The following is a 54,354-nucleotide window of genomic DNA, read 5'->3' as shown; positions in this document are numbered from 1 at the left end:
ACGGAGGGAGTTGCGCGGAAAAACCGAGTAACTCGGGTGCGAGGATGGCAGAACGCCCGGAATTGCCGGGCCTTCCCCAAATGTTCACAAACCGGATTGGTCGAGATGGAGCCCATCAAGTAAACTAGAGGGCGAGAGGAAGGAACGAAAGGAAGTGCCCCCGAGCGCATGAACGCCAACTCACGCAACGAATTCCCACCGGACGCCATACGAGCGGCAACGGCGCGGAAGCAGTCTCAAACCTCGCACGAGACCGAGCTCGCCGCAAAGCGGCCTCGGCCAGAGGCGCTCCATCGGCCTCGCGCCTCGGCGCCGCGCCCCCCGGCGCCCGGCCACCGCGCCTCGGCTCTGCGCCCTCTGGCGCCCGGCCACCGCGCCTCGGCTTCGCGCCCCCTGGCGCCCGGCCAGCACGCCTCGGCGCCGCGCCCCCCGGCGCCCGGCCACCGCGCCTCGGCGCCGCGCCCCCCGGCGCCCGGCCACCGCGCCTCGGCGCCGCGCCCCCCGGCACCCGGCCACCGCGCCTCGGCTCTGCGCCCCCCGGCGGCCGGCCACCGCGCTTCGGCGCCGCGCCCCCCGGCGCCTGGCCACCGCGCCTCGGCTCCGCGCCCCCCGGCGGCCGGCCTTCGCGCCTCGGCGCCGCGCCCCCCGGCGGCCGGCCACCGCGCCTCGGCTCCGCGCCCCCTGGCGGCCGGCCACCGCGCCTCGGCTTCGCGCCCCCCGGCGCCCGGCCACCGCGCCTCGGCTTCGCCCCCCCCGGCGCCCGGCCACCGCGCCTCGGCTTCGCGCCCCCTGGAGCCCGGCCACCGCGCCTCGGCTCCGCGCCCCCTGGCGGCCGGCCACCGCGCCGCAGCCGCCGCCAAGCGGCCGCGGCCAGCTTCGCACCGGCGGCCCGGCGCCTCCCCGCGCGCCGCGCGCCTGACGCTGCGGCGCCTCAACGCCGCGCTGCTCGGCGTCCTGGCGCTGCTCTCGCTGCTGCTCGGCCTGCCGCAGCAGGCGGCGGCGCACGCGTCGCTGCTCGAAGCGAGCCCGGCAGCGGGCTCGCGGCTCGAAGCCGCGCCCGCCGAGGTGCGGCTCGTGTTCAACGAGCGCATCGAAGGCGCGGTCGGCGCGCTCGAGGTGCTGGACGGCAGCTCCGACCCCGTCACCGCCGAGCGGGCGAAGCTCAGCGAGGACGGGCTGACCCTGACCTTGCCGCTGCCCAAGCTGGGCGAGGGCGTCTATACGGTCAGCTACCGCATCATTTCCGAGGACGGCCATCCGGTCGGCGGCTCCTACGTCTTCGTCGTCGGAGACCCGCCCGCCGCGCGGGACGCCTCGACGTTCGACGTCCATGCCCAGCTCGGCCACGCCGGCCACGAAGAAGGCGGGCTGACGACGGCCAGCCTGATCCTGTACGCCGTGCGCTTCCTGTACTACGCCGCGCTCATGCTGGCCGCCGGAGCGGCGCTCTGGCCGCTGCTGTACCGGCAAGGCTGGTCCCGCATCCCCGAGCCGCTGCGCGGACGGCTCGAGCGGCTGCCGCAGCAGGCGCTCGTGCTCGCCGCGCTGCTCTACGTCTTCGTCGAGACGCAGCAGCTCATGATCGGCCAGCCGGCGTCCGAATGGAGCCGGCTGTTCACGGCTACGGCCGTCGGACAGAGCTACCTGGCGCTGCTGCTGCTCGCCTTTGCCGGCCTCGCGCTTCCGGCGGGCCGAAGCGCGCTGCGCTTCGTCTGGGCGCTTCCGCTGCTCGCGACGGAGGCGTGGAGCGGCCATGCGGCCGCAGCCGCGCCGCGCTGGGCGGCGCTCTCGCTCGATTACGTCCATCTCGCCTTCGCGGCGCTGTGGGCGGGCGGCCTCATGCTGCTGCTCGTCCTCTGGCAGGCGGAGCGCAAGGAAGCCGGACGCTTCGCCGCCAGCTTCTCGCGCATGGCCTGGATCAGCATCGTGGCGCTGACGCTGACGGGCATCGGCTTGACGCTCCTGTACATGACCAAGCCCGAGTATTTGCTGCTGACGCCTTGGGGCATCCTGCTGCTTGTCAAGACCGGGCTGGTCGTGCTCGTGGCGGGAGCCGGCTTCCTGATCCGCGTCCGCATGAAGCGGTCTGGCTTCCCGGGCGGCGCGCTGCTCAAGGCCGACGGCGCGCTGATGGCGCTCATCCTCGTCATCGTCGGCATTTTCACCTACATCAGCCCGCTTCCGGCCAACGAGCCGGTCGGCTGGCACAAGATGGGCAGCGAGATGCATGTGTCGATCCGGATCGCGCCGAACGTGCCGGGAGACAACGAGTTCACGGTCCGCATCTGGATGCACAAGAGCCTGGGCGATCCGAAGTCGGTCCAGCTGCGCCTCATGTCCGAAGACAAGCCGGAGCTCGGCGCGATCGAGATTCCGCTGGAGCCGTTCAAGGACGACGAGATCAGCACGTTCGAAGGCTACACCAAGACGGCCTACCGGGCCAAGGGCACGTATCTTCCGTTCGCGGGCCGCTGGACGGCCGAGGTCCGCGTCATGGACCCGAACGACGACGAGCGGGTCGAGCGCTTGAGCTTCCGCAATTACTGACGAGCGGCGACAGGAGCTGCGAGAGGAGCCGGCAGGCCGGCCGAGGAGGGGGAGACGGACGAGATGAAAGCAAGCACGATCAAAAGGCTCATCCTCTGGACGCCGACCGTCCTGACGGCGGCATGGGAATATGCCCGCCATACGTTCCTGTTGCCGTACGTGTCGATGGACACGGGCAACGTCATCAGTCCGATCCTCGTTTTTCTCGTCACGGTGACGCTGCTCTCCAAGCTGTTCGCCATGCTTGAGAACGTGCAGGAGCAGCTGCGGCGCGAGCAGGCGGTGAAGGCGGCCGTCCAGGAAAGGGATCAGATGGCCCGCGAGCTGCACGACGGCATCTCGCAGTCGCTGTTCCTGCTGTCGGTCAAGCTCGATCGGCTCGACCGGGCGGAGTCGCCCGAGGAGGTCAAGCAGGCGAGCGAGCAGATCCGCGGCACGGTGCGCCATGTGTACGAGGACGTGCGGGAGGCGATCGCCAGCCTGCGCTCGGCGGATACGGCGGCGGAGAGCGGCATGCCGTGGCTGCAGCCGCTGCAGGATGCCGCGGCCGAGCTGGAGGAGTCGGGGACGAGCACGGAGATCGACTGGCAGCTGCCCGACCTGCTGCTGACGAGCCGCGAAAAGGTCGAGCTGCTCGCGATCGTGCGCGAGGCGCTCATGAACGTGCGCAAGCATGCCTCCGCCTCGCTCGTGAGCGTCGCCTGCCGGCAGGTCGGAGCGGACGGCTTTCGCTGCGTCGTCGCCGACGACGGGCTCGGCGCTTCGCCGGGAGCCGAGTCGGCCAAGGGCCATTACGGCGTGCGCATGATGCGCGACCGCGCGGAAGGCGCGGGCTGGAGCTTCCGGTTCCAGAGCCCCCGCCCCGACCTGGAGACAGGCACGTCCGTCGAAATCATGCGCCAGCCGTCTGACGCCAAGTTGAAGCCATGAACATCGAGGAGGAAAGACGATGAATGCTGCCGAACGGAACGACCCGGTGCGGGTGCTGCTGGTCGACGACCATCCGCATGGGCGCGAAGGAATGAGGATGATCGTCTCGGAGGACCCTTTCTTCGAGATCGCCGGAGAGGCGTCGGGAGGGGAGGAGGCGGTCGCGCGCGCCGAAGAGCTGCAGCCGGACCTCATCCTGATGGACATCCGCATGCCGGGCGTCGGAGGGCTGGAGGCGACGTCCCGCATCAAGGCGTCGCTGCCGTCCGTCAAGATCGTCATGGTGACGGTGTCCGACGATATCGCCGACCTGTTCGAGGCGATCAAGCGGGGAGCCCAGGGCTATCTGCTCAAAAACCTGTCCCCGTCCGCCTGGCTCGATTACTTGCGGGCCGTCTCGCTCGACCAGGCGCCGATGAGCCGGGAGCTGGCGACGCGCATCCTGCAGGAATTCCTGCCGGGAGGGCGGGCCTCCGCGTCCGCGGACCCGCGGACGGCGATCCCTTCCGCTCCGCGGACGGCGGCGTCGACGCTGTCTCCGCTCACCGAGCGCGAGAAGGAGATCCTCGAGCGCGTCGCGCGCGGCGACTCCAATCGCGAGGCGGCGGCTGCGCTCGGCATTTCGGAGAATACGGTCAAGAACCATCTCAAGAACATCCTGCAGAAGCTGCATCTCGACAACCGGGTCCAGCTCGCGCGCTACGCCTACGAGAACGGGCTCATGGACCGCGGCGCAGGCGGAGGCTGAGTCGGCGAGAGGGCGGTCCGCACGGCGGCCGGTCCCACCTTCCCGAGCGGACGGCGGACCGGCCGTCGTCCTCATTTTTGTCAAGATCATAGCCCTTTCGGGTCATGTCCATTGCCTGCGGCGATCCTATACTTGTAAAAGAAAATCACGGACCAGCACAACAGTCCGACAGGAGGAAACAAGACATGAATCAACGCCGCAAAAGCGCGCTCTCCCGCAGCAAAGGGAGCGTCGCGGCTCTGCTCGCCGCGCTGTCGCTGTTCCTGATGGCCGGCATGGCGAGCGCCCATGTGACGGTATGGCCCAAGGAGGTCGCTCAGAACTCGTATGAGGTGTTCACGGTGCGGGTGCCGAGCGAGAAGAAGGACGTGCTGACGACCGCGGTCGCCGTGCGCGTGCCGGAGGGCGTGAACATCACCCGCACGCAGCCGCAGCCCGGCTGGAAGACCGAGCTCGAGCGCTCGGCCGACGGCAAGATCGAACGCATCACCTGGACGGCGGAAGAAGGCCAGGGACTGGCCGTCGAGAACTTTACCGAGTTCAAGCTGTCGGGCAAGGTAGAGGCGGACGCGACCGAGCTCAAGTGGAAGGCTTACCAGACGTACAGCGACAGCAGCGTCGTCGAGTGGATCGGCGCGCCGGACGCCGACTATCCGGGTCCGGTCACGGCCGTAGGCGCCGGCGAGGCCGAGAGCGACGGCCATGGCCACGGCGCGGCCGAAGCGAGCCCGGCGCCGAGCGCCGTTCCAAGCGCATCGCCAAGCGCCGCTCCGGCCGCCAGCGACGCCCCGGCTGTCGATCAGCCGCTTGCGCCGGCTGCGGAGAAGGACAGCCTGCCGCTGATCCTCTCGATCATCGCGCTGGCGCTCGGCGTCGTCGCCGTCATCGCGGCGTTCACGCGCCGCGGCGGCTCGAAGGGCTGAGCAGGCGGCCGGGCCCAGCCGCGCGGCCTTGCCTGCCGAATCGTCCGCCGGACCTGAAGCGGCGGCTGCCGCGCTGCAGCCGCCGGCTGCCGATGCCGGGCGGACGGAGCCCCTTCAGTTGCATTTTCCACCCTGTCTGGATATAATGAGCCAAGATATCCACCAGCATCGATGGAGACCAGTACGCCATGCCTGGCCCGACAGGGAGGGACCGCCGCCGATTGAGAGCGGTCCCCGGCAGCCAGCCGGCCGAATTCACTCCGGAGCTCGAGCCTTGAACGCGTCCGCGAGGACGCCTGTAGGGGCTCGCGGGCAGCCGTCCGTTATCCGGCCTTCAAGCAGCCCGGCGCATCCGCGCCAGGGACGAGCGGCTTTTCCGGCGGGTTTTCCGCCTCCAGGAGATGCCCCGCCCAGCGGCTGGAATCAGGGTGGTACCACGGTCCTTTCGTCCCTAGCGGAGAAAGGGCCTTTTTGTTTTTTCACAGCGGCTTGCGGCGGCAGCCGGAGCCAAGTCCGAAGGAGGCGTTAGCGATGAAGGAACGTTTGGAGGCTTTGCAGGCGGAAGCGCTGCAGGAGCTGCAAGGAGTCGCCGGACCGCAGGAGCTCGGCGAGCTTCGCATCAAGTATTTGGGCAAAAAAGGCGCGCTCACCGAAATTCTGCGCGGCATGGGCGCGCTCAGCGCCGAGGAGCGTCCGGCCGTCGGCGAGGTCGCCAACCGCGTGCGCGGGGCGATCGAGGCCGTCATCGAGGAAAAGGCGGCGGTCTACCGGCGCGCCGAGACCGAGCTGCGGCTGCGCTCGGAGACGATCGACGTGACGCTGCCCGGCAGCGCGCTGCCGACCGGAGCGGTCCATCCGCTGAATAAGGTCGCGCAGGAGATCGAGGACATCTTCATCGGCCTCGGCTACACGATCGCCGAAGGTCCCGAGGTCGAGACCGACTACTACAACTTCGAGGCGCTCAACCTGCCCAAGGACCACCCGGCCCGCGACATGCAGGACTCGTTCTACATCACCGACGAGATCCTCATGCGCACGCAGACGTCGCCCGTGCAGATCCGCGCGATGAAGGCGATGAACGGCAAGTCGCCGCTCAAGGTCATCTGCCCCGGCAAGGTGTACCGCCGCGACGACGACGATGCGACGCACTCGTTCCAGTTCAACCAGGTCGAGGGGCTCGTCGTCGGCAAAGGCATCCGCATGAGCGACCTGAAGGGCACGCTGCTGCAGTTCGTGCAGGAGATGTTCGGCAAGCAGGCGCGCATCCGCCTGCGCCCGAGCTTCTTCCCGTTCACCGAGCCGAGCGCCGAGGTCGACGTCACCTGCTCGCAGTGCGGCGGCAGCGGCTGCCGGATGTGCAAGCAGACCGGCTGGCTCGAGATTCTCGGCTGCGGCATGGTGCATCCCAAGGTGCTCGAGGCCGGCGGCTACGATCCGGAGGAAGTGACCGGCTTCGCCTTCGGCATGGGCATCGAGCGGATCGCGCTGCTCAAATACGGCATCGACGACATCCGCCATTTCTACGCGGGCGACCTGCGCTTCCTGAGCCAGTTCGAGCGGATGTAAGGAAAGAGAGGGGACTAGCGCCATGAAAATATCGACGAACTGGCTGGCGGACTACATCAGCCTTGAAGGGCTGACGCCGCAGGAGATCGCGGAGAAGATGACGTCCGGCGGCATCGAGATCGACGCCGTCGAGGCGATGGATAAAGGCGTAAGCGGCGTTGTCGTCGGCTACGTCAAGGAAAAGACGAAGCATCCCGACGCCGACAAGCTGAACGTCTGCAAGGTCGACGTCGGCGCCGGCGAGGACCTGCAGATCGTCTGCGGCGCGGCCAACGTGGACGCCGGCCAGCATGTGCCGGTCGCGACCGTCGGCGCGAAGCTGCCGGGCGGCCTCGCGATCAAGCGCGCCAAGCTGCGCGGCGTCGAGTCGCAGGGCATGATCTGCTCCGCGCGCGAGCTCGGGCTGAACGACAAGCTGCTGCCGAAGGAGCTGCAGGAGGGCATCCTCGTCCTGCCGAAGCTGGAGCTCGGCCGGCCGATCGTCGACGTGCTCGACCTCGGCGCCCATGTGCTGGAGCTCGATCTGACGCCGAACCGCTCGGACGCGCTCAGCTACCTCGGCGTCGCCTACGAGATCGGCGCGCTCACGGGCCGTCCGGTCAAGCTGCCGGAGAGCGCCGTATTCGGCGCGGCGGACAAGACGGCGGACCGCCTGTCCGTGCGCATCGACGCCCGCGAGGCGTGCGCGCACTACAGCGCCCGCTACATCCGCGGCGTGCAGGTCGCGCCGTCGCCGCTCTGGCTGCAGAACCGGCTGATGGCGGCCGGCATCCGGCCGATCAACAACATCGTCGACGTGACGAACTACGTCATGCTGGAATACGGCCAGCCGCTCCATGCGTTCGACGCGGACCGCGTGGCCGGCGGCAGCATCGTCGTGCGCTTCGCCCGCGAAGGCGAGGAGCTGGAGACGCTGGACGGCCAGCTGCGCAAGCTGCAGCCGCATATGCTCGTCATCGCCGACGGCGAGCGGGCGATCGGCCTTGCCGGCGTCATGGGCGGCGCGAACTCCGAGGTGGACGGCGATACGACGAACGTCATCCTCGAATCCGCCAAGTTCGACGGCTCCGTCGTGCGGCGCACGTCCCGCCAGCTCGGCCTGCGCTCGGAGGCGAGCCTGCGCTTCGAGAAGGAAGTCGATCCGGCGCGCGTCATCCCGGCGCTCGACCGCGCGGCTTCGCTGATCGCGAAGCTCGGCAGCGGCCTCGTCACCGACGGCATCGCCGAGGACGTGGCGCGCACGTACGAGCCGGTCGTCATCGAGGTGTCGCTGGAGCGGATCTCCGGCTATCTCGGCGCGGACATCTCCAAGCTGGAGGCGCAGGCGATCTTCGGCCGCCTCGGCTTCGACTCCGAGGTCGGCGACGGGTCGCTCCGCGTGCAGGTGCCGACGCGCCGCGGGGACATCTCCCGCGACGTCGACCTGATCGAGGAGATCGCCCGCCTGTACGGCTACGACAACATCAAGGCGACGCCGATCGTCGGCGAGACGACGCCGGGCTCGCTGACCGCGCCGCAGGCGGTGCGCCGCGAGCTGCGCCGCCGCTTGTCGGACGCCGGCCTGCACGAGGTCATCAGCTACTCGTTCACGGCGCCGGAGCGGGCGGGGCTGTTCCCGGACCTCGCTCAGGACGCGAAGCCGATCCGCCTGGCGATGCCGATGAGCGAGGAGCGCAGCGTGCTGCGCACGTCGCTGCTGCCGCAGCTGCTGGAGACGGCGGCGTACAACCGCAATCGCAAAAACCACGATCTCGCGCTGTTCGAGATCGGCACGGTGTTCCACACCGACGAGGAGACGCTGACGCGTCTGCCGCAGGAGAAGCATCGCTTCGCGCTGCTGCTGACCGGAGCGAGCCGCTCCGCCGCGTGGAACCGCAAGGCGGAGAAGGCCGACTTCTACGACGCCAAGGGCGTGCTGGAGACGATCTTCGCCGCGCTCGGCCTGAGCGGATCGGTCTCCTACGAGGCCGCCGCTCCGTCCGGCCTGCATCCGGGCCGCACGGCCGCCGTCAAGCTGGACGGCGAGCGCGGAGCGGAGACGATCGGCTACGTCGGCCAGCTTCATCCGGAGCTGCAGCTGGAGCTCGGCCTTGACGACGTCTTCGTCGCCGAGCTGGAGCTGGGCGCGCTGTACGATGCGGCCGACCGCTCGATCGTCTACCGCACGCTGCCGCGCTATCCGGCGGCCGACCGCGACATCGCGGTGACGGTCGACGAGACGGTGCCGGCGGCCGCGCTGGCCGCCGCTGTCCGCGAGGCGGCCGGCGAGCTGCTGGAGTCGGTGCGGGTGTTCGACGTCTACACCGGAGAAAAGCTCGGCGCCGGCCGCAAGAGCGTCGCGCTGGCGCTCGTGTACCGCCATGCGGAGCGCACGCTGACCGACGAGGAGGTCGCGGCGGCGCATGCCGCGGCGGTCGCCGCGCTGGAGCAATCTTTCTCCGCGGAATTAAGGAAATAGGCAGGAAACGCAGGAAGCCGCATCGAAGTAATCCCGCGAGGGAGCTGCCGATGCGGCTTTTCCTTGTCTGGAGGGGCGCGGCGAAGCCGGAAGGCCCTCTGGATCGTTCTTATCCACATGGATCTTGACGCCCTGAGACGGGCGATCGAAATAGACGGGCAGCAGGAGAGCAGCTCAACGAGCAACGGGAGGATACCGCCTTGAAGGAAGCCGATCGCTTGAGAGTAACGGTCGATATATACGGACATCAATACCGGTTGACGGGTCATAGCAGCTCGGATTATATCCGCCGGGTCGCGCAGGTCGTCGACGAGAACATGCACAAGCTGGCCAAGGGCTACCCGCGGCTGGACATGCCGAGGCTGGCGGTGCTTGCGGCCGTGCATATGGCGGAGGACGTATTCCGCTTGCGGCAGGACAGCGAGCTGCTCAAGGAGGAGCAGAGCATCCGCAAGACGCTCATGGGCGAGCTGGACAAGGCGCAGGCCGCGACGGAGCAGGCGCGCGAGGAGCTCGCGCGGTCCGAGCGGCGGGCGGCGGAGGAGCTGGAGCGGCTGCTCGGCGAGCGCGAGGCGGCGGAAGCCGCGCTGCGCGCCGAGGCCGAGGAGCGGCTGGCCGCCGTGCAGGAGGCCGTCAAGGAGGAGGCGCAGCGGCTGGAGCGCCAAAGCGCCGAGACGGCGGCCGAGCTCGAGCGGCGCTGGCGGGAGGAAAGAGAGCGCCTGATCGAGGAGAACCGCGTCCGCGCCGAGGAGCTGGAGCGCCGGCATGAGGCGGAGCGCGCCGAGGCCGCGCAGATGCTGGAAGCGGAGCGGCAGGAGTGGGAACGGCTCTACGAGGCGGAGGCGAACGAGCGCGAGTCGCGGCTTGCCGAGGCGATGGCGGAGGCGGAGCGGCGCCATGAGGCGGAAAAGGCCGCCGCCCGCGAGCAGCTCGAGACGGAGCGGCGCCGGCTGGCGGTGCAGCTGGAGGAGAGCCGCGCGGAGCTGGAGCGCCGGCTCGAGGAGGAGCGCGCCGAGGCGGCCGGCGTCTTCGAGCGCGAGCGGGCGGAGCTCGCGGCGGCGCATGCGGCCGAGATGGCCGCGCGCGAGGAAGCGTTCGCCGTCCAGCTCGCGGAGCTGGAGGAGCGCTTGCTGGAGCGCATCCATGAGCTTCAGGCGCTGCATGCCGGCGAGGCCGAGGCGCGCGAGCGCGAGCGGGCGGAGCTGGAGCAGCTGTACGAGGCCGAGTGCCGGGAGCGCGAGCAGGAACGCGCGGCGCTGCTGGAATCGAAGCGGGCGGAGCTCGAGACGCTCGAGGCTCGTCATCTGCTGCGCGTCGGCGAGCTGGAGGAGCAGCTGCTCGCGGCGCGGCAGCAGGGCGAGCGCAGCCTCGCCGAGCTCCGCCTGCAGCAGCGGGCGGAGCTCGAGGGCGCGCTTGCCGGCCGCGAGGCCGAGCATCGCGGCGAGCTGGAGCGGCTGCGCGCGGAGCAGGAGCTTCAGCTCGCCGAAGCGCTGGAGCTGGCGCAGGCGACGGAGGCTGAGCTCCAGTCGCAGCTGACGGAGAGCGCTTCCGCGCTGGAGGAGGCTCGCCAGCAGCTCGCCGCGCTGGAGCAGCGGCTGCAGCAGCAGCGCCAGGAGCAGCAGCGGCAGCTGCAAGAGCTGCAGCAGGAGCAGCTGCAAGTGCTGCAGGAGCTGCGCCAGGAGCAGCAGCAGGCGCTGGAGGCCGAGCGGCAGCAATTGCAGGAGCGCCAGCAGGAGCTGGAGGCCGAGCAGCAGCAGCTGCAGGCCGAGCGCGAGCGCGGCAGCCGGCTTGAGCTGAAGCTTGCCGCCGAGCGGACCGGACGCGAGGAGGCGGAGCGGCTGTTCGCCGAGGCCGGAGAGCGGGCCGAGGCGCTGGAGCGCGGCGAGGCCGAAGCGCGCGAGCGGCTCGGCCTTGCCGAGGAGCAGCTCGAGGCGTCGCGCCGCGAGCTGGAGGCGCAGGCCGGCCGCGCCGCCGCGCTGGAGGCGGAGCTGGAGCGGCTGCGCGCGGCGTCCGCCGCCGAGCGCGAGGCGGCCGCGAGCGAGCTGCGCGAGGCGCTGGAGCGGGCGGCCGGCGAGATCGGCCATGCGCGCGAGCAGGCGCAGGCCGAGGCGGCCGAGCAGGTGCGCGCGGCCGAGCGGCGCGCGGAGGCGCTGCAGGCGTCCGCCGCCGAGGAGGCGGAGCGGCTGCGCCGCGAGGCGGGCGAGGAGCTGAAGCTCGCGCAGCTTGCCGCGCAGGAGGAGCGCGAGCGGCTCGCCGCCGCCCATGCGCAGGAGCGCGAGCGGCTCGCTGCCGCCCATGCGCAGGAGCTGGAGCGGCTTCGCGCTGCAGCCGAGGCCGAGCGCGTCGGCGGCGCGGAGCGTCTGCGCGAGCTGGAGGAGCGAGCGGCCGGCGAGGCCGGCCGGGCGGAGGAGGCGCAGAGCCGCCTCGCCGGGCAGGGCGAGCAGTGGGCCCGGGAGCGGTCCGGCCTGGAACAGGAGCGCGACGCCGCCCGTCGCGAGCTGGCTGAGGCTCGCGACGACTGGTCCAAGCGGATCGCGGATGCCGAGGAGCATCTGATGCTCGTCATGGAGCAGGAGGAAGCCCGCGGCCGGCTGCTCGGAGAATCCCAGCGGCTGCTGCGCTCGACGCAGGAGGAGCTGGAGCAGTCCCGGCAGCGGACGGCGGAGCTGGATGACCGGCTGCGCGAGACGGCGAGCCGCCTGCAGGAAGCGGTCGCTTCCCGCGACGAGGCCGAGGCCGCCCTGCGGGAGCGGCTGGCCGCAGCCGAGGCTGCCCGGGAAGCGCTGGAGCGCCGCCTGTCCGAGATGACAGGCCAGGCCGAGGCGCTGCGCGAGCAGTCCGAGCGGGACTGGCAGCGGCAGCTGGACGAGGCGGCCGCCGAGCGCGAGCGCCTGAGCCGTCTTGTCGCCGAGCAGCAGGAGCGGCTCGAGCAGCAGTCCCGGCTGGAGGCGGACCGCGCCGAGGCCGAGGAGGAGCTGCGGCGCCAGCTGGAGCTCGCGCATCGGGAGGCCGCCGTCTCCGGCAGCGCGGTCGAGCGTCTGGAGGATGCGATGCGTCAGCTGGAGGAGGAGCGCACGGACAGCCGCCAGGATCTCGGCGAGCTGCAGCGCGACAACGAGCGGCTGACGACGGCCTACGACAAGCTGCGCACGGAATTCGAGCTGCTGCGTACCGAATATTCCAAGCTGCAAACGGAATATAACGAATGGATCGAGCTGATCGAGCAGAGCTGACGCCTTGAAGCGTGTCCGTCTCGAGCGGTCAAAAGAGGAGCCTTGCGGGCCAGAAACGGCATCCCGCAAGGCTTTTTCATTTCCCACAGGCGCAGTTGGAATAGAAAAGTCCCCCGGTGCCCAAGCACTTTTCTCCCTGTCGCCGCTTCCCTATATCCTCTAGTATTTAGGTGAAATAGACAATTTTAGCTCTTTGACAATGAGGAGAATCAGGAGATTGGACCTAGGGCTGCGGGCAGCCTTGCCTCGCTTGTTCCCGTGCCTTGCGGCATGCCGGTCCTTTGCTCCTGCAGCGCGTCCCCGCGGCGCGCGCCGCATCTTCGCTCATTCCCCCCACCACGACTTCCTTCGAGCCGTTTCGCCGGCGAGCTTCCATCCACTCTTGACGAAAGGCGGTGCCCTCGCTCCTGCGGCCTCCGGCCGCGCTGCGTCCGAACTCCCGAACCGATCGCTACCATTCCCAAGAGGAGAGTGTCCTTATGTTCAGAGAAATCCACAAATCCAAAATCCACCGCGCCGCCGTCACCGAGGCGAACCTCCACTATGTCGGCAGCATCACGATCGACCAGGACCTGCTCGATGCGACCGACATCTGGGAAAACGAAAAGGTGCAGGTCGTCAACATCAACAACGGCGCCCGCCTCGAAACCTACGTCATCCCCGGCCCGAGGGGCTCCGGCGTCATCTGCCTGAACGGAGCCGCCGCTCGGCACGCGCAGCCCGGCGACCTCGTCATCATCATGTCCTACGCGATGATGGCCGAGGAGGAAGCCCGCGGCTACGTCCCCAAGGTCATCGTCCTCGACGCGGACAACCGGATCGCGTCCGCCTCCTACCGCGAGCTCCATTCCACGACGATCTAGCGGAGGACGACATCATGGACTCCTTCCTCACGCTGACCGGGCTGCTCGCCGCGAGAAGGCGCGATGCATCCGGCATCGTCTTCGCCGAGCCGTCCGGCGAACGATTCCTCCCCTATGCCGAGCTGGAGAGCCGCGCGCTCGGCTGTCTCGTCTCCCTTCGCCGCCGCGGGCTGCGGCCCGGCCGGCATGTCGTGCTTCAGACCGAAAGCAACGCAAGCTTCCTGGAGCTGTTCTGGGCCAGCCTGCTCGGAGGCGCCGTGCCGGTGCCGCTCGCGGCGGCGCGGACGGACGAGCAGCGCCGCAAGCTGGCGGCCGTGCTCGCCCAGCTGCCCGCTCCGCTCGTGCTTGCCGATGCCGATCTCGCCGAGGCGGCGGGCGGCGCGGACGTGATCCGGATCGCGGAGCTGGAGCCGGCGGCGGACGGCGGGACGACTCAGCCGCATCGAGCCGATCCGGACGAGCCCGCGTTCATCCAATTCACCTCGGGATCGACAGGCGATCCGAAAGGAGTCGTGCTGACGCACGCCAACCTGCTCGCCAACATGCGGGGCATCGTCGACGGAGCCCGTTCCGGGCCGGGAGATTCCTCGCTCAGCTGGCTCCCTCTGACGCATGACATGGGCCTCATCGGCTTCCATCTGTCGCCGCTGCTGGCCGGCATGACCCAGTGGCTGATGCCGACGTCGCAGTTCGTGCTGCGGCCGATGAGCTGGCTGGAGCTCGCTTCCCGCGAGCGGATCACCTGCCTCGCCTCGCCGAACTTCGGCCTCCTTCATCTGCTCCAGCATTTCAAGCCGGAGCAGGCGGAGGGCTGGAATCTGTCCGCCGTGCGGCTGCTGTTCAACGGAGCCGAGCCGATCTCGGCGGACGCCTGCCGCTCGTTCCTGGAGCGGCTCGCGCCTTACGGGCTGCGGCCGCAAGCTCTCTTTCCCGTCTACGGCCTCGCCGAGGCGTGCCTGGCGGTCACCTTCCCCGACCCGGACGAGCGGCTGCGCACGGTCCATGTCCGGCGCGGACGGCTGCGTCCCGGAGAGCCGGTGCCTTTCGCGGCGGCCGGCGATCCGCAGGCGATGGAGCTCGTGGAGCTCGGCTCGTCCGTCGCCGGCTGCGAGGCCGCGCTGTTCGACGAGCTGGGCCGCAGGCTTGGCGAGGACGAGGCCGGGCTCGTCTGCATCCGCGGCCTCAACGTGACGGGAGGCTACTACAACCGTCCGGACGTCAACGAAGCGCTGATCCGGGACGGCTGGCTGAACACCGGCGACATCGGCTTCTTCCACGGAGGACGGCTCTATCTGACCGGCCGCGTGAAGGACATCCTGCTCGTCAACGGCCAGAACTATTATCCGCATGATCTGGAGGAGCTGCTGGCCGAGCTGCCGGCATGCGCAGCGGGCAAGGCGGCGGTCTGCGCCGTCGCCGACCCGGCGTCCGGCTCCGAGGCCGCGGCGGTATTCGTGCAGCATCGCGGCAAGCCGGAGTCGTTTCTGGACATCCGCCGCAGCGTGCGCGTCCTGCTGAGCCGCCGGGCCGGACTTGAAGCCGGCCCCGTCATTCCGGTCAAGCGCATCCCCAAGACGACCTCGGGCAAAATCAAGCGCTTCGAGCTGGCGGACGAGCTGCTCGCCGGCCGCTTCGACGAGGCGCTCGCCGCGCTGGAGGCGGCGGAGGCGGCAGCGCTTGCGGCTGCGGCGGCGGATATGCCCTCCGCAGCGGCGGATGCGTCCCTCGCAGTGGCGGATGCGTCCCTCGCAGCGGCGGATGCGTCCCCTGCGAAGGGGGCGCCGCCGTCCGCGTCAGCGGAGACGGCCGCGGAAGAGGAGCGGCCCGCTCCGGCGATAGGCGCCGGCGCAGGCGAGCCGCGCGGAGAGACGGGCAAGCAGCCGCCAAGCCTGTCGCAGGAGGAGACGGCGACAGAGCGCCGGCTGCTCGCGATCTGGCGGGAGCTGCTCGGCACGGAGCGGCTCGGCCGGGACGATTCCTTTCTCGAGCATGGAGGCAATTCGCTGCGCGCTGCCCTTGCGGCGGCCCGCATCCAGGAGGAGCTGGAGACGCCGCTGCCGCTGACGGAGCTGCTCCGGCACGATACGGCTCGCTCGCTGGCGGCCTTTATCGAGGAACGCAAGGCGGAGGGGGCGCGGATCGAACCGCCGGCCGAGCCGATCCGGAGGCGGATGCGCGCCGGCTATCCCGCAACGCCTGCGCAGCGGCGGCTGCATGTGCACGAGCAGCTGTACCCGGGCTCGCTCAGCTATCAGCTGCCGTACGAGATCGCTGTCGACGGCCCGCTCGACGATGACCGGCTGCGGCGCGCCTGGCAGGAGCTGCTCGCCCGTCATGACGCGCTGCGCACCTCGTTCCGCGTCGCGGAGGACGGCGTCCTCGTCGCCGAGATCGCGGACCGCGCGGAGCTGCCGCTTGCGACCGTCGACCTGACGGGGCTCGCGCCGCAGGAGGCCGAGGCGGCCGCGGCTGAGCGGGCGCGGGCCTTTCCCCGGCCGATGGAGCTGGAGCGGGCGCCGCTGCTGCGGCTGGAGCTGCTGCTCCTGCCGGAGGGGCGCCGCCGGCTGCTGCTCGACCTGCATCATCTCGTGACGGACGGCAGCTCGATGGGCGTGCTCATGCAGGAGCTGGCCGCCCTGTACGATGGCCGGCCGCTGCCGGAGCCGGCTCCGGGCATCGGCGACATCGCCGAGCGGGAGCGCGAGGAGGAGGGCGGCGCGGCTGCCGAGCGGTCGCGGCGCTACTGGCGGGACCGGTTCTTGTCCGGCGTGCCCGCCGCCGCTTTTCCGGCGGATCGGCTCCGCCCGGCACGGCCGACCTTCCGCGGACGGTCGGAGCGGCTCGCGCTCGGTCCGGAGCTTACGGACGGCCTCGGCCGGCTCGCGCGCCGCGCCGGGACGACGCTGTACGGCGCGCTGCTCGCCGTCTACGGCGTGCTGCTCGAGCGGTACGCGGGCGAAGACGACGCCGTCGTCGGCACGGCGTACGCCCGCCGCACCCGCCGCGAGACGGTCGGCACCGTCGGCCTGCTGGCGACGCTGCTGCCGCTGCGGCTGACCGGCAGCAGGGAGAGCAGCGTGCTGGACTGGGTGCGGACGGCCGGTGAAGCGGCCGCCGAAGCGATCGAGCACGGAGCGATCGGCTACGAGGCGATCGTCGAGGCCGTCGGAGCGGCTCGCGAGCCGGGCCGCGCGGCGCTGTTCGATACGGCGTTCACGCTCCAGAACGTGGAGCTGCCGGAGTTCCGCACGGAGGAGCTGGCGCTGCGGCCTGCGATGATCGAGACCGGCTCCTGCAAGTTCGATCTGTTCTGGGAATGCGAGCTCGGTCCGGAAGGGCTGTCGATCCGGCTGGAATATGCGGAGGACTTGTTCGACGGCGAGACGGCCCGGCAGCTGCTCCGCCATTACGCGCAGCTGGCCCGCGAGGCGGCGCTCGATCCGCTGCGCCCCGCCGCTTCTCTCCCTTTGATGGACGAGGAGGAGCGCGCGCTGCTGCTGCGGCGCGGCCTCAGCCGCTGGCCGGAAAAAGACGCCGTCCCGCTGCAGGAGCGGATCGGCCGGCACGCGCTGGCGTCGCCGGAGCGCATCGCCGTCTCGTTCGCAGGCGGCAGCTGGACGTACGGCCGGCTGTGGGAAGCTTCCGGACGCGTCGCGGCGGCTCTCTCCGCGCTCGGCCTCGGCCGCGGCTCCCGCATCGCGATCGCGATGGGCCGCTCGCCGCAGCAGCTGGCGGCGCTGCTCGCCAGCCTGCGGATCGGAGGCGCGTACGTGCCGATCGATCCGGGCTATCCGGCGGAGCGCGCGGCATTCATGCTGGCCGACGCCGAGGCCGACATCCTGCTGGCCGACGAAGCCGCGCTCCCGCTGTGCCGGCAGGCGATCGCCGCCTGCGGACGTGCGGTGCGGCTGATCGAGGCCGAGACGTTGGCCGGGCGCTGTCCGTCCAGCTCTTCGCCCGACTCGCCGCTGCCGCGCACGGCTTCCGCCGGCCCGGCCGGGGAAGCCGCGGAGCGCGCGGAGAGCTTCGTTTCGCCCGACGATCTGGCCTACATCCTCTACACCTCCGGCTCGACCGGCAGGCCGAAAGGAATTCGTACGACCCACCGCAACGTCGCGCGCGTCGTCGATCGGCCGGGCTATGTGGAGATCGGTCAGGACGACGTGCTGCTGCAGCTGTCGAGCTATGCGTTCGACGGCTCGACGTTCGACATCTATGGGGCGCTGACGAACGGGGCGAGGCTCGTGCTTGCAGGCAGCGACGAGGCGATGGACGCTCCGGCGCTCGTCCGGCGGCTGCGGGAAGAAGGCGTGACGGTGCTGTTCGCCACGACGGCGCTGTTCAACACGCTGGCGGCCTACGGCCTGGACGGGCTGCCGCGGCTGCGCAAGCTGCTGTTCGGAGGCGAGCGGGCTTCCGTCTCCCATGCGCTCAAGGCGCTTGCCGCGCTCGGCCCGGATTCGCTGCTGCATGTGTACGGGCCGACGGAAACGACCGTGTTCGCCACCGCCTGGCCGGTCCGGCCGCCGGCGCCGGGAGCGGCCTCGCTGCCGATCGGCTGGCCGGTCGACGGCACGGAGGCGCTCGTGCTCGACGCTTGCGGACGGCTCGCGCCCGATCTCGTTCCCGGCGAGCTGCATGTGGCAGGCGGCGGCGTAGCGGCCGGTTATGTCGGGCTGCCGCGCGAGACGGAGGCGCGGTTCATGCCGCATCCTTTCCGCGCCGGCGAGCGCATGTACCGGACCGGCGACCTCGTGCGGCGGCTCCGGGACGGCAGCCTCGAGTTCCTCGACCGGCTCGACCAGCAGGTCAAGCTGCGCGGCTTCCGCATCGAGCTCGGCGAGATCGAGGCGAGGCTGCTGGCAAGCGGACAGGCGGAGGAGGCTTATGTCGGCCTCGTCGGCGAGCCTCCCCGGGCGGAGCTGTGCGCCTATGTCGTCGCCGCGCCGGAGCGCTTCGACGCGGCATCGCTTCGCCGCTGGATGGCGGGCGGGCTGCCGCCGTTCATGCTGCCGGCCCATCTCGTCCGTCTGGATCGCCTGCCGCTCGGCCCGACCGGCAAGGTCGACCGCAAGGCGCTGCCGCTGCCGCAGCCGGGCGATGCGGCGGGCTCGGCGGGCGCCGAGCGCGAGCGGCCGGCGACGGCGAGCGAGCGCGAGCTTGCGGAGCTGTGGCGGGAGGCGCTGGGCCGGGCCGATGTCGGCGTTTTGGATTCCTTTTTCGAGCTTGGAGGGCACTCGCTCACTGCAGCCGCGCTGACCGGCTTGATCCATCGCCGGCTCGGCGTCCGGATGCCGGTGCGGGAAGTATTCGCCCGCCCGACGATCCGCGAGCAGGCCACTTGGCTCGACAAAGCCGAGCGCTCCGGCAGGGAGCCGCTGCTTCCGGCGGCGCCGGCGGAGAGCTACCCGCTCCATCCCGCCCAGGCGCGGCTCGCGCTGCTGGAGCGGCAGGGCGGCATCGGTCTCGCCTACCATGTGCCGCTGGCGCTTCGGCTCGTCGGATCGCCCGGCCCCGAAGCGGTGCTCGCCGCGCTGCAGGCGCTCGTCGACCGTCATGAGCCGCTGCGCACCGAGGTGCGGGATGCCGGCGGCGAGCCGCGCGCGTTCGTGCTGGCGCAGGCGGAGGTCCGGCTGGAGCGCATGCGGATCGCCGGAGAGGAAGCTCTGCCGGGGGCGATGAAGTCATTTCTCCGTCCGCTGCCGCTGGACGCCGCGCCGCCGCTTGCGGCCTGTTATGCCGAAGGCGGTCAGGGCGAAAGCTTCCTGCTGCTGAACCTGCATCATCTCGCGGTGGACGGCGTGTCCGTCGGCCTGCTGCTGGAGGAGCTCGTCCGCCTCCTGGAGGGCGGCCTGCCCGAGCCCGCGCCGACGGTCCAATTCAAGGACTACGCCGCCTGGTTGGACGCCGGCTTCGCACGCTCTGAAGCGAGCGTCGACTCGCCGGACGCCGGCGGCTCCGCGCGCTCCGAGGCGAGCGTCGACTTGCCGGACGCCGGCGGCTCCGCGCGCTCCGAGGCGAGCGGCGACTTGCCGGACGCCGGCAGCTCCGCGCGCTCCGAAGCGAGCGCCGCCTGGTGGCGCGAGCAGCTCGCGGCTCCGTTGCCGCAGCCGGAGCTGCCGCTCGACCGGCCGCGCGGGGCGAGCCGCTCCTTCGAGGGCGGGCTGCTGGCGTTCGATTTTCCCGAGGGGCTGACGGACGGCCTCGAAGCGCTCGCGGCGCGCTGCGGCGTGACGCTGAACAGCCTGCTGTTCACGCTGTACGGCGCGCTGCTCGCCCGCTGGACCGGGGCGGAGGAGCTGATGATCGGCGCGCTCGGCGCCGGCCGCTCCCATCCCGACACCGGCTCGATGATCGGCATGTTCAACTCGTTCCTGCCGATCCGGGTCGCGCTGCCGCGCGGGCTGCCGCTGGAGCGGGCGGCCCGGGACGTCCAGGAGCGGCTGCTGTCCGCGATCGAGCATCAGGAGCTGCCGCTGGAGCGGCTGCTCGAGCTCGCGGGCGGCCCGTTCGATCCGGCCCGCAATCCGCTTTTCGACACGATGCTCGTCCTGCACAGCCAGTTCGGCGGCGAGCTGGCGGTCCGCGGCAGCCGCTGCGCGCTGGAGCCGGTGCGCTGGGGCGGCGCCGGCACGGCCAAGCTCGATCTCAAGCTCGACCTGTACGGCGACGGTCCGCACGGGCTGCGCGGCGAGCTGGAGTACGCGGCGGCGCTGCTTCAGCCGCAGACGGTCCGGCGCCTGGCCGAGACGTGGATCGAGCTGCTGCAGCGGGCGGTCCGCGAGCCGCATGCCGAGCTCGGCGTCCTCATGCGGCTGACCGGCTCGGAAGCGCGGCTGCTGGAACAGTGGAACGCGACGACGGCCGCGTACCCGGATCGAAGCACGCTGCACGGCCTGTTCGCCGAGCAGGCGCGGAGAAGCCCGGACCGTCCCGCGGTCCGCTCCGCCGAAGGCGTCTGGACGTACCGCGAGCTCGACCGCGTCTCCTCCCGCATCGCCGTCCGCCTGCGGGCTGCCGGCGCCGGCCGGGACGCGATCGTGGCCGTTGCGGCGCGCCGCTCGCTGGCGATGATGGCCGGCCTGCTCGCCGTGCTGAAGGCCGGGGCCGCCTACTTGCCGATCGACCCGGACCAGCCGCCGGAGCGGCTGCGCGGCATCGCGGACGACAGCGGCTGCGGGCTGCTGCTCGCCTCGCGAGGCGCCTGCATGGAGCTGGCGGACGCGGAGCCGAGGCGGCTGCGGCTGGAGCTGGAGACGCTCGTCGCGGAGGCGCTGGCCGCGGAGGCGTCCGCGCCGGGCGAGCTCCTGCCGGAGCTCGACGCTGCGGCCGAGGCATCGCCCGAATCGCTCGCCTACGTCATCTACACGTCCGGCTCGACCGGGCGCCCCAAGGGCGTGCTGATCGAGCACCGGGCGATCGTCAACCGGCTGAGCTGGATGCAGCGCGCCTATCCGCTGACGGAGGACGACGTCATCCTGCACAAGACGCCAGCCACCTTCGACGTATCGGTGTGGGAGCTGTTCTGGTGGAGCCTCGCGGGGGCGTCGGTCCATCTGCTGGAGCCTGGCGGCGAAAAGGATCCCTCGCTCCTGCTGCGGGCGATCCGCGAGCAGGGCATTACGACGATGCACTTCGTGCCGTCGATGCTGGGGACGTTCCTTCCGTATGCGGCGGCCTTCGGCGGCAGCCGGCCGCTGGCCGGCCTGCGGCTCGTCTTCGCAAGCGGCGAGGCGCTGAAGCCGGCCCACGCCGCCCAGCTGGCGCAGCTGCGGCCTGCGGGCAGCCCGCTGCCGAGGCTCGTCAATCTGTACGGCCCGACGGAGGCGGCCGTCGACGTCAGCCATTACGACTGCGCCGAGTACGGCGGCGGACCGCTGCCGATCGGCCGCCCGATCGACAACATCGCCCTGCATGTGCTGGACGAGCGGCTGCAGCCGCTGCCGCCGGGCGCGCCGGGAGAGCTGTGCATCGCCGGAGCCGGACTTGCCCGCGGCTATTTGAACCGGCCCGAGCTGACGGCGGAGAAGTTCGCCGCGCTGGCGGACGGCACGCGCGTCTACCGCACGGGCGACGAGGCGCGCTGGCTGGCGGACGGATCGCTGGAATACCGCGGCCGCTTCGACCATCAGGTCAAGCTGCGCGGCCAGCGGATCGAATGCGGCGAGATCGAGCAGGCCGCGATGGACGTTCCCGGCGTCCTGGACGCCGTGGCGATGCTCGCGGACGATCCGCTCGGCGAGCCGCAGCTATGCCTTTACGTCGCCTGCGGGCTGACGGAGCCTGAGCGCGCCGAGCTGGCCGCGAGGACGCTGCCGCAGCGGCTTGCCAGGCGGCTGCCCGATTACATGCTGCCGGCGCGGTTCGTGGCGCTGGAGTCGTTTCCGCTGACGCCGAGCGGCAAGACCGACCGCAAGCGGCTGCCGGCGCCGGACTGGAGCGGGGGAGCGCCGACGGGCAGGCAGCCGGCCGGCGAGGCCGAGCGGAGGCTGGCGGAGCTGTGGACGGAGCTGCTCGGCGTCCGGGATTTGACGGCGGAGACGCATTTCTTCCGCGCCGGCGGCCACTCGCTGCGCGCGGCGCAGCTGGCCGGAGCGATCGAGCGGACGTTCGGCGTCCGGTTCTCCTTGCGGGATGTGTTCGAGGCTCCCGTGCTGGAGGAGATGGCGCTGCGGGTCGGCCGGGCCGAAGCATCCGGATCGCCGCCTCTTCCGTCGGCGGGAGAGCGCGGGCATTATCCGCTGACGCCGGCCCAGAACCGGCTGTTCATCCTGCATCGGCTCGATCCGGACGGCATCGCCTACAACCTGCCGCTCGGCCTCCGGCTGGAGGGAGAGCTCGATGAAGAGCGGCTGCAGCGAGCGCTGCGCCGGCTGGTCGAGCGCCACGAGGCGCTGCGCACCCGCTTCGGCTGGAGCGACGGCCATCCGGTCCAGATTGTCGAGCGCGATGTCGTCCTGACGGCAGAGCGGCTTGCCGGGACGCTGGAGGAAGCGTCGGCCGGCTTCGTGCGGCCGTTCGATCTGACGCAGGCGCCGCTGCTGCGCGCCGGCCTGCTGCGGGACGAGCGCGGAGGGGCGCTGCTGCTCGACATGCACCACATCGTCTCCGACGGCCTCAGCCTGAACGCGCTGGCGCGGGACTTCGCGGCGTTTTATGACGGCAGGGAGCCGGAGCCGCTGGCGCTGCGGCTCGTCGACGCCGCCGTCTGGCAGCGGAGCTGGCTGGAGACGCCGGAGCGGGAGCGGCAGGAGCGCTACTGGAAAAGCAAGCTTGCCGGCCCGCTGCCGGCGCTCGACCTGCCGCTGGCGAGTCCGCGTCCGGATCGTCCGGACGGGCGCGGCGGCCGCGTCGCCCGGATGCTGTCGGAGCCGGTCCGCCGCTCGGCGCTGCGGCTCGCGGAGCAGCTGGAGGCGACGCCGTATCAGGTGCTGCTGGCCGCATATGCCGCGCTGCTTTATCGGATGACCGGGGAGGAGGACCTGATCGTCGGCACGCCGGCAGGCGGGCGCTTCCACCCCGATCTGCAGCCGGTCGTCGGCATGTTCGTGCAGACGCTGCCGCTGCGCCTGCCCGCCGCGGGAGCGTCGAGCTTCCGCGAGCTCGTCGCGGCGGCGGGGCGCGCCAGCGTCGAGGCGATGGACCACGGGCAGCTGCCGTTCGAGCTGCTGGCCGCCTCGCTCGGCGCCGGCCGCGATCCGAGCCGCAACCCGGTGTTCGACACGATGTTCGTCTGGCAGAACATGGAGCCTCCAGTCCGCGAGGCCGGCGGGCTGCGGCTCGAGCCGTTCCGGCTGCGGCAGGACGCCGCCAAGCTCGACCTCACCTTCGAGCTCGCGGAGCGCGAGGCCGGCGTGGAGCTGACGGTCGAGTACGCGTCGGTGCTGCTGACGGAGGAGGACGCCAGCCGCATGGCCGGCTGGTACGTGGCCTTGCTCGAGGCGGCCTGCGCCGATGCCGGCCGGCCGCTCGCCGAGCTGCCGCTTCTGACGGCGGCGGAGGAGCGCGAGCAGGAGCGGCGCTTCCAACCGGCGGATGCGATCGCGATCGGTCCGGCGGAGCCCGTCTTCGCCGCAGCGGCGGGACCGGCTACGCTGGACGGCGTGCTGCGCCGGCAGGCGCGGCTGACGCCGGAGGCGCTCGCCGTGAGCAGCGCGCACGGATCGCTCACCTACCGCCAGCTCGACGAGGCGTCGAACCGGCTCGCCCGCGAGCTGCTGGCCCGCGGCGTCGCAGCGGAGGCGCTCGTCGCTGTCTGCATGGAGCGCCGCCCGGAGCTGATCGTCGCGATCTACGGCATCCTCAAGGCGGGAGCCGCCTATGTGCCGCTGTCGCCGTCGCTGCCGGCGGAGCGTATCGCCTACATGCTCGCGGACTCCGGCGCGCCGCTCGTGCTGACGGCCGGGGACGTCCGGCTGCCGGAAGGGGCGGCGGCGACGCGCCTCGACGTCGCGGAGGCGGTCGGCCGCCACGACGATCCGGCGCCGCCGCCGGCCGGCCACGGCGGAGGCAGCCTGGCCTATGTGCTCTACACCTCCGGCTCGACCGGACGGCCGAAGGGCGTCATGGTCGAGCATCGCTCCGTGCTGAACCGGCTGCGCTGGATGCAGCGGGCCTATCCGCTGGCGCCGCAGGACGTCATCCTGCAAAAGACGCCCGTCACCTTCGACGTCTCCGTCTGGGAGCTGATGTGGTGGAGCTTCGCCGGAGCGTCGGCGCATCTGCTGGAGCCGGGCGGCGAGAAGGACCCGTCTGCGATCGCGCGCGCGGTCGCCGAGGCGGGAGTGACGACGATGCACTTCGTGCCGTCGATGCTGCATCTGTTTCTGGAGGATGCGGCGGCGCGGCAGGCGGCGCGAGCCGGCTCGCTGGCGACGCTGCGCACCGTCTTCGCGAGCGGCGAGGCGCTGGGCGCGAGCCTCGCCGAGCGGTTCGAGGCCCGCATCCGCAGCGCCTGCGGGGCGGAGCTGGTCAATCTGTACGGTCCGACGGAGGCGACCGTCGACGTCGCCTTCTACAACTGCAGCCGCGAAGGCTTGCGCGGCGGCGGCGTGCCGATCGGCCGGCCGATCGACCGGACCGCGCTGTACGTCGCGAGCCCGGGGCTGCGGATGCAGCCGCCCGGCGTGCCGGGCGAGCTGTGCATCGCCGGCATCGGCCTCGCCAGAGGCTATCTCGGACGGGACGAGCTGACGCGAGAGAAGTTCGTGCCGAACCCGTTCCGCGGCGGCGGCCGTCTGTACCGCACCGGCGATCTGGCCCGCTGGCTGCCGGACGGGCAGCTCGAATACTTGGGACGGCTCGACCATCAGGTCAAGCTGCGCGGCTACCGGATCGAATGCGGCGAGATCGAGGCCGCGCTGCAGCGCGATCCCCGCATCGGCGAGGCGGCCGTGCTGCTGCGCCGCCGCGCCGGAGACGAAGGGGCCGATTATCTGTGCGCTTACTATACGGCCGCAGCGATCCTGCCCGAGCGGGAGCTGCGCGAAGCGCTCGCCCGCGAGCTGCCCGACTATATGATTCCGGCCGCGTTCGTCCGGCTGGAGCGCATGCCGCTCTCGCCGAGCGGCAAGACCGACCGGCGGGCGCTGCCGGAGCCGCAGCCGGCCGATCCGGCCGGCGAAGTCCGCGAGCGGCCCGGGACGGAGACGGAGCGGACGGTGTCGGCGCTGTGGGGCGAGCTGCTCGGCGGCGGGGAGCCGGACGTCCGGCGCAGCTTCTTCGAAGCCGGCGGCGACTCGCTGCTGCTGCTGCGGCTGCATCAGCGGCTGGAGGAGCGCTATCCCGGCGCGCTGCAGGTCGCCGATCTGTTCAGCTACCCGACGGTCCGCAAGCTGGCCGCGCGCATCGACAGCAGGTCCGGGGACGATGCCGTCCTCGAAGGGCCGGTCGTGGCGCTTCCCGGCGAGCCGCCGCAGACGGTCCGCTCGGGACCGAGGGAGGGCCGGCTCGACATCGAGCTGGAGCCTGCCGCCGCCGCCCCTCTGGCCGCCATGGCGCAGGAGCGCGGCGCGCGGCTCGAAAGCGCGCTGCTCGGGCTGTACCTGCTCCACTGGAGCCGGACGGCTGGCGCCGAGCGCATCGGAGTCGCCGCGACGGTCGGCCAGGGGCGGATTACGGTATGGAACGCCGATTTTCGGGAGCTGGCAAGCATGGAGCAGCTGCTGGACGCGGCCGAAGCGGCGCTGGCCTCCGGCGTCGGCATCCCCGCGGAGCGCATCCGCCGCGTCCGCCCGTCCGCCGGCCGCTGGAGCGCCGCTCCGCTGTTCCGGCTCGAATCGCCGGAGACGCCGCTGCCGCCGGCAGGCGAGCTGCTCGACCGCTTCGATCATCAGCTGAGCGTCTGGGCCGGCGAGCCGGGCTTGCCGCTCCGCTGCTCCTGGACCTACGCCGCCCGGCAGTTCCCGGCCGAGCTCGTCCGAGGCTGGGCCTCCGGCTATGCCGAGCTGCTGCGCGGCGCGGCGGCTCTGTACCGGGAAGCCGCCGCGAGCCGGCCGGACGAGCAAGACCAAGGAAAGGGGATCATCTCCTCATGAAAAAGATCGCCTTCGCGATCGCCCGCATCGCGTTTTATCTCGGCGTGTTCTACGCCCTGCTGTACGGGCTGAACCATCTGTACCGGATCGACTGGACCGCTCCGTTCGTCGAGCTGCTCGGCCGCAATCCGGCCTTGTTCATGGCGACGCTGTTCGCGTCGATCACGCTTGTCTACGCGCTTGCCTTCGCAGGCGTCCGCCGCCTGACGCGCGGCGGATCGCCCTCGCTGGCCGAAGCGGCGGGACTGCGCCGCCTGCCGGCTGGAGCCGCGCTCGGCTGCGCGCTCATCGGCGTGCTCGGCTGCCTGTTCAGCATCGGCCTGATCGAGATTCCCGCCGTCGCGGAAGCCTATCCGTCGATTCCGGCGCTCGTGGACGACCTGCTGCGCGGCGATCATCTGCTGCTCGCCATCCTCGGAGCGGGACTTGTCGCTCCGGCTTACGAGGAGCTGCTGTTCCGCGGGCTCATCCTGCGGGAGCTGCGAGGCATGATGCCGGCCGCGGCGGCGCTGCTGCTGCAGGCGCTCGCATACGCCTATTTCCAGCCGAGCCCGGCGCTCTCGGCCATCGGCTTCGGCTCGGGGCTGCTGTACGGCTACCTGCGCCTCTCGCTGAACTCGCTGTGGGCGCCGATCCTCGTGCAGATCACGGCGATGAGCCTGATCTTCGCGGCCAAGCCGGCCGGCGTCTACGAGGCGGTCGGCTCGCTGGGCGGGGCCGGCGCGGCGTCGGTCGCGGCGGGCAGCCTGCTGCTGATGCTCGCCGCCGCCGGATGGCTGCGGCTCCGCTACGCCTCGCGGCAGCGGCTGGCGGACGCCGCCGGCGAGCGCGCGAATTTGAGGGAAAGGACGGTCCAAGGATGAACAAATGGAAAGACGGCCTGCTGCGTCCCGTCGTCATCATCGGCATCTATTTCGCCTGGTTCTTCACGGTTACGACGCTGTTCTTCGACTATGTGTACCGGGATACGGCCTGGTTCCAGAAAAATACGCTCGTCACGATCCTGCTCAACGACATCGTCGGCCTGCCGCTCATGATCGGCGCGATCTGGCTGCTGTTCCGCCAGAATCTGTTCCGCGAGGCCCGCTTCCGGCGGATCGAGCCTTCGTCCGTGCTGATCTGCGTCTGGATCGGCCTCGGCGCCGGGCTGTTCACGGCCGCGTTTTCGCAGCTGCCGCTCATCCGCTCGTCGGACTACCAGTTCCAGACGCTGTTCGACTACATCAACCGCGCCGACTGGTATGTCTTTCTCGGATTCCTGCTGCTCGGCAACGTGTATAAGGAAACGCTGTTCCGCGGGCTGCTGCTGAACAGCTTCCGCCGGCTCATGCCGGTGTGGGCGGCGATCGCGCTCCAGGGGGCGCTGTACGGCGCGCTGTTTTTCCTCGGCGACGTGCCGCTGTCGCTCTACGGCTTTCTCGGAGCGGTGCTGTTCGGCCTGCTCTACGTCCGGCTCGACTCGATCTGGGCCCCGATCGCCGCGCAGATCGCCTGCCAGGGGCTGCAGTACGCGCTTTGGCATTACGCGCCGGATCTCGGCGGCGCATCGGCGCTCTCCGTCATCATGGCCGCTTCGCTGGCGATGATCGCCGCGGGCGTGCTGCTCCTGTTCAAAAGGCGGCCGGCGGAAAAGGCGCCGGCCGGAAGGACGGCGAGCGCATGAGAACGCTGCGCGCGTTCGCCGAGGCGCTGCTCTATGTCGGCCTGTACGCCGCCATCCTGACGCTCGCCAGCAGCTATCTGTACGGCAGCGGCTCGCCGTCCGCCCTGCGCGAGTGGCTCGCCGCCAATCCGAACGGCCTGCTGCTGCTCGTCAATCCGCCCGTGCTGCTTGCCTATGCGCTGCTGCTGCGGCTGCAGCGCGTCGGGGCGGCGGAGCTCGGCCTCGGCCGGCCCCCGCGCGGATGGGCGGCCCCGGCTCTGTCGGGCGTCTGGCTCGGGCTGTTCATCGCCTCGTTCACCGGCCTGCCGCTCGTCCGCGAGGAGCTGCCTGCGATCGCCGGACTGGCCGGCTTCGTGGCCGGCGGCAGTCCGCTCGTCTTCCTGCTCGGCAGCCTGCTGCTCGGCTCCTTGCTGGAGGAGCTGCTGTTCCGCGGCCTGCTGCTGCGGGCGTTCCGCCGCAGCTTCGGCCTTGCCGCCTCCGTCGCGCTGCAGGCGCTGCTGTTCGGCGCGGTGTTCCTGAATGTCCAGACCGGCCTGTTCGCGGCGCTCGGCGCGCTCGTCTACGGCCTGCTGCGCGCGGCGGGCGGCTCGCTCTGGATCTCGCTCGGCGCGCATCTGCTCAGCACCGCCTCCGTTTATGCCGCGGCGCTCCTGCTGCGCGGCGCTCCGGCCAGCCTGCTGCTGATCCTCGCGGCGGGCAGCGCGGCGGCGCTTGCGCTGCATCTGGCGCTGACGCTCGGAGGCGGCCGCCGTGCGGCGGCTCCGCGGCTCGAGGCGCGCGGCTGATGCCGCGGCGCGGTTCATCGTCTTCGTTGTCAACTGCCTGGAAAAAGGGGGCCATACGATGTTTGACCTAAGCAAGCTCGGCGGCGCTGCCGTTCCGGCTGCTGCCGCAGGCATGGAGCCGGCTGCCGGCCTCGTGTCCGCGGCGGAGGCGGCCGCCGGCCACGAGATCGCGATCATCGGCTTCGCGGCGCGGATCGGCGCGGCGAGCGAGCCGGAGGAGCTGGCGCGGCTGCTCGGCGCGGCCGACGACCGCATCGGTCCGCTGCCGGAGACGCGCCGGCTGGAGCTGGAGCCTTATTTGCGGGGGCTCGGCCTGGACCCGTTGGAGGCGGAGTTTTTCGAAGGCGCGTTCCTCGACGATATCTCCTCGTTCGATCCGGAGCTGTTCCGCCTGTCGCCGAAGGAAGCGTCGCTGATGAATCCGAACCAGCGGCTGTTCCTGATGGCGGCGCGGCAGGCGATCGAGCAGGCCGGCTATGGAGGGAGCGCGCTCGGCGGCTCGCGGACGGGCGTTTATGTCGGCTACAACGCCGATGCCCAGCATGACTACAAGCGCATGATCGAGGCGCTCTGTCCGGAGGAGCTCGGCTCCTCGGCGCCCGGCAACCTCAGCTCGATGATCGCCGGGCGGGTAGCGTACCTGCTCGACCTGCACGGGCCTGCGCTGCAGGTGGACACCGCCTGCTCCTCGTCGCTCGTCGCCGTGCATCTCGCCTGCCAGGCGATCCGCTCCGGCGACTGCGACGCGGCGGTCGCAGGCAGCGTCAAGATCAATCTGCTTCCGCTCGACAGCGGCGTGAGGCTCGGCATGGAAGCCTCGGACGGACGGGCGCGTCCGTTCGACGACGAGGCGGACGGCACCGGCATGGGCGACGGCGTCGTCGCCCTGCTGCTCAAGCCGCTCTCCGGGGCGCTGCGCGACGGCGACTTCATCCACGGCGTCATCAAAGGCAGCGCGGTCGGCCAGGACGGCAGCTCCGCGGGCATCACCGCTCCGAACGCGCTCGCCCAGGAGGATGTCGTCGTCCGCGCCTGGGAAGACGCCGCGGTCGATCCCGAGTCGATCGCCTATGTCGAAGCGCACGGCACCGGCACCTCGCTCGGCGATCCGATCGAGATCGAAGGCTTGACGAGGGCGTTCCGGCGCTATACCGACAGGCGGCAGTTCTGCGCGGTCGCCTCCGTCAAAAGCCAGCTCGGCCATCTCGACCATGCGGCCGGCATCGCCGGCCTGCTGCGCGGACTGCTGGCGATGAAGCGGGGCGAGCTGCCGCCGAACGCGCATTTCCGGCGCCCGAACCGCAGCATCGGCTTCATCGGCTCGCCGCTGTACGTCAATGCCGAGCCGGCGCCGTGGCCTCGCCGCGGCGGTCCGCGCCGCATGGGCGTCAGCGCCTTCGGCATGAGCGGCACGAATGCCCATGTCGTGCTGGAGGAAGCCCCTGCGCCTGCGCCCGTCCGGTCTGCGGAGGGAGACGGCAGGCCCGGCCTGCTCGTCCTCTCGGCCCGCTCCGCCGCCGGGCTATCCGGTTATGCGGAGCGGATGCTCGCCTGGCTGGCGACGGACGACGCGCAGGCGGCCGGGCTGGATGCGATCTGCGGCACGGCGGCGCTCGGCCGCAGCCATGAGCGCTATCGGCTGGCGATCGCCTGCGCCTCTGCGGAGCAGCTCGCGCTCGCCTTGGCGGAAGCGCTGGCGGCGGGGCTGGATGGCGCGGCGGCAGGCGTCGAGGGCGACGCCGGGAATGAGGCAGAGCGCGCTGTCGAGCAAGCTGATGAGCAAGCCGCCGAGCGCGCTGACGGAAGCGGCGCGCGGCTCGGCGCGAATGGCGAAGCCCGCTGGGAAGCCGACGGCATGGCGCTGCGGCTGCGCTCGTCGAGGCTGGAGGCCGCTACGGCCGTGTTCTGCGGCGCGCTGCCTCCAGCCGGACGGAGCTTGGATGCGAGCTCGTCTGGATCGCCGCTTTGGAGCGGAGGCGAGGCGGCTGCGGGGCCAGCGGAGCGGCGCTCGTCCGGCTCCGCTGTCGACGCCGAGGAGGCGGCCGAGCTCGCGCGGCATTACGCCGAAGGGGGGATGCCGCGCTGGGCGCGCCTGCATCCGCCGGGCTCGCTGCGCCGGGCTCCGCTGCCGAGTCCGCCGCTGGAGCTGCGCCGCTGCTGGCTGCAGCCCGCGCCGAGCGCCCGCTCGGAGGAGAGCCGGGATGAGAGACGGAATGATAGATGGAATGATAGATGGAATGAGAGACAGGATGCGCGAGAAATGGAAAGGAGGGAGATGACGGAACAAGCCGCCGCTGCGGTCCGGCTGACAGATGCCGCGGCTGATGGAGAAGCGGAGGCCGGCATCGCAGGCAGCTCTCGCCTGGAGGCGCTGCAGGCGGCTGCCGACGCCTGGGGCGAGGCGCTCGGCTATGGGGAGCTGAGCGTGCGCTCCAGCTACTATGAGCTCGGAGGCGACTCGATTCTCGCGCTGCGCACGGTCGGACGGCTGTCGAAGCGTCTCGGAATCGAGGTGGCCGTGCACGAGCTGCTGGGGCAGCCGGTGCTCGGCGACTTCGCGGCGATGCTGCAAGCGAGGCTGGACGCGGTCCGCGCGGCGCGGCGGGAAGCCGGCAGCGGCGGCCTGGCCGCGGCGGCGCTGGAAGCGCCGGCGAGCGCGGAGCCGGACGGTTCTTCGCGGCAAGAGCCGCCGCAGGCTGCCGGATCGCCGCAGAGGCCATCGTCGGCGTCGTCCGATCCATCGCAGACGGCCGGATCGCCGCAGAGGCCATCGTCGGCGTCGTCCGATCCGTCGCAGACGCTCGGATCGCCGCCAGGGGGCGAAGCGCCGCTTCCGGGCTTCCCGCTGCCGGCCGAACCTTTGCCGCAGTTGGAGGCCGGCGCTGCGGAAGGCGCCGCGGCGCCGATTCCGCTCGTCGCCGAGCAGCCGCATTACGCGGTGTCCTCGTCGCAGCGCCAGATGTACCTGCAGCAGCAGGCGCAGCCGGAGGACCGCAGCTACAACCTGCCGGAGCTGCTCCAGCTGTCCGGCGAGGTCGACGCGGACCGGCTCGAGGAGGCGATCCGCGCCTTGATCCGCAGGCATGAGCCGCTGCGCTCCTCGTTCGCGATCGTCGACGGCGAGCTCCGCCAGTTCGTCCATGCGGACGCGCCGTTTCGGCTCGGCCGGCTGGAGGCGGAGCCGGAAAGGCTGGACGAGACGCTCCGCGCGCTGTCGCAGCCGTTCCGGCTCTCGCAGGTCCCGCTGCTGCGGGCGGCGCTCGTCGCGACCGGCTCGAATTCGCCGCTGCTGTTCCTCGACCTGCATCATATCGCCTCCGACGGCATGTCGGCGGGCATTCTGCTCGAGGAGCTGCTGACGCTGTACGGCGGGGGCATGCTGCCGCCGCTGCCGCTGCGCTATCGCGATTATGCCGATTGGCAGCAGCGGACCCTCGGCTCGGAGCGGCTGGAGGGGCAGCGCCGGTACTGGCGGGAGCGGATCGCGGACGACTGGCCGCTGCTGGAGCTGCCCGCCGATTTTCCCCGACCGCCGATCAAGGACGGCAAAGGGGCGACGTTCGAGCTCGACCTCGAGCCCGGCCTGGCGGCGGCGGTCAAGCGGTTCGCGGCGGCGAGCGGCTGCACGCCGTTCGTCGTCCTGCTGGCCGCCTATCAGGCGCTGCTGGCCAAGCATGCGGGCGCCGAGGATATCGTCGTCGGCACGCCCGCCGCTGGCCGGCCGTCGCCGCAGCTGGAGCGGCTGGCCGGCATGTTCGTCGGCACGCTGCCGCTGCGGGCGAAGCCGGCTGCCGCCAAGACGTTCGCGGCGTTCCTCGCCGAAGTGCGGGAGACGGTGCTCGAGGCGTTCGCGCACGGCGACGTGCCGTTCGAGGAGCTGGTCCGCATGGACGGGCGCCGCGATCCGAGCCGCAGCCCGCTGTTCGACACGATGTTCATCATGCAGAACCTGCGCATCCCGGATCGCGGCGAAAAGGGACTTTCCTATACTCATCGACGCTACGAGCATGGCACGGCCAAGTACGACCTGATGGTCCAGGCGGTCGAGCGGCCGGACGGGCTGCGGCTCGTCGTCGAATACGCGGTCTCGCTGTTCCGCGAGCAGACCGCGCGCACGCTGCTCGACCGTTATGTCCGCCTGCTCGGCGCCTTCCTCGCCGATCCGGAGCGGACGCTCGGCGAGGCTGACATGCTGTCCGCCGCGGAGCGGGAGCAGCTGGAGCGCTTCGGCCGGGGGCCGGAGCTCGGGCTGCCGCCCGTAAGAGCCGAGCGGCTGGTCGAGGCTTGGGCGGCGGAGCGGCCCGACGGCGTTGCCGTCATCGGCAAGGATGGCGCGCTCACGTATCGCGAGCTGAACGAGCAGGCGGAGCAGGTGGCTGAGCTGCTGCGGCGCGAGGGAGCGGAACGCGGCTCGATCGTCGCCGTGCTCGCCGAGCGCTCGCCTGCCATGGTCGCGGCGATGGTCGGCGCGCTCAAAGCCGGCGCCGCCTACCTGCCGCTCGATCCCGCCGCGCCGCCGGAGCGGATCGCCTCCATGCTCCAGGACAGCGGCGCCTGCCTCGTGCTGACGGACCTGCCGGAGGAGGCGCCGGCGCGCGCGGCGCTTGCCGGAGCCAGGGAGCTGAGGCTGTCCGCAGCGCTGCTGGAAGCAGATGCAGGCAGCGCCTGGAGCGCAGCCAGCGGGACGGGCGCAGCCGGCAGGAGCGCAGCCAGCGGCAGGAGCGCAGCCAGCAGCTGGAGCGCCGGCGGCGTCGGCAGCCGGGCGGATCAGGCAGGCCCAGCCCCGGCGGCGGACCGCTTCTCCCCGTCCGCATCGGCGAGTCCGCAGGCTTTGCCGCAAGCCTTACCGCAAGCCTTACCGCAAGCCTTACCGCAAGCCTTGCCGCAAGCCTTGCCGCAACACTTGCCGCAAGCCTCTGCGGACGGCGGCCTGCTCTCGCCGGAGGACCCGATGTATGTCATCTACACATCCGGCTCGACCGGGCGGCCGAAGGGCGTCGTCGTCCCGCATCGGGCGTTCCACGCCTTCGCCGCCTCGATGAGCCGGCTGCTCGGCGGCGTCGGTCCGGACGACCGCTGCCTCAGCCTGACGAGCCTCGGCTTCGACGTCAGCGTCTGCGAGCTGTTCCTGCCGCTGCATGCGGGGGCGGCGATCGTGCTCTATCCGGACGACCGGCTGCTCGATCCGCCGCGCATGGCCCGGGTCATCGCCGAGGAGGGCGTCACGTTCGCCTATCTGCCTCCGACGCTGCTCGGCGACGTTGCCGGCGAGCTGGAGCGGCTCGCCGCAGCCGGGGCGGAGCTGGCGCTGTCCCGGCTGCTCGTCGGCGTCGAGCCGATCCGCAGCGGCGTGCTGGAGCGCTTCGCGGCGCTGCGTCCGGGCATGGCGATCGTCAACGGCTACGGGCCGACCGAGGCGGCCGTCTGCGCGACCGCCCATGTGTTCCGTCCCGGCGGCCCGCCGGAGGCGATCGTGCCGATCGGCGGCCCGATGCACGAGACCGACATCATGCTGCTCGGCTACGGAAACGCGCCGGTGCCGCCGGGCGCGCTCGGCGAGCTGTGCATCGCCGGCAGCCATCTGGCGCTCGGCTATCTCGGCCGGCCGGAGCTGACCGCCGAGCGCTTCGTGCCCGACCCGCGCCGGCCGGACCGGCTGCTGTACCGGACCGGCGACCTGGCGCGCTGGCTTCCGGACGGCCAGGCGATGTACGCCGGCCGCATCGACCGGCAGCTCAAGATCCGCGGGGTGCGGATCGAGCCGGCCGAGATCGAGGCGAGGCTGCTGCAGCTGGACGGCGTGCGCGAGGCGGTCGTCGACGCCCGCGTCCTCCCGGACGGAGACAAGCAGCTCTGCGCTTATGTCGTGCTCTCCCGCGAGGGCGGGACGAGCGGGCTGCGCGACGAGCTGAAGCGGCTGCTGCCGGAGGCGATGCTGCCCTCCTTCCTGATCGAGCTGCCGCGCATCCCGCTGACGCGCAGCGGCAAGGTCGACCGCCAGGCGCTCCCGGAGCCGCTCTCGCAGGCGCACGGCGGCGTGCCGGACGCGAGCGCCGCTCCGTCGACCGAGACCGAGCGGCGGATCGCCGCGCTTTGGCGGGAGACGCTCGGAGTCGAGCGGGTCGGCCGCACGGACGGCTTTTTCGAGCTCGGCGGCCATTCGCTCAAGGCAGCCGCGCTGGCCGGCCGCATCCGCCAGTCGTTCGGAACGGAAATGCCGCTGCGGGCAGTATTCGAGCATCCGACCGTCGCGGGCATGGCGGCATGGCTGGAGACGGCGGCAAGCGGAGGCAGCGCCGCGACCTGGGGCATCGAGCCGCAGGCCGCGAGCCTGCCGGGCGCCGGCACGGAGCGGGGCATGGCGGCGGAGGCCGGCCGCGCCGGGGAGCGAGCGCTCGGATCGGCCCATTCGATTCCGCGCGCGGAGGAGCGTCCCTATTATCCGATGTCGCGGACGCAGCGGCGGCACTATGTGCTGGAGTGGCTCGGCGGCGGCAGCGCCGCCTACCATGTGCCGCTCGCGCTGCTCATCCGCGGTCCGCTGGACGCGGCGCGGCTGGAAGGCGCGTTCCACGGCCTGATCGCCCGTCATGAGACGCTGCGCACGGCGTTCGTCCACGAGCGGGAGGAGTTCCGGCAGATCATCCGGCCGGAGGCGGAGTTCAAGCTGGAGCTTGGCCGTCTCGACGAGGAGGAGAGGCGGGGGCTGCGCTCCGGTCCGCAAGGGGCGGCTGCCGCGCAAGCGGTCCGCCGGCGGATGGCGGAGCTGCTCCGTCCGTTCCGGCTCGATGCTCCTCCGCTGCTGCGGGCGCGGCTGCTGGAAGGCGATGCCGACCGCCATGTGCTGCTGCTGGATTTCCACCATCTCGTGACGGACGGGCTGTCCATGCCCATCGTCCTGCGGGAGCTGCTCGCGCTGTACGACGGCCGGGAGCTGCCGCCGCTGCCGATCCGCTACCGGGACTATGCGCTGTGGCAGGAGCGGAGGCTGGCGGAGCCGCCGCCCGGGCGCTGGCTGGAGCGGCTAGCGGGCGAGCTGCCGCCGCTCGAGCTGCCGCTCGACCGTCCGCGTCCGGCTGCGCGCTCCGGACGGGGAAGGCGGCTGGAGTTCGTTTTCGACGAGGCGACGAGCGCCGCGATCGCCGGCTTCGCGCGCGGCGAGGGCGTGACGCTCTACACCGCGCTGCTCGGCGCTTATATGAGGCTGCTCGCCGTCTACGGCGGAGCGGCCGAGGTTCGCGTCGGGTCGCCGGCGGCCGGCCGCTCGCATCCGGACGCCGACGGGCTCGTCGGCCTGTTCGTCCATACGCTCGTCCTGCGCGGCTATCCGGCCGCCGAGCGTCCGCTCGGCGAGTTCCTGCAGTCGCTGCAGCAGGACGCGCTGGAGGCGCTGGAGCATCAGGAGCGTCCGTTCGAGGAGCTGCTCGAAGCGCTCGGAGCGCAGCCGGCGGACGGACGGCAGCCGCTGTTCGACTGCATGTTCGCGCTGCAGAACATGGAGCTGCCGGCTCTGGAGGGAGGCGGGCTGACCGCCGAGACGCTGCCGCTCGATGCCGGCACGGCCAAGTGCGATCTGCTGCTGGAGGCGGCGGAGCGGGACGGGCGGCTGCATTTTCAGCTGGAATATGATACGGAGCTGTTCGCGGACGCGACCGCGTCATGGATCGCCCGGCATTATGCGCAGCTGTGGAAGGAATGGCTCCGGCCCGGCGCGGCTTCGCGGCCGCTGGAGGAGCTGGGCTTGATCGACGGCGAGGAGCGGCGCGAGCTGCTCGGCGAGGTCCGTCAACGGAAGGGAGAGGCGACGATGAACAAGATAGAGGGCGCGGCAGAACCGGAGCGCGCCGGGACGGAAAGCGGCTGGTGCAGCATGATGCGGCAGTTCGAGGAGCAGGTCCGGCTGCGGCCGGACGCTCCCGCCGTGCACGCCGGGGAGGAGACGTGGACGTACGCGGAGCTGAACGCGCGGGCGAACCGGCTCGCCCATGCGCTGAGGGAGAAGGGCGTCGGGCCGGAAAGGCTCGTCGTCGTCATGGCGGCGCGCTCGCCGCGGCTGCTCGCGGCGCTGCTTGCCGTGCTCAAGGCGGGCGGCGCGTTCCTCGCGGTCGATCCGTCGTATCCGGAGGAGCGGATCCGCTGGATGCTGGAGGACGCCGGAGCGGCGCCGGCGCTCGTCGAAGCCGCCTATGCCGGCCGCGCGGCCGGCGCCGCCGAGGAATGGCGGCTCGAGGAGCTGGAGGCGACGTCCGCGCTTCTGCCGGCGAGCGATCCGGAGCCGGTCAGCCGGCCGGAGCATCTCGCCTATGTGCTGTACACGTCCGGCTCGACCGGCCGTCCGAAGGGCGCGATGATCGAGCATCGCGGACTGGCGAGCTTCCTGCGGCAGTTCGCCGCGCGGTTCCCGTTCGCCGCCGGGCAGGGCGTGCTGGCGATGGCCGCCGTGTCGTTCGATATTTTCCTCGTGGAGACGCTGCTGCCGCTGACGCTCGGCATGCGCGTCGCGCTCGCCCGGGAGGAGGAGCGCGGCGACGCCGATTCGCTGAGCCGGCTCGTCGAAAGGCATGAAGTCGACGTGCTGCAGCTGACGCCGAGCCGCTTCAAGTGGTGGGCGGCGCAGCAAGGCGCGACCGCCGCGTTCCGGCGGCTGTCCGTGCTGTTGATCGGAGCCGAGCCGCTCGCGCCGTCGCTGCTGCAGCGGGTCAAGGCGGCGACGGACGCGCGCATCTTCAACCTGTACGGGCCAACCGAGACGACGGTATGGACGTCCGTGCAGGAGGTGACGGAGCTGGCCGCGGACGAGGCGATTACGATCGGAACGCCGATCGAAGGCGCCCACATGGTCGTGCTCAGCGCCAAGCTCAAGCTCGCGCCGACAGGGGTCATCGGCGAGATCTGCATCGGCGGCGAAGGCGTCGGGCGCGGCTATCTCGGCCATCCGGAGTGGAGCGAGGGCGCATTTGCCGAGCATCCCTATCGGCCGGGCGAGCGCCTGTACCGGACCGGCGACCTCGGGCGGCGGCTCGCGAGCGGCCAGTTCGTCTACGCCGGTCGCCGCGACCATCAGGTGAAGATCCGCGGCCATCGGGTCGAGCTCGGCGAGGTGGAGCGGCTGGCGCAGGAGGCTCCCGGCATCCGCGAGGCGGTCGTGACGGCCTTCGACGAGGAGGACGGAGAGCAGGCGCTGTGCCTGTATGCGGTGGCGGAGCCCGGCCTGGAGGACGGCGCGGACGAGCGGACGAGGACGTATTTGGCGGCGCGGCTGCCAGGCTACATGATTCCCGCGTATCTCATGCTGCTGGAGCGGATTCCGCTGACGCCGACCGGCAAGATCGACCGCAAGTCGCTGCCGAAGCCGCAGGCGCGCGGCGCGGCGGCGTTCGAGCCGCCGGCGGGAGAGCTGGAGCGGCGGCTGGCCGGGCTGTGGCGGGACGTGCTCGGCCAGGAGCGCATCGGCCGCCGGGACGGATTTTTCGAGCTTGGCGGCCACTCGCTCAAAGCGGCGACGCTGGCGAGCCGCATCGCCCGCGAGTTCGGAGCCGACGTCCCGCTGCGGGAGCTGTTCCAGCATTCCACGCTGAGCGCGATGGCGGAGCGGATCGGAATGTCCGCCGCGGCGTTCGAGCCGATCCCGCGCCAGCCGGAGCGGGAGGAGGGATATCCGATGTCCCCCGCGCAGCGCCGCTTGTACCTGATGCAGTGGATGGCCGGCGAGGCGGCGATGTACCATGTGCCGTTCGCGGTCGACATCCGCGGCGCTCTGGACGCGGAGCGGCTCGAGCGGGCGTTCGGGGAGCTGGCCCGGCGTCAGGAGAGCCTGCGCACGACGTTCCATTACGAGGACGGCGAGTTCCGGCAGAAGATCCATCCGCCGTCGGGCTTCGCGCTCGAGCAGGCTTCCGAGCTCGGCAGGCTCGCGGCGGAGGAGCTGGCGTCCGGCGGCGGGCTGCCGGTGCAGAGGCTGATGAAGGCGTTCATCCGCCCGTTCTCGCTCGATCGCGAGCCGCCGGCGCGAGCCGCGCTGCTGCAGCTCGGTCCGGAGCGCCATCTGCTGCTGCTCGACCTGCATCATATCGCGACCGACGGCGTATCGACGTCGCTGCTCGTTCGCGAGCTTGGCGCCCTCTATGCCGGCGAGGAGCTGCCGGAGCCGCCGATCGGCTGCCGCGACTTCGCCGTCTGGCAGCTGGAGCGGCTCGAGTCGGAAGCGATGCGCGAAAAGGAGGCGTACTGGCTTGCCCTCTACGAGGAGCTGCCGCCGGCGCTCGAGCTGCCGCTCGACCGGCCGCGTCCGGCCGCGCCGAGCTTCCGCGGGGCGACGCTGGAGCGGCGCCTCGGCCGGGAGCTGACGGCGGCCGCCGAGCGGCTGGCGGCGGCGCGAGGGGCGACGCTGTTCGCCGTGCTGCTCGGCGCCTACGGCATCCTGCTGGCGAAGTACGCCGGGGAAGAGGACATCGTCGTCGGCACGCCGGTCGCCGGGCGCGGCCATCCCGACGTCGAGCCGCTGATCGGCATGTTCGTCAACACGGTCGCGCTGCGGCTGCGGCCGGCGGGCGAGCTGGCGAGCGGCGACTACATGCGCGGCGTGCAGCGCGATCTCGTCGACGCGCTCGACCGTCAGGACTATCCGTTCGAGCGGCTCGTCGAGCGGCTGGGGCTGCAGGCGGAGGCCGGCCGCAACCCGCTGTTCGATACGATGTTCATCCTGCAGAACATGGAGCATCCGGAGTTCCGCGCCGGCGGACTCGCGCTGGAGCCGCTGCCGTTCGATCCGGGAGTCAGCAAGTTCGATCTGACGCTGGAGGCGGCGGCGAGAGACGGCGAGCTGTCGGTCACGTTCGAATATGCGGCCGACCTGTTCGAGCCGGACACGATCGAGCGGCTGGCCCGGCATTACGAGGAGATCTTGCGCCAGCTGTGCGCGGATGCCGATGGCGCGCGCGCCATCGAAGATTTCGAAGTCGAGACGGAGGAGGCATGGGGATGAAGCTGACGCTGGAGCGCAAGCCTTTCGGCGACTTCTGGATGAACTGCATGCTGAACCAGGCGTTCAGCATCGCGCAGTCGGTCCATCCGAGCTACCGCGATGCGGCGTATCTCAATCTGTACCGCTATTTCCGCTGGGAGGCGGCGACCGACCGCGAGTTCCGCTATCCGACGATCGACTCGCTCTATTATTTGAGCGACACGGAGTGGGAGAAGTTTCCGCTGACCGGCGTCATCCGCCGGATCGTGCCGATGCATTTCCGCGACGAGAGCCGCATGCTGGACGAGATCCGCGACGTGCTGCGGAGCGGGCGCAATCTGAGCCTGAACGTCGATCTGTTCGGCTGGCTGCCGGACAGCATGGCGTGGCAGAAGTTCCATTGGTACCATTACTCGCTGTTCAACGGCTTCGACGAGGAGAAGGGCGTCTTTTACGTCATCGACGACACGCTGGCGGGCTACGGGGAGCATGAGGTGCCGGAGGAGCGGGTGCGGGAGGCGTTCGCGCAGTCGGAATACAAGCTCGATCCGGGCTATGCCGGCCCGGCCTGCTACGTCTATGAGCTGCAGCCGGACATCGTCCCGTTCGAGCTGAGGCTGGAGGAGGTCGCGGCGCACGCGGACCGGCTGTCGCAGGAGCTGGAGGCCTTCGGCATGGACGGCATGTGGCGGGTCGACGAGGCGGAGGGGGAGAAGCGGGAGCAGCAGCTGACGTACGGCCTCGTCGGCATCAACATCATCGTCAACCGCCAGGAGGCGAACGCGGGACTGCTCGAGCGGCTGCGCCTGAAAAAGCTGCTGGAGGACGAGCTGCTGGACGAGCTGGACGAGCAGCTCGGCCGCATCCGCGAGGGCTGGGCGGCGCTCAAGCAGCGCTTCGCCGACGGCAGCTTCCGGCGCGAGCGCGACGCCGAGCTGGCCGAGCGCCTGCTGGCGCGGGAGCGCGAGCTGTGGAGCCGGCTCGCGGCCGAGGCATGAGGCCGCTGCGGCTGTTCTGCCTGCCGCATGCCGGCGGCTCGGCTCAGCTGTACCGGCGCTGGGCGGCCGCCGCTCCGCCGGGACTGGAGCTGGCGCCGCTGGAGCTGGCCGGACGGGGAGTCCGGCTCGGCGAGCCGTTTTATCTCGGCATCCGCGAGGCGGCGGAGGATCTGCTCGGCGAGGTGCTGGAGCGGCGGGAGGAGGGCCGCTTCGCGCTGTTCGGCCACAGCATGGGCGCGCTGATCGCCTATGAGCTGGCCGTGCTGCTGCAGCGCGCGGGCGGGCCGCAGCCGGAGGCGGCGTTCCTGTCGGCCAAGGACGCTCCGCAGGTGGAGCGCCGGGAAGCGCCGATTCACGGCTTGCCCGAAGCCCTGTTCATCGAGCGGATCCGCCGTCTCGGCGGCTGCCCGGACGAGCTGTTCGAGCAGCCGGAGCTGCTGCGGCTGTTCCTGCCCGTGCTGCGCGCGGATTTTCGGCTCGTGGAGACGTACCGCCATCAGGACGCGCCGCTGCTGGAGACGCCGGGCGTCGTGATGGGCGGCCGCGCGGACGGGACGCTGTCGGGGTCTTTGGGCGAGTGGCGGCGCTGGTTCGCCGCTCCTTGCCGACTGGAGCTGTTTGAGGGCGGACATTTCTACGCGCAGGAGCGCCATCCCGAGCTGCTGCGGCGGATCGCGGACATCCTCGGGCTCGCACCGGAGAGGGGAGGAGCCGCGCTCGCGCCGCTGGCATCCGGCGCGGGCGGAGGCAGGCTCGGCCTTGGGGGCATAGAGGAAGGGAGGAATTCTCGATGAGAAAAAGACCGGCGCCTGCGCTGCTGTTTCCCGGCCAGGGCTCCCAGCGTCCCGGCATGGGACGGGCGCTGCTGGAGCGGCATGCCGAAGCCCGCGCGGCCGTCGAGGAGGCCGGCGACGCGATCGGAGCCGACCTCGCCCGTCTGCTGCGGGACGGCTCGATGGAGGAGCTGACGCGCACCGAGATCGCGCAGCCGGCGATCCTCGCCGTATCGGTCGCGATGTACCGCGTCTACCGCGGCAGCCTCGGCGGGCCGCCGCCTGGCTGGCTGGCGGGGCACAGCCTCGGCGAGTTCAGCGCCTTGGCTTGCGCCGGCGCGCTGCCGCTCGGCGACGCGGCCCGGCTCGTGCAGGCGCGCGGCCGGCTCATGGCCGAGGCGGCGCGGCGGCAGCCGGGCGGCATGGCCGCCGCGCTCGGCATCGCGCCGGAGCGGGCCGAGGCGATCTGCCGCGAGATCGCGGCGGACGGACGGTTCGGCGTCGTCGTCCCGGCGAACTACAACGCCGCCGCGCAGACGGTGCTGTCCGGCCATTTCCCGGCGCTGGAGGAGGCGGCGCGCCTCGTCCGCGAGGCGGGAGGCAGCACGGTCCGCCTCGCCGTCGGAGGCGCGTTCCACAGCCCGCTCATGGCTTCGGCCGCCGCGGCGTTCGGCGAGGAGCTGAGCGCGGCTCGGCTCGGCTCGCCGCTGCTGCCCGTGCTCTCCGGCGTCACGGGCCGGCGCATGCCCGGCTCAGCGGCCGCGCTGGCGGAGCTGCTGCAGCGCCAGCTGACCGCTCCGGTGCGTTGGACGGCGGTCATGGCGAAGCTGGCGGAGCTCGGAGCTCGAGCGGCGGTCGAGGCCGGACCGGGCGCCGTGCTGCAGCGGCTCGCCGCTGGCTCCGGCATCCGCGTGCTGGCGATGGACGAGGAGGCGGCGTTCGGAGAGCTGGAGGAGACGCTGCGGCGCGGCCGCTGCATCTCCTATCTCGAAGGCTGCCTCGCCGTCGCCGTCGGCACCCGCAGCGAGGAGGACGACCTGCTCGTCTACCGGCGGGAGGTGGAGGCTCCGTACCGCGAGCTGGAGCAGCTGCTGCAGGCGGCCGAGGCGGAGCCGTCCGCGCCTGTCGACGCAGCCCGGCTGGAGCAGGCCGAAAGTCTGCTCGGCCGCCTGCTCGCGGGCAAAGGGCTGCCCGAGGCTGAACGGCGGGAGCGTCTGTCCCGGCTCGCCGCCGCGCATGGCCGCCGGCCGGTCGAGGCCGAGGCGCGATGAAGGGCGTGCGGGCGGAGCTGCTCGTGCTGCGCCTGCCGGAAAGCCCCGGCAGCCTCGCCTGCGAGCGGCTGGAGGCGGCCGTGTCGCCGGAGCGGCGGGAGCGCTGCTCGCGCTTTCGGCGGCGGGAGGACGCGCTGCGCTCGCTGGCCGGCGAAGCGCTGCTGCGGGCCGCGCTGTCGCGGCGGACCGGCAGGCCCGGCGCCGAGCTGCGGCTGGCGGAGAACCGATTCGGCAAGCCCTGCTGGGCGGATGGCCGCTCGGACGGCGGCGGACTGCGGTTCAATGTGTCGCATGCCGGCCGCTGGGTCGCGGTGCTGCTCGGCGGAGGAGAGGTCGGGGTCGACGTCGAGCAGATCAAGCCGCTGCAGCCCCCGTTCCCGGTCGACTGCCTGCATCCGGCCGAGGCCCGGTGGTGGCGTCGCCTGCCCGAGCCGGAGCGGCTGGCGGCATTTTACGAGCTGTGGACGCTCAAGGAAAGCTATGTGAAGGCGAAAGGAATGGGGCTGTCGTTGCCGCTGCATTCGTTCGCGGTGCAGCCGCTGGAGGGAGGCGGAGCGGCTCTCGCTCCGCCGGATGGGGACTGCCGCTTGCGGCTCTATCCGCTGGCGGAGGACATGCGCCTCGCCGGCTGCGCCATCGACGGCAGCTTGCCGTCGAGGCCGGAATTCTGGACGTTCGAGCAGCTGCTCGAACGCGCTGCGCCGAGGCGCTGATCCGCTCAGGGCGGCGACGCCGGTCCGGCTGTCCCGGCCGAACCGGCCGTCTCCGTGCCCGAGCTCAACAAAAAGGCCGTCCCCCGCCGCTTGCGCGCGGCTGGGGACGGCCTTGCTCGTTTCGGACTTTGGCTAGACGACCTTCAGCACCGAGATCATCTTCTCATGGCCGGGACCGCAAGGAATGCTGCACTCGATCTGATACTCGCCAGCCTCGCTGAAGGAATACACCTTCTCGTCGCCGGCGTTCATCTTGACCGAGGTGTTGGCGACGCGGATGCCGTGGATGCCGTCGCTTTCCAGCTTGATGCGCAGCGGCTCGCCTTTCTTGATCGTGTAGCTTTCTTGGTCGAACTTGTAGTTGGTCGCCTTGATGACGAGATCCTGCGTCGGCTCGGCCGTCGTCTCGACGGCTGCGGAAGGCCCGTTCGAGGCCGGAGCGGAGCTGCTGCCGCATGCGGCGGAGATCAGCAGGAAGCCGGCTGCGGCGGCGATCAGCGGGAGGCGGCGGAAAAGGGAACGGTTCATAGTCAGTCTCCTTTCAAATGGGGGCGAAGCCGGTCGGACATGCTGTCCCTATCATACCCCAATCCCGGCTGCGATCGGAATGAGGCGGGCGGCGGAAGGGTTGAACAAATGATGACAATCTATGTAAGCCGCCAGGCTTCGAGGGGAAGCTTGACGGCGCCGGTCTCAGTGCTTTTCCTTCCGCTTGGCCGCATCGAACGGAGTCGGGATGAAGAGGTCGATGATCCCGATGACGAGCGCGGCGAGAATGGCGCCGAGCCAGGTGACGGCGACTCCGCCGACGATGAACTGGGCGATGTAGAGGACGATCACGCTGGCGACGAAGCCGACGATGCCGCGGCCGAACGGGCTCACCCGCTTGCCGAAGATGCCTTCGACCACCCAGCCGAGCAGCGCGATGACGAGCGCGAGCATCAGCGCGCTCCAGAAGCCGCCGACCGTGAACTGGGGCACGATGAAGCCGACGAGCATCAGCACGATCGCCGATACGATGAAGCGGACGACATGTCCGAGAAAGTTCATGCAAGTTCCCTCCAATCGAGTTGTTCCCGTCTTCCGCGCGGCGCGAGGCCGTCGGTTTCGCCGGGTGCACGGCATTAGCATGGCCGGAATCGGGCCATTTCATGTAGGAAGAGTTCTCGACCCGTGCGCCTGCCGTGCCCATCCGTTATAATGGCCCTAGAGAGGAGCTGTGGACCGTTCGTGGACAGCAAAATTTTAAGCACGCTTGAATATTCCAAGATCATTCATCAATTGATTCAACATACAGCGACTCCGATGGGCCTGCGGATGGCCGAGGAGCTCGCCCCTTCGTCCGCGCTCGAGGACGTCGTCCGCTCGCTGCAGGCGACGGCCGAGGCGGCGAACGCCTACCGGCTCAAAGGGAATCCGCCCTTCCGCGGCGTGGCGGACATCCGCGCCCATCTGAAGCGGGCTGCGATCGGCGGCACGCTGAGCCCCGGCGAGCTGCTCGAGGTCGCGCTGACGGCGCGCGGAGCGCGGCGGGTGCGCAGCCATGTGCTGCACCTGCATGAAGAGCATCCGATGCCGCTGCTGGCGCTGCTGGCGGAGGGCATGTATCCTCGGCGCGAGCTGGAGGACGAGATTCTGGCCTGCATCGACGAGAGCGCGGAGGTGCTCGACGGCGCCAGCGTGGAGCTGGGCCGCATCCGCCGCGAGCTGCGTCAAGGCGAAGGCCGCGTGCGGGAGAAGCTGGAGCAGATGCTCCGCTCCTCGTCCGTGCAGAAGATGCTCCAGGATACGCTCGTCACGCTGCGCGGCGACCGGTACGTCATCCCGGTCAAGCAGGAGTACCGCAGCCATTTCGGCGGCATCGTGCACGACCAGTCGAATTCCGGGGCGACGCTGTTCATCGAGCCGGAGGCGGTCGTGGCGCTCAACAACAAGCTGCGCGAGGTCAAGGCGGCCGAGGCGCGCGAGATCGAGCGCATCCTCCAGAAGCTGACGGCGCTGGCGGCCGAGGCGGCCGAGGATCTGGCGATCAACCATGACGGCCTCGCCCAGCTCGATTTCGCCTTCGCCAAGGCGCAGCTCGCGCATGCGATGAAGGCCGAGCTGCCGCTCATGAACGACGAGGGCCGGATCGTGCTGAAGCGCGGCTTCCACCCGCTGCTCGACCGGACCAAGGCCGTGCCGCTGCATCTCGAGCTCGGCTCGTCGCATAGCGGCATCATCGTCACCGGCCCGAACACCGGCGGCAAGACGGTCGCGCTCAAGACGGTCGGCCTGCTCAGCCTGATGGCGATGTCCGGCCTGTTCGTGCCCGCCGACGACGGCACGGAGCTGTGCGTGTTCGACGCGATCTATGCGGACATCGGCGACGAGCAGAGCATCGAGCAGAGCCTCAGCACGTTCTCCAGCCATATGACCAACATCATCCGCATCCTGCGCGACATGACGCCGAGCAGCCTCGTGCTGCTCGACGAGCTCGGCGCGGGCACCGATCCGGCGGAGGGCTCGGCGCTGGCGATCGCGATCCTCGACCATATCCATCGCACGGGCTGCCGGCTGCTGGCGACGACCCACTACAGCGAGCTCAAGGCCTATGCCTACAACCGTCCCGGGCTGATCAACGCCAGCATGGAGTTCGACGTGGCGACGCTCAGTCCGACGTACCGGCTGCTCGTCGGCGTGCCGGGACGAAGCAACGCGTTCGCGATCGCCGAGCGGCTCGGACTGAGCAAGGCGATCATCCAGCAGGCGCGCGGCGAAGTCAGCGAGGAGGACCTGCGCGTCGAGAACATGATCGAGTCGCTCGAGCGCGACCGCCAACGCGCGGAGCAGGAGCGGGACAGCGCCGAGCAGCTGCGCCGCGAGCTGGAGGAGGAGCGCAGCCTGTACGAGGAGGAGCTGCGCCGCTTCGAGGAGCAGCGCGAGCGGCTGCTCGCCAAGGCTCAGGAAGAAGCGCGGCAGGCGGTGCAAAAAGCCCGCCGCGAGGCCGACGAGATCATCCAGGAGCTGAGGCAGCTGCAGCGCGAGGAAGGCGCGGCGGTCAAGGACCATAAGCTGACCGAGGCGCGCAAGCGGCTGGAGGAGGCTTCGCCGCAGCTGGTCAAAGGACGCCAGGGCGCGCGGCCGGCGGCGGCCGAGCGGGCGATCGAGCCCGGCGACGAGGTCAAGGTGCACAGCCTCGGCCAGCGCGGCCACGTCGTCGAGCTGTCCGGCTCGGAGGCGACCGTGCAGCTCGGCATCCTCAAGATGAAGGTCAAGCTGGCCGACCTCGAGCTGCTGAAGCCGGCGCCGGCGCCGAAGGCCGCTCCCAAAGCGGCTTCATCCACGTTGAAACGCACGCGCGACGACAACGTAAAGATGGAATTGGATCTTCGCGGCTCGAACCTGGACGAATCGATCATCGAGGTGGACCGTTTCCTGGACGAATCCTTCCTGGCCGGCATGGGGCAAGTGTACATCATCCACGGCAAGGGGACCGGCGTGCTGCGCGCCGGCATCCAGGATTTCCTCCGCCGCCACTCCCATGTGAAGAGCTATCGGCTTGGCAACTACGGCGAGGGGGGAGCGGGCGTCACGGTCGCGGAGCTCAAGTAATTCCGAGAGGAAGGGATTGGCGTGAGCGGAATCATCGACGGGCTGTTGGGCAATGCCTATGCCTCTTCCCTGATTTATGTCGCCGTGACGATCATGGCGCTCATCTTGTTCCTGACCTTGTTCGAATGGGTCGCCAAGTACAAGTGCTGGGACGAGATCCGCAAGGGCAACGTGGCGGTGGCGATGGCTACCGGCGGCAAGATTTTCGGCATCTGCAACATTTTTCGGTTCTCGGCCGATGCGGGCGATTCCATCTACGGGAGCTTGATCTGGGGGGCGTTCGGCTTCGTCGTGCTGCTGCTCGCTTACTTCCTGTTCGAGTTCATGACGCCCGTTTTCCGCATCGACGACGAGATTCAGCGCGACAACCGCGCGGTCGGCCTGATCGCGCTGATCATCTCGGTGTCGATCTCGTATGTCATCGGAGCGACGATCTGACGGCTTGGGGGAGGTAGACATGAAGTACCTTTGGGGCACTTTGGCCGTGCTGGCCGTCCTGTTCTTTGTGCTCGGCATTTTATATCTGGTATGATCGGGTTCGGACAGCAGGATTGGGAAAGGAGCTGCAGCGATGGAGCATCAGCAGCAGGAGGGCGCGGCGGACATCTGTCCGTGGTGCGACTCCGAATTGGTTTGGGACGAGGAGATCGGTCCCGAGGAAGTCTGCCCGCATTGCAGCAATGAGCTGGGCGGGTACCGGACGCTCAGCGTAGGCGGGGCGCAGGCGGAAGAGGAGGACGAGGGCGCCGGCTTGGCGGCCGGCCATGCCGGCGCTGCCGCTAGGACGGCCGGAGCGGCCTCGCGCAGCGTCGAAGGCTTGGACGAGGAGGCCGACTGGGAGGCGGGCGACGATACCGGCTGGGCCGGAGCGGGACGTCCGCAGTCGTGGCTGCGCGCCGACGAAAAGGTGCAGCGCATCCTCGACGATCAGGAGGAGATGCCGGAATGCCCGTCCTGCCGCGAGTATATGCTGCATGCGGGCACGAACACGCTCGGAGCGGGCTCGTTCTCGCCGGTCGAGCCGCCTTCGCTCAAAAAGCCGCTGCTCCCGGATTCGATCCGGCTGCAGCTGTATGTCTGTCCGAATTGCCATGAGGTATCCACGAAGCTGGACCTCGGCTCGCGGACGTTCCTGGCGGAAAGGCTCGACCAGGAAGATTGATCCGGCGATACGCGAACAGCTCTCCGTCTTGCGGAGGGCTGTTTGCGTTCGGCGCCAGCAGGCCGACGTGACGGCCGCTTGCGAATCATCTCCTCCGCGGCAGGGAACCATTTCCGCATGGAGGTGATGTCCGTGAAAAGCGAAAGCGCGCTCCGTCCCTCGCGCGAGGGAGCGCTGCACGGCCAGCCGCTGCTGCTGCTCGCCGTGCTGACCCTGTACAACGGCGCAAACGCGCTGTCCGGCGTTTTCGTGCCCGTCTATCTGTTCAAGGCCAACCAATCCTACGCGCTCGTCGGCTGGTTCTCGCTGCTCCAATACGCCGCCGGCGGGCTCTGCGTCTATCTGGCCGGCTCGTGGGTGAAGCGCAAGGGCCTCGTCGCTTCCCTGCGCACGGGAATCGCCCTCTCCGGCGGCTTCTACATGGCCGTGCTGCTGCTCGGCGGCAAAGCGGCGGCCTGGGCCGCTCCGCTCGGCCTGCTGAACGGGACGGCGGGAGGCTTCTACTGGCTCGCCTACAACGTGCTTTATTTCGAGATTACGGAAAAGGACAATCGCGACGCCTACAACGGCATGGCGGGCCTGCTCGGCTCCGCGGTCGGCATGGCGGCGCCGTTCCTGTCGGGACTCGTCATCGCAGGCAGCGGCGGCAACAAGGGCTACACGGTCATCTTCAGCGTGTCGCTCGCGCTGTTCGGCGCGGCTGCCCTGCTCAGCGCCAAAATCCGGAAGCGGCCTCCGCAAGGTCGCTACCGCTGGAGCTTTCCGGCCGCCGAGCTGCGTCAGCGGGCGAGTCCTTGGCGGCGCTTCGCGCCGGCGATCGTGCTGCAGGGGCTGCGCGACGGCGTATTCCTGTTCGTGCTTGGACTCGCCATCTACGCCTCGACGGGAGCGGAGCAGAAGGTCGGCACTTATTATCTCGTCACCTCGCTTGTCGGCATGGCCGCCTTTTGGCTTTGCGGCCGCAAGCTCGGACCGGAGCGCCGCCGCGCGGGGATGCTCGTCGGCACGCTGGCGCTCGCCGCGGTGCTGCTGCCTCTGCTCGGCGGCATGACTTACTCGAGCCTGCTGCTTGTCGGCATCGGCACGGCGCTGTTCTCGCCGCTTTATCTCATCCCGATCACCTCGTCGGTGTTCGATCTGATGGGCCGCAGCGAGGAAGCGGCGGCCAGCCGCGTCGAGCTGACCGTGCTGCGCGAGCTTGCGCTGACCGCAGGCCGGCTCGTCGGCGTGCTGGCCTTCATCTACATCGCCGGCCGCTCGGCCCCGGACTCGCCGGCGTTCGCCTGGCTGCTGCTGGCGCTCGGAGCCGCCCCGATCGCCGGCTGGGCCTTCATCCGCGACCGGCTCCGTCCGGAGGACTCAGCCGTCCGTGCCGCGGATCCGGACGGGCATGCCCGCAGGCGCGGATGAACCGCGCGTCCAGCGCCGAAGCTCCTTCGCCGCGCTCGCTCGGCGCTGCCGGACGTACTGGAGGATGACCTCGGGCTCTCCGCCGAACAGCCCGCGATTGGCGGCGCGGCTGGCATCATGCCGGACGGCCGCGGCGATGCCGCCGTGCAGCTCCTCCACGAGACGTCCGATCCGCTCCTCGGTGAAGTCTTCCTCAAGGATGCGTTCGAGCCCTTCGGCGTACGCCCGCTTCCACTCGTCGAACTGCAGCAGCCGGCGCGTCAGCCCGTTGTAGCCCTGCACCCGCACCATGCCGGCGGGGCATAGCTTGCCGTAGCAGTTCCGTCCCCAGGTGCCCTCGTAATCCCAGGGCAGGATGCCGTACTGCTGCCGGGTCGCTTCCTCGTACAACGCGTAGTTCTGCTCGAAGCCGTCGAAGTTTCCGGTCAGCACCGCGCCGGACAGCCAGCGGAAATAAGCGGGCACGTCGAGGCGCTCCTCCAGCAGCTCCCGCAGCTTGGCGTTTTTCAGCCGGTGGATGCCGCGGATGAAGGAGCAGAGGCGGGGCAGCGTCTCGCCGTCGCCCTCGATGAATTCGTAGCCCTCCGCCAGGTCGCGCTTGCGGCGTCCGCTCTCGGAGAGCGAGCGCTCGAAGTTCGCGGAGTCGTTGGCGGCGTACAGAAGCGACCGGTAAGGGATGCCGCGGAGCGCGAAGAAGCGGGAATTGACCGCCTCGATCTCCAGATACAGGCCGCGGCATTCGCCGTTCACGTCCAGCCATACATGGCGGGTGCGCGGCGCCGGCACGCCGATGCCTTCCATGAAGCGGAACGAGAGGGCGTTGCGGATCATCGACGGATCGTCCGCTTCCGCGTTCCAGTGCAGCACCAGCCCGCTGTCGAGGCGAATCTCGTACGATTTCTTCGGATACTCTCTCGTATGCCCTCCCCGATAGCGAAGCCTGGCGCCGTCCGTCCTCCCGCCCGTGGTCAGCTGGACCGGCACATGCTTCCGGCTCCATACGTCGCTGGCGAGATCCGCTTGCGCCTGGGCGCTGATCCGAATGGATCGGACCGCCAATCCGGCTCTCATCGCGCACCGCCTCCTTTTTGTCCGCTCCGTCTCCGCTCTTGCCCATGGGATACCGTATTCCGATCCGGCCGGGTTGGTTCGGGGCGGCTTTCGGGCGGGACAGCCCGGCGAGTCCCCATGCGGGTGGCAGACAGGCCGCATAGGATAGAGCAGAGCGGAAGGCGGCGGCGAAGGCAGAGGCAACGCCCCGCTGCGGGAGGGGATCGAGCTGGAAGGGAACGGGTTGACGACGGTGCAGCTGGAGGATGGCGCGATCGAAGCGCTCGTGCGGGCGAGGCGCAGGGATCTGCTTGTCGCGGACGACCCGCTGCGCGGCAGGCGGATCTACATCCCCCTGCATCAAGTGAAGGGGTTCAAGGGAGCGTTTGCGGCGGAGCCGGCCGTTCCGGCCGGAGGCAGCCGGGCGAGCGGCGCGGTTCCGTCGGCGCAGGCGGACGGAGGGAAGCCGGACGACGACGGGGACGGAGCGGAGGCGCTGCCGACGGGCTATCGGGCGATGCTGCTGGAGGCGAAGGGGACGTTCGCCGAGGTGAGGCTGTCCGCCCGGCAGGCGCTGCACGGCTATCTCGCCGGCGTGATGAACGATTTCGCGCTGTTCTGCACGCCGCTGCACGGGGCGGTGCTGCTGCCGCTGCAGCATGTGCAGGCGCTCTCGCCGTATCCGGCGGGGCTGGCCCCGTACCGGCTGGAGCCGGAGCAGTTTCCGATCCGCCCGCTCTCGCTCGGCCTCTCCCGTCATTTCGAGCAGCAGCTGGAGCGGCTGGAGGGCGAGATGACGGTGCTCTGCCGGGGCTTCCTGCCGGATGTGGCGGGCGTGCTCGGCCCGGTCCGGGACGGCTTCGTTCCGGTCACGGAAGCGGACGGAGGCAGGCTGCTGCTGCCGGTCTCGGCGCTGCGGGCCGTGTTCCTGTAAGGGCGCGGAGGGGCTTGCAGCCCGCTCCGCATACATAACTCGCGCGGCGGAGGGCATTCTATGGCAGGGCAACTCATCCTGTTCACCGATGGAGGTATCCGATGCAGCCGATTACCGGAAAGGAAATGGAATACATCGCCGATTCCATGTCCAATGAAGACCTGCTCGCCAAGCAATGCGCCTGCGCCGCGACGAGCATCAGCGTGCCGGGCGTCAGCCAGGTGCTGAGCGGCATGGCGTCCGCGCATCAGCAAAACTACGCGATGCTGCTGAGCACGCTCCAGCAGCATCAGCAGCTGGCGCCGACGAGTCCGCAGACGAACTGAGCCGAATCTCACCAGGGAGGTCTTGACGATGAACCAGCAGAACCAGATGCAGCAGCCGAAGCTGCCCGACGCCGACTGGGCGTACACGGTGCTCGCCGACCTGAAGCGCGTCGTCCGCGAATACGCGACAGCCGCCACGGAGTCGACCTGTCCGGAAATCCGCAAGCTGTTCACCGACCTGACGAACAGCACCCTGCAGATGCAGGGCGAGCTGTACAACGCGATGCAGGCGGCGAACATGTACGACACGTCCTCGCCGGCGCTGCGCCAGGACATCCAGAAGCAGCTGCAGACGTACCAGCAGACGCAGCAGCAGACGCAGCAGTTCATCCAGCAGCGGATGGCCGGCCAGGCCGCTCCGTTCATGCAGCAGGCCCAGCAGCAGGGCGCTCCTGCCTACAGCTGATCGAGCAACGCGAAAAAGGCCGGATGCCTCTATCCGGCCTTTTTTGCTTTGCCGGCCCTGCGGAGCTTTCTGGAAAATACTGGATCGATGCCGCCGGCGCTTTTTGCGGAAAGAGGGGGACGATTCCCTTTTTCCTTTCCAAACGACTTGTTCACGTTGTAAAATGTTCATCATACCGCTTCAGGAAGGGAGTTAAAAACGACGATGGATGATAGGAAACTCAAGGTGCTCGAGCTGCTCAAGGAAGACGCTCGCAGGAGCCCGCAGCTGATCGCGACGATGCTTGGACAACCGCTGAACGAGGTGGAGCAGGCGATCGCGGAGATGGAACAGGAGCACGTCATCGTCAAATACGCGCCCGTCATCAACTGGAGCAAAGTGGACGACCAGAAAGTGACCGCCCTGATCGAAGTGCAGATCACGCCGGAGCGCGGACGCGGCTTCGAGGGCATCGCCGAGCGCATCTACCTGTACCCGGAGGTCAAGACGGTGTACCTGATGTCGGGCGCCTACGACCTGCTCGTCGAGGTCGAGGGCCGGACGCTCAACGACGTCGCCTCGTTCGTCTCGAGCAAGCTGTCGACGATCGACTCGGTGCTGTCGACCAAGACGTTTTTCATCCTCAAGAAATACAAGCAGGACGGCATCATTTTCGAAGAAAACGAAGGCGATCAGCGGCTGCTGGTCACGCCGTGACGAGGGTGGTCCGAGATGAGCGTATCCAAGGAATCCGTTAGCCCCGAACGCACGGCCGTCCGCAGCATGGCGGACTACCTCTCGCCGCAGGCGAGAGCGATCAAGCCTTCCGGCATCCGCCGCTTCTTCGATCTGGCGAGCAGCCGCAAGGATGTCATCACGCTCGGCGTCGGCGAGCCCGACTTCGTCACGCCCTGGCATGTGCGCGACGCTTGCGTGGCGGCGCTCGAGGCGGGCAAGACGCAGTACACGTCCAACGCCGGCACGCCGGAGCTGCGCGGCGCGATCGGACAGTATTTGAGCGACGGCTTCGGCCTCGACTACGACCCGGGCCGCGAGATTCTCGTGACGGTCGGCGGCAGCGAGGCGATCGACCTGGCGCTGCGCGCGCTCATCAGCCCCGGAGACGAGATCCTGATCCCGGAGCCGAGCTACATCTCGTATTCGCCGATCACGGCGCTCTCCGGCGGCGTCTCCGTCGGCATCGAGACGTTCGCCCGCGACGCCTTCAAGCTCAAGGCCGAGTCGCTGCGCGCCGCGCTCACGCCGCGCTCCAAGGTGCTCGTGCTCAGCTATCCGAGCAATCCGACCGGCGGCATCATGACCTACGAGGACTGGCTGCCGATCGCCAAGCTGGTGGAGGAGCGCGACCTGATCGTCATCTCCGACGAGATCTACGCCGAGCTGACGTACGGCAGCCGCCATGTGAGCTTCGCCTCGATGCCGGGCATGAAGGATCGGACGATCCTCGTCAGCGGCTTCTCCAAGGCGTTCGCCATGACCGGCTGGCGCATCGGCTACGCCTGCGGCCATCACGAGCTGATCGGCGCGATGCTCAAGATCCATCAGTATACGGTCATGTGCGCCTCCAACATGGCGCAGGTAGCGGCGTACGAGGCGCTGACGAACGGCATGGACGAGATGCTCCGCATGATGGAGTCGTACAACCAGCGCCGCCGGCTCGTCGTCAGCGGGCTGCGCGAGATCGGCCTCGACTGCCATGAGCCGCAAGGCGCGTTCTACGCGTTCCCGTCGATCGCCTCGACCGGGCTCACATCCGAGGCATTCGCCGAGCGGCTCGTGCAGGAGCATGGCGTCGCCGCCGTGCCGGGCAACGTGTTCGGCCTCGGCGGCGAGGGACATCTGCGCTGCTCGTACGCGACGAGCGTCGCCCAGCTGACGGAGGCGATCGAACGCATTGGCGCGTTCGTTCAAACCTTGAAAACATAACGTTATTCATGGTGAATCGTCTTTTCTTGTAGGCAATAACGGCAAGCTTTGCTATAATAAGCTGACTAGATTGCCATTATTTGATAGTTATTTCCTGCAAGAGCAAGTTTGGAACGCGGCTGCAGCCGAGTTTTAACGGGAGGGATGCCGGATGACGACAGGAACGGATACCGGAGCATGGTCCCAGGCACGCCTGAAGCCATTGCCGCCCGGCAGCTGGACCCCTACGATGCGAGATCTTGCGGACGAGATCGATGCGTTGCGCCGCGAGATGGAGCAGACCTACGAGCAAGGGATCGGCTTCCAGTCGGAGCATCTTCTCGCGATCAGCCAGAAGCTCGACGTCAAGATCAATGAGTTCCTGCATTGCCGGCCGAGCTGAGCTCGATCCGGGCAGATGCGCGCACAAGGCTTTCGGACCGTTTTCCCGCCCCTTCGGGCGGAAACGGGCCGGAAGCTTTTTTCAATGCTTTTCTTCTCCGGAACGAGCCGGATCAGTGGGGCAAGAAGCCCGCTGCGCGGCGGGAGCCGGGAAGTCCAATGGACAAGAAGCCCGCTGCGCGAGCCGAGCCTTTC

30 protein-coding genes are annotated in these 54,354 nt (G+C 70.2%); 27 read left to right on the top strand and 3 right to left on the bottom strand.

Features of this window, described 5'->3' with window-relative positions:
• Positions 1–168: 168 nt before the first annotated feature.
• From H582_RS0119585 to H582_RS28500, 17 genes are all read left to right on the top strand, one after another.
• The gene (locus tag H582_RS0119585) at positions 169–2,547 is read left to right on the top strand and encodes a copper resistance CopC/CopD family protein (RefSeq protein ID WP_205621427.1); all 2,379 of its coding nucleotides are present in this window, start codon (positions 169–171) and stop codon (positions 2,545–2,547) included.
• Between the two features lie 63 nt (positions 2,548–2,610).
• Complete coding sequence (locus H582_RS0119580; protein WP_028599900.1) at positions 2,611–3,477, top strand: sensor histidine kinase; 867 nt, start codon at positions 2,611–2,613, stop codon at positions 3,475–3,477.
• A 19-nt stretch (positions 3,478–3,496) separates the two neighbouring features.
• Positions 3,497–4,225, top strand: coding sequence for a response regulator (locus tag H582_RS0119575; RefSeq protein WP_028599899.1), 729 nt, complete (start codon positions 3,497–3,499; stop codon positions 4,223–4,225).
• Between the two features lie 185 nt (positions 4,226–4,410).
• Positions 4,411–5,148: a YcnI family copper-binding membrane protein gene (locus tag H582_RS0119570; RefSeq protein WP_028599898.1), complete on the top strand. Its 738-nt coding sequence runs from the start codon at positions 4,411–4,413 to the stop codon at positions 5,146–5,148.
• Positions 5,149–5,679: 531 nt separating this feature from the next.
• The gene (gene pheS, locus H582_RS0119560; protein WP_028599897.1) at positions 5,680–6,714 is read left to right on the top strand and encodes a phenylalanine--tRNA ligase subunit alpha; all 1,035 of its coding nucleotides are present in this window, start codon (positions 5,680–5,682) and stop codon (positions 6,712–6,714) included.
• 22 nt (positions 6,715–6,736) lie between these two features.
• Entirely contained in the window at positions 6,737–9,172 is a 2,436-nt protein-coding gene (pheT, locus tag H582_RS0119555) for a phenylalanine--tRNA ligase subunit beta (protein WP_028599896.1), read from the top strand.
• 218 nt (positions 9,173–9,390) lie between these two features.
• Positions 9,391–12,405, top strand: a complete 3,015-nt coding sequence (gene zapA, locus H582_RS30340) for a cell division protein ZapA (RefSeq protein WP_052333452.1) — start codon at positions 9,391–9,393, stop codon at positions 12,403–12,405.
• Positions 12,406–12,884: 479 nt separating this feature from the next.
• On the top strand, positions 12,885–13,268 hold the full coding sequence (gene panD / locus H582_RS0119545; protein ID WP_028599895.1) for an aspartate 1-decarboxylase: 384 nt from the start codon (positions 12,885–12,887) through the stop codon (positions 13,266–13,268).
• A gap of 14 nt (positions 13,269–13,282) precedes the next feature.
• The gene (locus H582_RS28525) at positions 13,283–25,804 is read left to right on the top strand and encodes a non-ribosomal peptide synthetase (protein WP_052333451.1); all 12,522 of its coding nucleotides are present in this window, start codon (positions 13,283–13,285) and stop codon (positions 25,802–25,804) included.
• On the top strand, positions 25,801–26,667 hold the full coding sequence (locus H582_RS28520; RefSeq protein ID WP_052333450.1) for a CPBP family glutamic-type intramembrane protease: 867 nt from the start codon (positions 25,801–25,803) through the stop codon (positions 26,665–26,667). The genes H582_RS28525 and H582_RS28520 overlap by 4 nt, the downstream gene beginning before the upstream one ends.
• The gene (locus H582_RS0119530) at positions 26,664–27,467 is read left to right on the top strand and encodes a CPBP family intramembrane glutamic endopeptidase (RefSeq protein WP_028599894.1); all 804 of its coding nucleotides are present in this window, start codon (positions 26,664–26,666) and stop codon (positions 27,465–27,467) included. The genes H582_RS28520 and H582_RS0119530 overlap by 4 nt, the downstream gene beginning before the upstream one ends.
• Positions 27,464–28,252 carry a CPBP family intramembrane glutamic endopeptidase gene (locus H582_RS0119525; protein WP_028599893.1) on the top strand — a complete coding sequence of 263 codons (789 nt, stop codon included), beginning with the start codon at positions 27,464–27,466 and terminating at the stop codon, positions 28,250–28,252. The genes H582_RS0119530 and H582_RS0119525 overlap by 4 nt, the downstream gene beginning before the upstream one ends.
• 58 nt (positions 28,253–28,310) lie before the next feature.
• A complete protein-coding gene (locus H582_RS30335) occupies positions 28,311–39,236 on the top strand; it encodes a non-ribosomal peptide synthetase (RefSeq protein ID WP_127464495.1) in 10,926 nt (3,641 codons plus the stop codon).
• Positions 39,233–40,213, top strand: a complete 981-nt coding sequence (locus tag H582_RS0119515) for a cysteine peptidase family C39 domain-containing protein (RefSeq protein ID WP_028599892.1) — start codon at positions 39,233–39,235, stop codon at positions 40,211–40,213. The genes H582_RS30335 and H582_RS0119515 overlap by 4 nt, the downstream gene beginning before the upstream one ends.
• On the top strand, positions 40,186–41,007 hold the full coding sequence (locus H582_RS28510) for a thioesterase II family protein (protein ID WP_052333448.1): 822 nt from the start codon (positions 40,186–40,188) through the stop codon (positions 41,005–41,007). Before H582_RS0119515 ends, H582_RS28510 begins: the two co-directional genes overlap by 28 nt.
• Complete coding sequence (locus H582_RS28505) at positions 41,004–42,257, top strand: ACP S-malonyltransferase (RefSeq protein ID WP_052333447.1); 1,254 nt, start codon at positions 41,004–41,006, stop codon at positions 42,255–42,257. The genes H582_RS28510 and H582_RS28505 overlap by 4 nt, the downstream gene beginning before the upstream one ends.
• A complete protein-coding gene (locus tag H582_RS28500; protein ID WP_052333446.1) occupies positions 42,254–42,970 on the top strand; it encodes a 4'-phosphopantetheinyl transferase family protein in 717 nt (238 codons plus the stop codon). Before H582_RS28505 ends, H582_RS28500 begins: the two co-directional genes overlap by 4 nt.
• Positions 42,971–43,102: 132 nt before the next feature.
• Here the strand turns inward: H582_RS28500 and H582_RS0119495 are convergent, their stop codons facing one another.
• Positions 43,103–43,498 carry a cupredoxin domain-containing protein gene (locus H582_RS0119495; protein WP_052333445.1) on the bottom strand — a complete coding sequence of 132 codons (396 nt, stop codon included), beginning with the start codon at positions 43,496–43,498 and terminating at the stop codon, positions 43,103–43,105.
• 165 nt (positions 43,499–43,663) lie between these two features.
• The gene (locus H582_RS0119490) at positions 43,664–44,020 is read right to left on the bottom strand and encodes a phage holin family protein (protein ID WP_028599890.1); all 357 of its coding nucleotides are present in this window, start codon (positions 44,018–44,020) and stop codon (positions 43,664–43,666) included.
• Positions 44,021–44,200: 180 nt separating this feature from the next.
• On the opposite strand from H582_RS0119490, the gene H582_RS0119485 reads away from it, so the two are divergent.
• The 4 genes from H582_RS0119485 (at position 44,201) to H582_RS0119470 (ending at position 49,136) form a co-directional block, all read left to right on the top strand.
• Positions 44,201–46,564 (top strand): endonuclease MutS2, encoded by a 2,364-nt coding sequence (locus H582_RS0119485; protein ID WP_028599889.1) that lies wholly within the window; start codon positions 44,201–44,203, stop codon positions 46,562–46,564.
• Positions 46,565–46,585: 21 nt separating this feature from the next.
• Positions 46,586–47,002, top strand: a complete 417-nt coding sequence (locus H582_RS0119480; protein WP_028599888.1) for a DUF350 domain-containing protein — start codon at positions 46,586–46,588, stop codon at positions 47,000–47,002.
• Between the two features lie 133 nt (positions 47,003–47,135).
• On the top strand, positions 47,136–47,726 hold the full coding sequence (locus tag H582_RS28495) for a hypothetical protein (RefSeq protein WP_052333444.1): 591 nt from the start codon (positions 47,136–47,138) through the stop codon (positions 47,724–47,726).
• Positions 47,727–47,858: 132 nt separating this feature from the next.
• Entirely contained in the window at positions 47,859–49,136 is a 1,278-nt protein-coding gene (locus H582_RS0119470) for an MFS transporter (RefSeq protein WP_164820154.1), read from the top strand.
• On the opposite strand, the gene H582_RS28490 is transcribed toward H582_RS0119470, so the two are convergent.
• Positions 49,086–50,207: a CotH kinase family protein gene (locus tag H582_RS28490; protein ID WP_052333442.1), complete on the bottom strand. Its 1,122-nt coding sequence runs from the start codon at positions 50,205–50,207 to the stop codon at positions 49,086–49,088. The two genes, H582_RS0119470 and H582_RS28490, sit on opposite strands and share 51 nt — an antisense overlap.
• A gap of 223 nt (positions 50,208–50,430) precedes the next feature.
• Between H582_RS28490 and H582_RS0119460 the strand changes: the two genes are divergently transcribed.
• The 6 genes from H582_RS0119460 to H582_RS31195 all read left to right on the top strand — a co-directional run bounded on the left by H582_RS0119460 (position 50,431) and on the right by H582_RS31195 (position 54,160).
• Positions 50,431–51,120 carry a hypothetical protein gene (locus H582_RS0119460; protein WP_028599886.1) on the top strand — a complete coding sequence of 230 codons (690 nt, stop codon included), beginning with the start codon at positions 50,431–50,433 and terminating at the stop codon, positions 51,118–51,120.
• A gap of 101 nt (positions 51,121–51,221) precedes the next feature.
• Entirely contained in the window at positions 51,222–51,446 is a 225-nt protein-coding gene (locus tag H582_RS0119455) for a hypothetical protein (RefSeq protein WP_028599885.1), read from the top strand.
• A 28-nt stretch (positions 51,447–51,474) separates the two neighbouring features.
• Complete coding sequence (locus H582_RS0119450) at positions 51,475–51,852, top strand: spore coat protein (protein WP_028599884.1); 378 nt, start codon at positions 51,475–51,477, stop codon at positions 51,850–51,852.
• 204 nt (positions 51,853–52,056) lie between these two features.
• Positions 52,057–52,548, top strand: a complete 492-nt coding sequence (locus H582_RS0119445; RefSeq protein ID WP_028599883.1) for an Lrp/AsnC family transcriptional regulator — start codon at positions 52,057–52,059, stop codon at positions 52,546–52,548.
• A gap of 15 nt (positions 52,549–52,563) precedes the next feature.
• Entirely contained in the window at positions 52,564–53,778 is a 1,215-nt protein-coding gene (locus H582_RS0119440) for an aminotransferase class I/II-fold pyridoxal phosphate-dependent enzyme (protein ID WP_028599882.1), read from the top strand.
• 151 nt (positions 53,779–53,929) lie between these two features.
• The gene (locus tag H582_RS31195) at positions 53,930–54,160 is read left to right on the top strand and encodes an aspartyl-phosphate phosphatase Spo0E family protein (protein WP_084137438.1); all 231 of its coding nucleotides are present in this window, start codon (positions 53,930–53,932) and stop codon (positions 54,158–54,160) included.
• Positions 54,161–54,354 lie beyond the last annotated feature (194 nt).

The sequence above is a fragment of the Paenibacillus pasadenensis DSM 19293 genome (assembly GCF_000422485.1).
Lineage (GTDB): Bacteria > Bacillota > Bacilli > Paenibacillales > Paenibacillaceae > Paenibacillus_O > Paenibacillus_O pasadenensis.
Note: the sequence above shows the minus strand (reverse complement) of the source record. Positions and strands in the feature narration are given on the sequence as shown.

Bases quoted from the DNA above. Each gene is read 5' to 3' on its own strand.
- H582_RS0119585 (WP_205621427.1), top strand. From the start codon at position 169: ATGAACGCCAACTCACGCAACGAATTCCCACCGGACGCCATACGAGCG.
- H582_RS0119580 (WP_028599900.1), top strand. From the start codon at position 2,611: ATGAAAGCAAGCACGATCAAAAGGCTCATCCTCTGGACGCCGACCGTC.
- H582_RS0119575 (WP_028599899.1), top strand. From the start codon at position 3,497: ATGAATGCTGCCGAACGGAACGACCCGGTGCGGGTGCTGCTGGTCGAC.
- H582_RS0119570 (WP_028599898.1), top strand. From the start codon at position 4,411: ATGAATCAACGCCGCAAAAGCGCGCTCTCCCGCAGCAAAGGGAGCGTC.
- pheS (WP_028599897.1), top strand. From the start codon at position 5,680: ATGAAGGAACGTTTGGAGGCTTTGCAGGCGGAAGCGCTGCAGGAGCTG.
- pheT (WP_028599896.1), top strand. From the start codon at position 6,737: ATGAAAATATCGACGAACTGGCTGGCGGACTACATCAGCCTTGAAGGG.
- panD (WP_028599895.1), top strand. From the start codon at position 12,885: ATGTTCAGAGAAATCCACAAATCCAAAATCCACCGCGCCGCCGTCACC.
- H582_RS28525 (WP_052333451.1), top strand. From the start codon at position 13,283: ATGGACTCCTTCCTCACGCTGACCGGGCTGCTCGCCGCGAGAAGGCGC.
- H582_RS28520 (WP_052333450.1), top strand. From the start codon at position 25,801: ATGAAAAAGATCGCCTTCGCGATCGCCCGCATCGCGTTTTATCTCGGC.
- H582_RS0119530 (WP_028599894.1), top strand. From the start codon at position 26,664: ATGAACAAATGGAAAGACGGCCTGCTGCGTCCCGTCGTCATCATCGGC.
- H582_RS0119525 (WP_028599893.1), top strand. From the start codon at position 27,464: ATGAGAACGCTGCGCGCGTTCGCCGAGGCGCTGCTCTATGTCGGCCTG.
- H582_RS30335 (WP_127464495.1), top strand. From the start codon at position 28,311: ATGTTTGACCTAAGCAAGCTCGGCGGCGCTGCCGTTCCGGCTGCTGCC.
- H582_RS0119515 (WP_028599892.1), top strand. From the start codon at position 39,233: ATGAAGCTGACGCTGGAGCGCAAGCCTTTCGGCGACTTCTGGATGAAC.
- H582_RS28505 (WP_052333447.1), top strand. From the start codon at position 41,004: ATGAGAAAAAGACCGGCGCCTGCGCTGCTGTTTCCCGGCCAGGGCTCC.
- H582_RS28500 (WP_052333446.1), top strand. From the start codon at position 42,254: ATGAAGGGCGTGCGGGCGGAGCTGCTCGTGCTGCGCCTGCCGGAAAGC.
- H582_RS0119495 (WP_052333445.1), bottom strand. From the start codon at position 43,498: ATGAACCGTTCCCTTTTCCGCCGCCTCCCGCTGATCGCCGCCGCAGCC.
- H582_RS0119490 (WP_028599890.1), bottom strand. From the start codon at position 44,020: ATGAACTTTCTCGGACATGTCGTCCGCTTCATCGTATCGGCGATCGTG.
- H582_RS28495 (WP_052333444.1), top strand. From the start codon at position 47,136: ATGGAGCATCAGCAGCAGGAGGGCGCGGCGGACATCTGTCCGTGGTGC.
- H582_RS28490 (WP_052333442.1), bottom strand. From the start codon at position 50,207: ATGAGAGCCGGATTGGCGGTCCGATCCATTCGGATCAGCGCCCAGGCG.
- H582_RS0119455 (WP_028599885.1), top strand. From the start codon at position 51,222: ATGCAGCCGATTACCGGAAAGGAAATGGAATACATCGCCGATTCCATG.
- H582_RS0119450 (WP_028599884.1), top strand. From the start codon at position 51,475: ATGAACCAGCAGAACCAGATGCAGCAGCCGAAGCTGCCCGACGCCGAC.
- H582_RS0119445 (WP_028599883.1), top strand. From the start codon at position 52,057: ATGGATGATAGGAAACTCAAGGTGCTCGAGCTGCTCAAGGAAGACGCT.
- H582_RS0119440 (WP_028599882.1), top strand. From the start codon at position 52,564: ATGAGCGTATCCAAGGAATCCGTTAGCCCCGAACGCACGGCCGTCCGC.
- H582_RS31195 (WP_084137438.1), top strand. From the start codon at position 53,930: ATGACGACAGGAACGGATACCGGAGCATGGTCCCAGGCACGCCTGAAG.